A 42721-nucleotide genomic window follows, 5' to 3' on the forward strand; every position below is an offset into this window, starting at 1 on the left:
GCCGATCAGGTCGTAGCGGCCCGCGACGTCCTTGAGGGCGGGGCGCAGCGCGAGGGTGTACGCGAGTCCGGTGCCGCCGGGTCCGCCCGGGTTGGAGAGGAGGACGCCGCGGCGCTCGCTCTTGGGGGCCGTCGCCTCGATGCGGGACACGGCGACCTTGATGGTGCGGCCGTGCGGGTCGGCGTAGTCGAGGGGGACGGTGACGTGGGCGCATCGGGCGCCCGCCGCGTTCAGCTCTTTCTGGGAGGCGGGGCAGCGGCCCCACGTCAGGTGCTGGTCGCGGTACTTGGCGAGGGCGGCGGCTCCTGCGGGGATTGCCCCGGACGGACCGGAGAGGCCGGACGGACCGGAGAGCCCGGACGGTCCGGACGGTCCGGTCGACGCGGTGTGACCGGTGGGGGCCGGTGGCGAGGGCCGCTCCGCCAGGGCCTGCGCGGGCAGGACGCCCGTGAGGACGGCGGCCAGGCCGAGCCCGGCGGTGGTCGTGGTGGTGGCGCGCATCGTGCTCCTCGGGGCGGCGTTGCGGGCGGTGCTCGCGGTCCGACTCGCGGTCCGGCTCGCGGTCCGTCTCGCGGTCCGTCTCGCGGTCCGTCTCGCGGTCCGTTGAGGACGCTACGAATCCGCGCCCCGGGTGACCATCCGGCGAGCCGCAGCCCCGGACCTGGGGACAGCCCCCGTACGCCCACCGCCACCACCGAAATCCGTTTGCGGTCAAGCGCACTCCAACTCCTAGGGTCACGCCCCAAGAACACCGCTTCACCAGGAGGTACGACATGACCGGCATGCCCACCCGCAGGCTCGGCGCCCTCACGGTCTCCGCCCAGGGGCTCGGCTGCATGGGGATGAGCGACGCCTACGGCACCTCGGACGACGCCACGTCGATCGCCACCGTGCACCGCGCGCTCGACCTCGGCGTGACCCTGTTCGACACCTCCGACTACTACGGCAACGGGCACAACGAGGAACTGCTCGGCCGCGCCCTCGCGGGCCACCGGCGCGAACAGGCCGTCCTCGCCACGAAGTTCGGCTTCGCCAACCGCCTCGGCGAGCCCCTCCGGATCCGGGGCGACGCCGCGTACGTACGCGAGGCCTGTGACGCCTCGCTGCGCCGCCTCGGCGTCGACCACATCGACCTCTACTACGTGCACCGCGTCGACCCGGACGTGCCGATCGAGGAGACCGTCGGCGCGATGGCCGAGCTCGTCGCCGCCGGGAAGGTGCGCCACCTCGGCCTGTCGGAGGCGAGCGCGCGCACGATCCGGCGCGCCCACGCCGTGCACCCCGTCGCGGCGCTGCAGAGCGAGTGGTCGCTGTGGACACGGGACCTGCAGGACGAGATCGCGCCGGTCTGCCGGGAGCTCGGCATCGGCATCGTGCCGTTCTCGCCGCTCGGCCGGGGCTTTCTGACCGGCAAGTACACCTCGGTCGACAGCCTGGAGGAGGGCGACATCCGGCGCACCCAGCCGCGGTTCGCGGACGGCAACCTGGAGCACAACCTCGCCATCGTCGACGCCCTGAACGACCTCGCGGCCCGGCGCGGCGTCACGGCCGGGCAGCTCGCGCTCGCCTGGGTTCAGCACCGCGGCGACGACGTGGTGCCGATCCCGGGCACGCGCCGCCAGAAGTACCTGGAGGAGAACCTGGCCGCCGCCACCCTCGAACTCTCCCCCGACGAGCTGGCCGCGATCGAGGCGGCGGCCCCGGCGGACCGCGTCGCCGGGACCCGCTACGACGAGAACAGCCTGGCGGCCGTCGACAAGTAGGGCGGACAAGTCGACAAAGTCGGCGACGAGCCCCCGGGAGTAACCTGCGGGCATGCCCTACCCCGACGCAGGCCCCGACGAGCGCGCCGACACCGTGACGGCTCCGACGCACGCGGTGCCGGACGCGCTCGCGTATCTGGCCGGGGCCTGGCGGGTCGAGCGGACGGTGCGGGACTTCGCGGGGGCCGGGGCGGTGGAGTCGTCGGAGCCGGTGGAGGGCCGGTTCGAGGGGACCACCCTGTTCACACCGCTCACGGACGCGGGCCCCGAGGCCGAACCACCCGGCCCCGGACCGGCCGACCTCCCGGGCCTGCTCCACCACGAGTCCGGCACCTTCACCTGGCACGGCGTCGCCCGCCCCGCCGAGCGCACGCTCCGTTTCCTGCCGGGCACCCCCGCGGGCACCGCCGTCGCCCGCTTCGCCGACGGGCGCTTCTTCCACGACCTGGACCTGCGCTCCGGTCGGTACACCGCCGACCACCCGTGCGCGGCGGACCTGTACCGGGGCGAGTTCGAGGTGTACGACGCGTCGCGCTGGCGCACCCGGTGGCGGGTGGCGGGCCCCGCCAAGGACCTGCTCCTGACGACGGACTACACCCGGCTGCCCTGACCCCGCCTGCCTTGGCCTGGCCGCCCTGATCCCGGCAGCGAGGCAACGAACGCCTACCCACGAGGCGGCACCGGCGCGCGACGCGGCACCTACGCGGGCGCCCCGATCCGCAGGCTCCACCGGCGGCCGTCCCCGGCGAGACTGACCGTGGCCAGCGGGCCGATGTCGATGTTCCAGTACGTCGACGGGGGCGCCTTCAGCGCGTACACGAGCGCCGCCCGCACCACCGCGGGCTCGGCCACCGCGACGACGCGGACGCCGTCCCCGACCGGCCGCGTGTCGAGCCAGCCGCCGACCCGCGAGATGAACGCGAGCAGCGACTCGCCGCCGTGCGGCGCCGACCGCGGGTCGCGCAGCCAGGCGTCGACCCCGCCCGGCTCGGCCGCGGTCACCTCGGCGAGCGTGTACCCGCGCCAGCGCCCCATGTCGCAGTCGCTCAGGGCGGGTTGGGCGAGCGGCGCGAGTCCCAGGGCGTCGCCGGTGGCGCGGCTGCGCGGGGTCGGCGAGCAGTAGCGCAGCTCGGCCACGCCCAGGGTGAGCAGCGCGGGCGCGGCGCGCACCACCTCGTGCCAGCCCGCCTCGTCAAGGGGCCGGTCGTCGTCGAACCGCTCGGCGAGGAGTGCGGCGCCGCGCGCGGCCGCTATGAGCGTCACGCCAACGTGCATGCGGTGATCGTGGGGCGCGTGGTGCCCGCGGTCAAGAGGGGGTGGGCGGGACCACGCCAGGACTCCGTCAAGACACGCGGGGCACCGTCACGACACGCGGGGCGCCGTCACGACCCGGGGCTCGCCGTCACTGCTCGCCGAGCACCATCCACTGCCTCGGGTTGTCGATCGCCGTGAACCCCACCTTCTCGTACACGCCGTGCGCGTCCCCGGTCGCGAGCAGGATCCTGCGCATCCCGTACGGGGCGAGGTGGTCGCGGACCCCGGCGGCGAGCGCGACGCCGATGCCCTTGCCGCGCACGGAGCGGTCCACGTACACGTCGCAGAGGTAGGCGAACGTCGCGTGGTCCGTCACCACGCGGGCGTAGGCGACCTGTCTGCCCGAGGCCTCCTCGTACACACCGAAGTTGAGCGATCCGGCGATGGCGGCGTCCTGCTTGGCGCGGGGCCTGCCGAGGGACCAGTAGGCGTCCGTGGAGAGCCACTCGTGGATGCGGACGAGGTCGAGTCGGGCGGGGTCGGTGGACAGCCGGTACCCGTCGGGGAGGGCGTACCCACTGCCGTCAGGGGCAACGTACTCGTTGGTCATGACGTGAGACTCGCAGGGACGACGGTCGGCGTCGAGCGTCTTTCCCCGGTCGTTCGCCACTCCCCCACGTGCCGTCCCCCTCTCCTTCGCCGCTCACCCGTGACTCTCCGGGCGCGCGTCCCCTGTCACACCAGCACCTCGTCGCACGCCTGTCGCAGCCTGCGGACCCCCTCCGTGATCTCCCCCACCCCCGCGAGCGCCGCGAAGCTCAGCCTGATGTGGGCCGCGGGCGGCTCCGCCGCGAAGTAGGGGCGACCGGGCGCGACCGCGACCCCGGCGCGCAACCCCGCCGCCGCGAAGGCGAGTTCGTCGGTGCCGTCGGGCAGCCGCAGCCACAGGTGGTAGCCGCCGACCGGGATGTGCGGCAGCGCGAGTTCGGGCAGGCGAAGCCGGAGCGCCGCTGTCATGGCGTCCCTGCGGTGCTTCAACTCAACCGCCACGGTCCGCAGATGACGCGGCCAGGCCGGTGATCCGACGAGTTCGAGCGCGGCCTCCTGGAGGGGGCGCGGCACGAAGAAGTGGTCGACGACCTGGATGGCGCGCAGCCGCTCAAGGACGGGCCCGCGCGCGGCGAGCGCGCTCACCCGGAAGCTCGGCGACGTCGCTTTGGTGAGCGAGCAGACGTGCACGACCACGCCGTCCCGGTCGTCGGACGCGAGGGGCCTCGGCAGCGGTCCCGCGTCCTCGTGCACGAGACGGCGTACGAAGTCGTCCTCGACGACGAACGCGCCCGCCTCCCGGGCGATCCGCAGCACCTCCGGGCGACGTTCGGCGGACAGCACGGCGCCGGTGGGGTTCTGGAACAGCGGCTGGCAGACGAACACCCGCGCCCCGGTCGCCCGGAACGCGGCGGCGAGCAGCTCCGGGCGCACGCCGTCGGTGTCCACGGGCACCGGCACCGGGCGCAGTCCGGCGGCCCGTGCGATGGCCAACAGGCCCGGGTAGGTGGGTGATTCGAGCAGGACGGGTGCGCCGGGCGGGGCGAGCGCGCGCAGGGTCGTCGTCAGGGCGCTCTGCCCGCCCGAGGTGATCAGGACCTCCGCGGCCGTGATGGCGCCGCCGATGCCGCGCGCGAACCACTCGCGCAGCTCGGGCAGGCCCTCGACCGGGGGCCGGTCCCAGGCGCCGGGGCGGCGGCCCGCCCGGGCGAGCGCGGCGGCCATCGCCCGCTCCGGCTGGAGCGTCGGGTGCAGATAGCCGCTGTTGAACTCGACGACGCCGGGCGGCGGCGCGGCCAGCGTGGCGAGGACGCCGGAGGCGTCGACGGACCGCGGCACGACGTCCGTCATGGCGTCCGCGCTGAGCGTCACCTCCTGCCAGGAGGTGTCACCGACGACGGCCTCGGCCGCGCGCGACGGCTGCGCCCGGAACGCCCCGGCGCCGGGGCGGGTGACGACGAGCCCTTCCGCGGCGAGTTGCGCGAGGGCCCGCGAGACGGTCACCGGACTCACCCGGAACCGCTCGACCAGCGCCCGACTGGACGGCAGCTTCTCACTGGAAGAGTAGCGGTCCAGCTCTCCCCGCAGCTTCTGTGCCAACTCACCCACACTGCTACGCTCATGCATGAGAGCACAGGATAGCGCTACTGCCCCGGGACGGATAGCGGTCGAAGAGCGGGACACACCCGGCGACGGGCCCGACGGGTCGGTCGCACCCCGCACGCCCAGGGGCACCACGAAGACCCCCGACACCGCCGGACCCGCGGCAGCCCCCACCCCCGACCGCCGCCGCGCGGGCACACTCCAGGCCGCCCTCGGCGTCATCGCCTTCTCCCTCACGTTCCCCGCCACCGCCTGGGGGTTGGAGGGCATCGGGCCGTGGAGTCTGGTGGCGCTGCGCTGCGCCCTCAGCGCCGTCGTCGCGGGCGGCTGCCTCCTCGCGCTGCGGGTCCCGCTGCCGGCCCGAGCCCACTGGGCCGGACTCGCGGTCGTCGGTGGCGGCGTCGTGGTCGGCTTTCCCCTCCTGACGTCCCTGGCGCTGCAGACGTCGAGCACCGCGCACGCGGCGGTCGTCGTCGGACTGCTCCCGCTCACCACCGCCGCGCTGTCCGCGCTGCGCACCGGGACACGGCCGTCCCGCACGTTCTGGGCGGCGGCGATCGCCGGGGCCGCGGCGGTGGCCGCGTTCACGGTGCAGCAGAGCGGCGGCGCCCTGTCGACCGCGGACCTGTATCTGTTCGGCGCGCTCCTCGTCTGCGCCGCCGGGTACACCGAGGGCGGCCGCCTCGCCCGTCACATGCCGGGCTGGCAGGTCATCGGCTGGGCGCTCGTCCTGTGCCTGCCGCTGAACGTCGTGTGGGCGGTGATCGCGCTGCGCCACGAGCCGTTCCAGCTCACCTGGCACAGCACGGCGGGCCTGCTCTACCTCGCGATCGGCTCCCAGTTCCTCGGCCTGCTCGTCTGGTACCGGGGCATGGCCGCCATCGGCATCCCCAAGGCCAGCCAGCTCCAGCTGGCCCAGCCGCTGCTCACCCTCGTCTGGTCCCTGTTCCTGCTCGGCGAGGACCTGACACCCGCGGCGCCGCTGACCGCCGTGGCGGTCCTCGTCTGTATCGCCGTCACCCAACGGGCACGCGGGTAGGGCCAGGCGGCCACCACCGGTCGTACACTGACGGCCACGCACCGCCACCCCTGTGATCCGGACGAGGAGGGCACTCCCCATGCATGCATCCGTGGGCGACCGGCTGCTGATCCACGGCAGGATCGTCGGTCAGCACGACCGGACGGCGGAGGTCATCGAGATCCTCGGCGAGAACGGCGGCCCGCCCTACCGCGTACGTTTCGAGGACGGGCACGAGACCCTCATGTCACCCGGTCCCGACACCGTCGTGCGCCCCTTCGCCACAGACGAAGAGTGAGCCCCGGACCCGGGCCGACGAGGCCCGGGTCCATCACCGCGGCCCACGGGCCGGGGGCGGGACCGGCGTCGCTCAGCCGTCCGCGCGGTACGTGTAGTGGTCGTCGACGACGCGCTGCATCGCGCCGATCCGGTCGGCGACGACATGCTTCGCCGAGTAGAAGATGTGCCCGCGCACGCGCGGGAAGTCCTTCGCGTACGTGAGGTGCCGGGACAGCTCGGCCGGGTCCTGCCACGGGGCGGGCTGCGCCGGATCCCCCGCCTTGTACAGGGCCTCCCCCACGTAGAGCCGCACGCCGGTGCCGCGCGCCACCTCGTCCCACCAGGGGACCAGCTTGGCGTAGTCGGCGGCGGCCAGGCCGATGTGCCAGTACAGCTGCGGACAGATGTAGTCGATCCAGCCCTTCCGCACCCACCCGCGCGTGTCCGCGTACAGGTCGTCGTAGGTCTGCACGCCCGCGCGCGTGTCCGATCCGGTCGGGTCGGTCGCGGCGTTGCGCCACACCCCGAAGGGGCTGATGCCGAACCGGGTGCCGGGGCGGATCCGGTGGACCCGGCGGCCCATCTCCTCCACCAGGCGGTCGATGTTGTCGCGCCGCCACGAGGCCCGGTCGGGGAAGCCGCCGCCGTAGCGCGCGAACGCCTCGTCGTCGTCGAAGGCCTGGCCCGCGACGGGATAGGGGTAGAAGTAGTCGTCCCAGTGCACGGCGTCCAGGCGGTAGCGGCGGACGGCGTCGAGCATCGAGTCCTGCATGAACCGGCGCACCTCGGGCAGGCCCGGGTTGTAGTAGAGCTTCCCGCCGTAGGGCACGACCCACTCGGGGTGCAGGCGTGCCGGGTGGGTGGGGACCAGGCGGGTGGGGTCGGTGTGCATGGCGATCCGGAACGGGTTGAACCAGGCGTGCAGCTCCAGGCCCCTGCGGTGGGCCTCGCGCACGGCGGTGCCCAGCGGGTCCCAGCCCGGGTCCTTGCCCTGGGTGCCGGTGAGCCACTCCGACCACGGCTCGTACCGCGAGGGCCAGAACGCGTCGGCCGTCGGGCGCACCTGGAGGACCACCGCGTTCAGCCGTCTGCGCACCGCCTCGTCGAGGTAGGCGATCAGCTCGGCGCGCTGCTGCTTGGCGGACAGGCCCGGCTTGGAGGGCCAGTCGATGTTGACGACCGTCGCCACCCACATGCCCCGCATCTCACGCCCCCGGCGCCCGGCCGACGGCAGCGCCGCCGCGTCCCCCGCCATCGAGAGCCCCGCGGCCAGCGAGGCCGCCGCCATCGTGAACGCCCGCCGCGACACCCGACGTGACCCCTGACGTGACCCCTGACGTGACCCCTGACGTGACAAATGCCTCATGAAGTCGCCCCTCGAGTCCGGATTCCACCGACAACCGCTGGTCGTTCGGGGACAGCATGCCCGACCCGGCCCGTATCGCACCGCAGGTTGCGGAGTAACGTTCACCGGCGAGGCAGGCACCGGCTCGTACGGGGGACCCTGCCGGTCCGTTGATCAGCGAAAGGCACGAGGTGACCGACTCTATGGCCGACATTGCGCGCGTCGGAGTGGTGGGCTGTGGCCAGATGGGCGCGGGTATCGCGGAGGTCTGCGCCCGCTCCGGCCTGGACGTGAAGGTCGCGGAGACCACCGGCGAGGCCCTGGAGATCGGCCGTACCCGGCTGTACAACTCCCTGTCCAAGGCGGCCGAGCGCGGCAAGATCTCCGAGACGGAGCGGGACGATGCCATCGCCCGTCTGAGCTTCACCACCGACCTGGGCGAGTTCGCCGACCGTGATCTCGTCATCGAGGCGGTCGTGGAGAACGAGCAGGTCAAGACCGAGATCTTCCAGGTGCTCGACCAGGTGGTGACGCGTCAGGACGCGATCCTTGCCTCCAACACCTCCTCCATCCCGCTGGTGAAGCTGGCCGTGGCGACCTCCCGCCCGGACCAGGTCATCGGCATCCACTTCTTCAACCCGGCCCCCGTGCAGCAGCTCGTGGAGCTGATCCCGGCGCTGACCACGTCGGAGGGCACGATCAGCCGGGCGCAGACCCTGGTGGAGAAGGTGCTCGGCAAGCACGCGATCCGCGCCCAGGACCGCTCGGGCTTCGTGGTGAACGCGCTGCTCATTCCGTATCTGCTCTCCGCCATCCGGATGTTCGAGTCGGGCATCGCCTCGCGCGAGGACATCGACAACGGCATGGAGATGGGCTGCGCCCACCCGATGGGGCCGCTGAAGCTGTCCGACCTGATCGGCCTGGACACCGTGGCGTCGGTGGCGGACAGCATGTACGAGGAGTACAAGGAGCCGCTGTACGCCGCTCCCCCGCTGCTCCAGCGGATGGTCGACGCGGGCCGCCTCGGCCGCAAGACGGGCTCGGGCTTCTACACGTACGCCTGATTCACGCCACCTCCGCACGACCCGGCTCCAGGTACTCGTGATCGTCTTCCGCTTCACCGCTGGCAAACCGGGAGCGACTACTCTCCGTACCTGAACTCGAGTCAATTTTCGGCCAGTTCGCGAACCCGGCGCTCTTCGAGCGCCGGGTTCGCGCCGTTCACACGCCGTGTGCGCGGGGGGCTCGCATATGCCCTTCGCACACTCTCCCGCCCCGACCACCAGGCGAGTTGACTTTCCGTGCGCACAGGGGGGATGTGACGACTACCGAAAGGAGCGGACTCGTGACCACCGACCCCGAGCGTCCCGTGGTCCCGGAAGAACTCGCAGAGTTACGTCGCAGCCTGGACGTGGGCCTCGCCCGCGTCGACGGACGGCTCGCGTTACTCACCCAGAGCGACACACAGCACACCAAGGACCAGGACGACCTGTCCCTCCGGATCACGGCCCTCGAGCACAACCGGTGGCCACTGCCCGCCCTCGCCGCCCTCACCTCCATCGGGGCACTCGCGGTGGCGGCGTGGCAGGCCCTCGGGCGCTAGCCCGGGGGGCGGGACAGGCCGGGCAGCCGGACGGACCGGCTAGCGCGCGTCCTGGCCAAGACGCAGATGGTGCAGCATGAGGAGTGCCGCCGCCATGTTGGCGGCCGGGACCTCGCCCCGCGCCACCATGTCGGGGACGAGCTTCAGCGGGACCCACTCACGACGGTCCGACTCGAAGTCGTCCTCGGGGTGGCCGATGTAGGTTCCCTCGTCCGACCAGTAGATGTGGTGCCGGGCGTCGGTGAGACCGTTGGACGGCTCCACGCTCATCAGGTGCCGCAAGGGTCCCGGCCGCCAGCCGGTCTCCTCCTCCATCTCGCGGGCCGCCGCGTACGCGATCTCCTCGCCGTCCTCGACGACGCCGGCGGCCAGCTCCCAGCCCCAGCTGTCGGTGATGAAGCGGTGCCGCCACAGGAGCAGCACCTCGTTGGCCTCGTTCACGACCGTGGCGATCGCGACGGGCCGCAGGCGTATCAGGAAGTGATCGAGGTGCCGCCCGTCAGGTAGCTCGACATCTGCGAGATTGACGGTGAACCATCGATTTCCATACACAGTTTGTTCGCTCTGTTTCGTCCACTGCACGGTTCTGCCACCTTCCGCCGAATAGATGGCAATATCGCAGCAGGAGGGTGTTCAGAGCACTCCGCGCACGGCAGAGCGAAGTAGCACGTGTCAGGCGTGTCTTCGCCCCCGCTCCCGGCGGCGGCACAGAGGTCGCGCGTCGCCGCGCCGCACTCCTACAGCGGGACCCTCAGTGCGCCGTCGATGAGTTCGGCGGCCTCGGCCGTGCCCGCACAGTCGCTGCGCACCAGGTGCTCACGCACCGCCCGCAGCCGGTCACGCAGCCGCTGTGACTCCATCCCGCGCGCCTGTTCGGCCATTTCCACCGCCGTGGCCACCGCCTCGTCGGTGTTCCCCTGGCGCAGTTCGATCTGGCTCAGCATGGCGAGCCGGTGCACCCTGCCCCGGTCGTGCGCCGGGGTGTCCACCGCCGCCGCCGCGTGCTCGTGCGCTCCGGTGAGATCCCCGAGGCTGAGCAGCGCCTCCGCCACCTGTACGTTCACCAGGCCGGGTTGGACATAGCCCGTCTCGTCCGGCTCGCGCCCCCGCCGGATCCGGTCGGCCGCGACCTCCGCACGCCGGATGCACGACAGCGCGCTGCTGCCGTCGCCCAGGTGTGCGTACGCCTTGGCCTGCATCGCGTACAGGTCGGACGCGAGCGCCGGGGTGATGTCGCGGCCCGCGGCGCGCAGCGCGGCCTCGGCGAAGGCGACCGCCTGGCGGTACTCCCGCATGAACAGCGACTGGTTGACCAGGAGCGCGATGACGTAGGCGCCGAGTCCCCGGTCCCCGCTGGCCTTCGCCAGGCGCAGCGCCTGGTGGAAGTAGCGCTGGGCCAGGCCGTGCGCGTCCGAGTCGTACGCGCAGATGCCCGCGATGGCCACCAGACCGCCGGTCGCGCGGTGCAGCTGACGGCCCATCGCGTCGGTGTAGCTGCCCCGGAGCAGCGGCGCCGCCTCGGCGTTGAGGAATCCGACTATGCGGGTCCGCATCGCCACGCCGCCCGTCTTGCGGTACATCTGCTCGTAGTGCGTGCGGGCCGCGCGCATCATCTCCACCTCCGCCATGCTGACCGGGTGGCGTCCGCCTCGGGAGACGTCCACGTCCTCGGGCGGGTTCTCCCACTCCCAGACGGGCATCACGGCGGGCGTGCCGGTGACGGCGGGGGCGCCGAGCAGATGCGGGCGTTGCTGTTCGTCCGAGCGCCACAGCGCGGTGGCCCGCTCGACGAATCCGGAGAGCGTGGAGGCCATCGAGCCCTGCCGCGCGGCCGGGATGCCGGGCACGCCGAGGCCGATGTCGTCGAGCGCGACCGTGCGTTGCAGACGGGCCGCGAGGACTTCGCAGATCAGGTCCGGCACCTGGCCGCGGGGGCGCTGGCCCTTCAACCAGCGGGCCACGGCGGTGTGTTCGTATCTCAGCGAGAGACCTCTGGCCTTTCCCGCCTGATTCACATGGGCGGCGAGGCCCGCGTGGGAGATGCCCGCTTCGTCGAGGATCGCGTCGAGCAGGGTGTTGGGCTGCATGGATGCCCTCCGGTGGCTCGGTGCTGTCAAGACTAGTGGAGCCGTCTTCACACGGGGTGTGAACGGAGTGCCCGCATCCGGGGAGCGCGCGCTCTGCCGCGCCGGGCGCGCGGTCGGTTGACTGAGAGCCCTCACCAGGAGGCGGCCGGGCCGCCGGCTCCCCCTCATACAGTGCGGCGGCCCCTCTGTGGCGCCGTCCGATCGGCCGTCGTCTGCCCGGCAGTTCCGCGACGGCCCGGACGGCGCAGGCCGCATCGGGCCGGGCGGTGTTCAGCTCATGGTGCGGGCGCGCCGCCCGGTCTCGGTCGCCTGCGACGGCACGCGCGAGCGGTCGTTGCGCAGCACCAGGAGCGCGGCGTCGTCGGACGTCAGCCGGCCGATGTGGCGCAGGAGTTCGCCGTACACGGCGTGGATGACGCGCTGGGGTGAGACGGGCTGGGTCCTGGCGACCTCGGTGAGCACGGACTGCAGCGGGAAGAACCGGCCCGCGGTGTCACGGGCGTCCTCCATGCCGTCGGTGTACAGCACGAGGGCGTCGCCGGGCAGCAGCCGTCCGAGTCGCACGGGCGCCAGTTCGGCCGGGAGCGGGAAGGGGCCGAGCGGCGGCAGCGGGTCCCCGCCCGGCATCGGCTCGGCCCGGCCGCGCAGCCGATAGGGCCACGGGTGACCGCAGTTGAGCGTCGCTACGTCGCCGTCCGGGCCGATCTCCACGAGGAGCACGGTCACGAACTCCTCGGCGAGCGGGCTCTCCGGCGGGGCGGCGCCGCTCGCGGGGTGCTCGGCGCGGGAGCGCTCCCGCAGGTGCCGGGCGAGCGCGCGCTCCAGGCGCCGCAGGACGAGCGGCAGTTCGGGCTCCTCGTGGGCGGCTTCGCGGAAGCTGCCGAGGACCGCGGCGGCCGTGCCGATCGCGGCGAGGCCGTGGCCACGGACGTCCCCCATCACCAGGCGCACGCCGTGGTCGGTGGCCGCGACCTCGTACAGGTCCCCGCCGACGGACGCGCCGTGCGTGGCGGAGAGCCGTCCCGCGGCGAGCGCGAATCCGTCGACGCGCGGTGGCAGCGGCCGGAGCAGGACGTTCTGCGCGGCACCCGCGACTTCCCTGAGCTGACGCAGCTCGCGCAGCAACGCGCGGCGCACGTGCAGCACGAGGCCGGTGCCGACGGCAAAGAAGACGGCGCTGGTGACGATCCGCGCGCTCAGGCTGTCCTGTTGGGCGAGCGGACAGGTCAGTTTGTACGTGATGGCGGCGGCGCCCCAGACCGTGGGCAGGCCGAGCGCGAGTGCGCGGCGCAGCCGACGGGTGCGGGGTCGCTCGAACGACGTGGTGGCTCCGGGGCAGTCTCCCTGGGGAGTTCTCGCCCGAAACCCCGCCGTGCGGTGGGCCCCGGCGCTGCGACGGGGCGCGCGAGGCTTGATCCGGATCATGCCGACGGCCCCCTAAGGCCCAGTCCAGCGTGCGGGCCGTGTGCGGAACCGGCCCCCTACGGCCGAACTGATTCTGTCGACCGCATGGGCGGATCGGGTCAGATCACCGGAAGTTGTCACCCTAATGAGTGAGGGGCGTATCCGTGTCCACGGATACGCCCCTCAACTGCGCCTTCGCACACCGGTGACGCTTCAGCGCCACCGTTCGGCCCCGCCCGCCGAGGCGCCGGGGCCGGCGAATCCTCGGTACTACGCCCCGCGCAGCACCGCGCCGGTCACCTCGGCGGCACGCGCCACGGCCGCGTCGCGCGCGGCGGTGGCCTCGTCGACCGTCAGCGTCCGGTCGGCGGCACGGAAGCGCAGCGCGTACGCGAGCGACTTCTTGCCCGCGCCGATCTGCTCGCCGGTGAAGACGTCGAACAGGCGGATGTCCTCGAGGAGTTCACCGGCGCCGTCGCGCAGGAAGGCCTCGACGACGGCCGCGGGCACGTCGGTGTCCACGACGAGCGCAACGTCCTGCGTGGCCACCGGGAAGGACGAGATCCGCGGCGCCTGCAGGGTGCCCTCGCCCGCCTTGGCGAGCAGGTCCAGGTTCAGCTCCATCGCGCAGCTGCGGGCGGGCAGGCCGAGCGCCTTGATGACGCGCGGGTGCAGCTCACCGGCGTGGCCGACGCTGACGATCTCGCCCTCGGTGCCGTCCTCGGCGACGCCGTCGGCGTGCTCGACGAACACGTTCAGCTCGGCGCAGCGGCCCGGGTGCCACGGGCCGTACTGCCCCTGCTGGACGATGAGTTCGGCCCCGGCCGCGCGGGCCACGGAGCGCGCCGCCTCGACGGCGTCCGCCCAGTCGGCCGGTCGGCCCTTGCCCCACCAGCCGGCCTGCTCGCGGGCGCCCGCGAGGACGACCGCGACGTGCCGGGGCTGGTCGGGCAGCGCCTGGTTCTGCGCCGCGATCTCCTCGTCCGTGGGACGACGGTCGACGGGCAGCCGGGCCGGGAGCGCGACCTCGCCGTCGGCGGAGGCCTCGCGGGGGTGGAAGACCAGACCGGTCTCGAACAGCGCCAGGTCGTGGCTGCCGCGCCCGTCGTTGCGGCGCAGCGTGGCGAGCAGGCCCGGGAGCAGCGTCGTACGGAGCGCGGGCTCCTCGTCGGACAGCGGGTTGACGAGCTTGACGACGCGGCGGTTCGGGTCGTCCTTGTCGAGGCCGAGCTGGTCGAAGACCTGCTCGCCGACGAACGGGTAGTTCGGCGCCTCGACGAAGCCGTCCCCGGCGAGCGCGCGGCCCACCCGGCGGTGCAGCCGCTGCCGCTCGGTCAGACCGCGCCCGGCGGGCGGCCGGGGCAGCGTCGAGGGCAGGTTCTCGTACCCCTCGAGGCGGATGACCTCCTCGGCGAGGTCGTTGATCTCGGCGAGGTCGGGCCGCCAGGACGGCACGGTGACGGTCAGGGAGTCCTGTCCGTACACGTCGCAGCCGACCTCCTGGAGGCGGCGGACGACGGTCTCGCGGCCGTAGACCACACCGGCGACGCGGTCGGGGTGGTCGGCCCGCATGGTGATCGTGTGCGGCGCGGAGGGCGCGATGACCTCCGTGACGCCGGCCTCGGCGGTGCCGCCCGCGAGCAGCACGAGGAGGTCGACGGTGCGCTGCGCGGCGGCGGACGCGGCCTGCGGGTCGACGCCGCGCTCGAAGCGCTTGGCCGCCTCGGAGGACAGCTTGTGGCGGCGCGCGGTGCGGGCCACGGAGACCGCGTCGAAGTGCGCGGCCTCGATGACCACGTCGGTGGTGCCCTGCGCCTCGCCGGACTCCGCGTCCACCACGGTGTCGGCGATCTCGGTGTTGGCGCCGCCCATGACGCCCGCGAGGCCGATCGCGCCGCGGTCGTCGGTGATCACCAGGTCCTCGGCGTCGAGCACGCGCTTGGCGCCGTCGAGGGTGGTGAACTTCTCGCCCTGCTCGGCCCGGCGCACGCCGATGGTGCCCTGGACGCGGGAGCGGTCGTAGGCGTGCAGGGGCTGGCCGAGCTCCAGCATCACGTAGTTGGTGATGTCGACGGCCAGCGAGATCGGGCGCATGCCCGCCTTCTGCAGGCGGCGGCGCAGCCAGATCGGCGAGCGGGCGTCGGGGCGAAGGCCGGTGACGGTGCGCGCGGTGAAGCGGTCGCATCCGGCCGGGTCGCCGACGCGCACCGGGTAGCCGAAGGAGTTCGGCGCCGGGACGTCGAGCAGCGCCGGGTCGCGCAGCGGCAGGCCGTAGGCGGTGGCGGTCTCGCGGGCGACGCCGCGCATCGACAGGCAGTAGCCGCGGTCGGGCGTGACGGCGATGTCGAGGACCTCGTCGACGAGTTCGAGCAGCTCGATGGCGTCGGTGCCGACCTCGTGCTCGGGCGGGAGCACGATGATGCCCCCGGTGCCGTCGTCGCCCATGCCCAGCTCGTCGCCGGAGCAGATCATGCCGTGCGAGGTCTTGCCGTACGTCTTGCGCGCGGAGATCGCGAAGTCGCCGGGCAGGACGGCGCCGGGCAGGACCACGACGACCTTGTCGCCGACGGCGAAGTTCCGGGCGCCGCAGACGATCTCCTGCGGCTCACCGGTGCCGTTGGCCGTGCCGACGTCGACGGTGCAGAAGCGGATGGGCTTCTTGAAGCCCTCCAGCTCCTCGATGGTGAGGACCTTGCCGACGACGAGGGGGCCCTTGAGGCCCGCGCCGAGCTGTTCGACGGACTCGACCTCGAGGCCCGCCGCGATCAGCTTGGCCTGCACGTCGCGGCCGGTCTCGGTGGCGGGGAGATCGACATACTCCCGCAGCCAGGAAAGCGGGACCCGCATCAGATCTCCATCCCGAACGGCCGGGTGAAGCGCGCGTCACCCTCGACCATGTCTCGCATGTCTTCTACGTGGTGGCGGAACATCAGCATCCGCTCGATGCCGAACCCGAAGGCGAATCCGCTGTACTTATCGGGGTCCACGCCACAGGCGGCCAGCACCTTGGGGTTGACCATGCCGCAGCCGCCGAGCTCGATCCAGCCCTCGGAGGAGCAGGTGCGGCAGGCCAGGTCGGGGTTGCCCACGGACTCGCCCCGGCACACGTAGCAGACCATGTCCATCTCGGCGGACGGCTCGGTGAACGGGAAGAAGTTCGGCCTGAGCCGCGTCTTCATGCCCTCGCCGCCGAAGAGCGCCTGCACCATGTGGTCCAGGGTGCCCTTGAGGTCGGCCATGGTCAGGCCCTCGTCCACGGCGAGCAGCTCGACCTGGTGGAAGACGGGGGTGTGGGTGGCGTCCAGCTCGTCCGTGCGGTACACCCGGCCGGGGCAGATCACGTACACCGGGGGCTCGCGGTCGATGAGCGAGCGGATCTGCACGGGCGAGGTGTGGGTGCGAAGGACGACACCGGAAGCGTCGTCGCCGTCGGCCGCGGCCGCGCCGAGCGACCCCGGGTCGACGAAGAAGGTGTCCTGCTCACCGCGGGCCGGGTGGTCCGGGCCGATGTTCAGGGCGTCGAAGTTGAACCACTCGGACTCGACCTCGGGGCCCTCGGCGACCGCGTAGCCCATGGCCACGAAGATGTCCTCGATGCGCTCCGAGAGCGTGGTCAGCGGGTGCCTGGCACCGGCGGGTACGCGGTCGTGGGGCAGCGAGACGTCCACGGCCTCCTCGACCAGGACGCGTGCGTCGCGCTCGGCCTCGAGCTCGGCCTGGCGGGCGGCGAGCGCCTTGTTCACGGCGCCGCGTGCCATGCCCACGCGCTTTCCCGCGTCGGCCTTGGCCTGCGGGGGCAGCGCGCCGATCTCGCGGTTGGCGAGCGCCAGCGGCGAGGTGCCGCCGGTGTGGGCGGTCTTCGCCTCCTGCAGCTGGTCGAGGTCGGCGGCGGCCGCGAAGGCGGCGAGCGCCTCGTCCCGCATGCGCTCGATCTCTTCAGGTTTCAGTGCCTCGACCTCGACAGGGTCGTACGACTTGTTCGGTGCCGACATCTCTTCCCGTGCTTCCGGTTGACTGGCGGATGGTCCCCGTCGACTGGGTCGACTAGTCGGAGACGACTGGTCCTGAGATCGTCCCGAAAATGGGGACACAAAGGTGCCAACGTCCGAGTCTAACGGGGGTGCGGTGAACGCATGCGCCCGCGGGCGGCCGCGGCGGTGATCACTGGAGATACGCCGGGGCTCCCACGGGCAACGTAAATCGGAACTGGGCGCCGCCGCCGGCCGCGCGGCCCACGGTGATCGTGCCGCCGTGCGCTTCGACGATGCCCTTCACGATGTACAACCCCAGTCCCGTCCCGCCGCGTTTGCTGCCCCGCCAGAAGCGGGTGAAGACACGGCCCATCGACTCCTCCGGAATACCGGAACCCTCGTCGCTGACGGTGACCGCGGTGTCGGCCGCCCCCCGCACCCGCAGGGAGGGCGAGGGCGCCACGTCAATGGTGACCGTTCCCTCACCGTGGCGCACGGCGTTTTCCAGCAGATTGCTCAGCACCTGGTCGATCTTGTCCGGGTCGGCCCAGAGGTCGGGCAGCGGTTGCTGCACCCGCACCAGGAAGCGGTCGGCCTCCTGCCCGGCGGCGACGTGGGCCTGGATGTGCCGTCCGACGGCCGCGCCGATGTCGACGGGCTGGCGGCGCAGTTCGAGCCGCCCGGAGTCGATCCGGGAGATGTCGAGGAGTTCGGCGATGAGCCGCGTGACCCTGTTGGCGTCGGCGTCCACCGTCTCCAGCATCAGCTTCTTCTGGTCGTCGGTGAACCGCTCCCACTTGGCGAGCAGCGTCGCCGTGAAGCCCTTGACTGACGTCAGCGGCGAGCGCAGTTCATGGGCGACGGTGGCGATCAGCTCGGCGTGGCTGCGCTCGGTGCGGCGGCGGGCCTCGGTGTCGCGCAGGGAGACCACGAGGCGGCGCAACGGTCCGGTGGGCCGGGCGCGGACGTACCGGGCGGACACGAGCACTTCCCGGCCGCCGGGCAGCAGCAGGTTCCGCTCGGGCTGGGCGACCCTCGTGGCGAGGCCGCCGTAGGGGTCGGTGAGCTGCCACCAGCGGCGCCCCTCGAGGTCCTCCAGGGGCAGGGCCCGCTCGATGGAGGCGCCCATGGCGTCGCTGGCACGGACTGCGGTGATCTTGGCCGCGGCGGCGTTGAAGCAGATCACACGCCCCGTCTCGTCGGCGACGACGAGTCCGTCGGGCAGGTCGTCCGGGTCGATGCCGAGCTCGCCGGGGCCCGGGGTCGCCTGGCCCGGCTGGCCCGACTGGCCCGCGGGAGGGGACAGGATGTCCCGCACTCCCGGTGGTCTGCTCGTGCCGACAGTCATTCCCCGTATCCCCGCCTCTCGGAACCGGCGCAATGGGCCTGTGAGCCCGACACACTACTAGCCGGGGGTGACGGAGCGGCACCCTCCGGCGGCGCGCTGTGCACGGGCTGACGCATAGAGGCATACGGCTGCCGCGGTCGCGAGGTTCAAGCTCTCGGCGCTTCCGTGGATCGGAACGCGCACCACCGCGTCGGCGAGTGCGCGGGTCTCCTCCGGCAGGCCCCAGGCCTCGTTGCCGAAGATCCACGCGGTCTCGGTGCCCATGGTGCCCTGGTCCAGCTCGGCGTCCAGGTCGTCCGCCCCGGCCCCGTCGGCGGCGAGCACGCGTACGCCCGCGCCCTTCAGGCCGCGCACGGCCTCCTCGACGGGCACGCCCACGGCCACCGGCAGGTGGAAGTGCGAGCCGACCGAGGCGCGCACGGCCTTGGGGTTGTAGAGGTCGACGGAGGCGTCGGTGAGGATCACGGCCTCGGCGCCCGCGGCGTCGGCGCAGCGCAGCACGGTCCCGGCGTTGCCGGGGTCGCGGACGTGGGCGAGCACGGCGACGAGCTTGGGCCGCCCGGCGAGGATCTCCGCGAGGGGCACGTCGAGGAACCGGCACACCCCGACCAGGCCCTGCGGGGTGACGGTCGTCGAGATGTCGGCGATGACGCTCTCGTCGGCGAGGTGCAGGCTCGCCCCGGCGTCCCGCGCCGCGGCGACGATGTCCGCGTACCGCTCGGCGGCCTCGACGGTCGCGAACAGCTCCACGAGCGTGGCCCGCCCGTCCCCACGGTGCCCGGCGGCCTCCCGCACGGCCTGCGGCCCCTCGGCGAGGAACAGCCGTTCCTTGCCTCGGAAGTTCCGCTTGGCAAGCCGCCGCGCGGCGCTGACGCGCGGGGACCGCGGGGAGATCAGTTCGGGACCGTGTGCCATCGGGTCGCTTTCAGGTGGGCGTGCGGGGGTCCAGGGGTGCTGACGTTCCAGCCGAACACGACTGGACCCGCAGGCTCAGGGCCTGCGGGTCCAATCACGGCTCGAACTCAGTACAACGTCAGGCAGCCTTGGGGGCGTTGACGTCGGAAGGCAGGGCCTTCTGCGCGACCTCGACCAGCGCGGCGAACGCGTTGGCGTCGTTCACGGCCAGCTCGGCGAGGATCTTGCGGTCCACCTCGATGTTGGCGGCCTTCAGACCCTGGATGAAGCGGTTGTAGGTGATGCCGTTGGCGCGGGCAGCGGCGTTGATGCGCTGGATCCACAGCTGACGGAAGTCGCCCTTGCGCTTCTTGCGGTCGTTGTAGTTGTAGACGAGGGAGTGGGTGACCTGCTCCTTCGCCTTGCGGTACAGGCGCGACCGCTGGCCGCGGTAGCCGCTGGCCGCTTCGAGGATCGCCCGACGCTTCTTGTGGGCGTTGACTGCCCGCTTGACGCGTGCCACTTGTTAACTCCTTGTAGCGGGGCCGTGGTGGTCGTCACACGGCCCGGAAACGAATTGGTCCCGGTCCTTGCCGGAAGCCTCCGTCGCCGGAGGCGCGAGATCGAATCAGATGCCCAGCATCTTCTTGATCTTGGCGGTGTCACCCGGGGCCATCTCGGCGTTGCCGCTGAGGCGGCGCGTCAGGCGGGACGACTTGTGCTCGAGCAGGTGGCGCTTGCCAGCGCGCTCGCGGAGCACCTTGCCGGAGCCGGTGACCTTGAAGCGCTTCTTGGCACCGCTGTGCGTCTTGTTCTTCGGCATAGCGCCGTTCTCTCCTCGTCAGTGGCACTCCGATGCCCGGTCGTGAGACCGGGCATCCCGGAGCGTCATGTGTTCGATTGGCGATCCCTGGACTCGCGTCCGGGGATCAGGCCTCGGCGGGAGCCTCGGCCGGGGCCTCGACGGGGGCTTCGGAAAGCTCCTCCTCGGCGGCGTTCTGCGACTTGCCCGGGTTGGCCTTCGCTTCCGCCTTGCGAGCCGCCTGGGCCTCACGGGCCTCGGCCATCGCCTCGGTCTTCTTCTTGTGCGGACCGAGGACCATGATCATGTTTCGGCCGTCCTGCTTCGGGTTCGACTCGATGAACCCGAGCTCCTGGACGTCCTCCGCGAGTCGCTGCAGCAGCCGGAAGCCGAGCTCCGGACGGGACTGCTCGCGACCACGGAACATGATCGTGATCTTGACCTTGTCGCCCTGCTTGAGGAACCGGACGACGTGACCCTTCTTGGTGTCGTAGTCGTGCGGGTCGATCTTCGGCCGGAGCTTCATCTCCTTGATGACCGTGTGCGCCTGGTTCTTGCGCGCCTCACGGGCCTTCATGGCCGACTCGTACTTGAACTTCCCGTAGTCCATGAGCTTGCACACGGGCGGACGGGCGTTCGCCGCGACCTCGACCAGGTCCAGGTCGTACTCCTGCGCAAGCTCCAGGGCCTTGGCAAGCGGGACAATCCCGACCTGCTCGCCGCTGGGACCGACAAGTCGCACCTCGGGAACGCGAATCCGGTCGTTGATGCGGGGCTCGGCGCTGATGGATCCTCCTCGGTAGCACCACGCGACCGTCTGGCGGACAGCCGCGTTACGTCTGTTTTCTCGACCAACCGCGCCGGAACACAAAAAATGCCCCGGACTGATCACAGAAGGGGCTCCAAATGAATACCGGAGCACCTCCGTGATGATCACGGGGCGCATCGGGCGGTGCATCACGCGCTGCGCGGTGTCCGCCTGACCGGTGACCCGCCGCTCCGTGGAGCGGCCAGGTGGGAGATCGGAGCCTCCACTTGTGGGCCGGACGCTTGCGTTGGCACGCGGGTGTCCAGCCGGTCGTTACACAAGGTTAGCAGGTCCCGGGGGGTGGGGCTAACCGCCGGGACACGGCTCTAGGGTGAGGGGCATGAGTGACACGAGTCCCGCGGCGACCCCCGCATCCCACGACGCACCCCAGAGCCCCGGCTTCGACGCCATGACCCGCGACATCGCGGACGTTCCCGCGGTCGAGGTGATCACGACGGTCGCGGTGCACCTGATGAGCGCGGCGGCGGTGAACCTGGGCCTCGCCGAGGAGGGCGAGGCCCACAAGGACCTGGACGAGGCCCGCAAGCTGATCCAGGCGCTCGCCGGTCTGATGGACGCGAGCGCGACGGAGATCAGCTCCTTCCACGCGGCGCCGCTGCGGGACGGTCTGAAGTCGCTGCAGCTGGCGTTCCGCGAGGCGTCCCTGGTGCCGGACGAGCCCGGTCAGGGCCCCGGCGAGAAGTACACGGGCCCCGTCTTCGGCTGACGTCCCGCCGCACCGCACCCACGCGTCAGCGTACGTAGAGGGGCTCGCCCGGTGGCGTCGCCTCGGCCGGCAGCACTGCCAGGTCGAGGCCGCGCACCAGGCGGGCCCTCAGTGTTTCGTCGGCCGCGAGCGCCTCGGCGACGCGCTGGGCGGCGGCCTGCGTGGCGGCGGGGTCCAGGACGAGGGCGAGGGTGCCGTCGGCCGTGCCGGGGCCGAGGTGCGCGCGCAGCACAGCGGGCTCGGCGGCGACGACGGCGCGCACCGCGGCGACGACGGCCGGGTCCGTGAGCGGGTCGGCGCTGTGGCGGCCCTCGGCGAGGGCGATCAGGGCGGGCCGGTTCAGCTCGTACGGGACGGGGCCCGCGAGGTCGAGCACGATCGTGTCGGCCTTCTCGTGCGCGGCGGCCTGCAGCGCCTGGTGCATCGGTACGGCGACGGGGCGGGCCTCGGGGTCCCACAGGGCCAGCGCCTCGGTGGAGGTGAAGGCGGGCAGCGCGGTGCGGTGCCCCGCCTTGAGGGTGGGCACGGCCATGTCGCTGGTCTTCTCGCGCCGCAGCCCCTGCTCGTCCTCCTCGACCTCACCCAGCACGGCGACGACGGGCACGAGGAGCCGGGCCCCCGCCAGCGCCTCGAGCACCGGCCCGTGCGCGCTCCGGTCCTCGGCCCAGGCACCGAGCGCCGCCCGCAGCGCGGGGTCGGCCGACCCGTCGTCGTCGGAGAAGGGGGAGTCGGGAATGTTCTTGTTCACCACGGTCCGACCCTAGCCCGCCGTGGGACGGCGCTCGCGGGCCGCCCTCCCGCGCCGCCGGGCTCCCGCACCGGCACCCGAGGCCACCCGCGCCTGACAGCACCCGCCCTACCGGCGCGCCGACGCCGCCCGTCCCCGCCAGAGCCAGACCCCCGCCGCCAGCAGGGCCACTCCAAGACCTCCGGCCAAGGGACCGACCCAACCCGCGGGGCCGTCCTCCTCCGGGGCCTTGTCCGGGCCGGGGCCGAAGTACTTCTCGGTGCGAGCCGTCGTCCGTAGCGACTGGGGCTTGATCCTGTCGGCGCGGGCGAGTGCCGCGACCGGGTCGATGAGGCCGAAGCCGCGGGAGTCGTCACGGCCGCCGGCCGGGGTGTCGCGTGCGGTGTCCCGCAGGAGCTGTTTGATCTCGGCGGGGCCGAGGCCGGGGTGGGCGGCGCGGATGAGGGCGACGGCGCCGGAGACGAACGCGGCGGCCGCGCTCGTGCCCCAGCCCTCGTAGTACCTGCGGTTGGGGTCGGCGATCACGACGTCGTCGCCGGGCGCGGCGACGGTGGCGTACCAGCGGCGGGTGGAGAAGGGGGCGCGCACGCCGTTGCTGTCGACGGCGGTGGCGGCGATGACTCCGGGGTACGCGGCCGGGTACGAGATGTGGTCGCCGCGTTCGCCGCCGTTGCCCGCGGAGGCGACGACGACGGCGCCCTTGCGCAGCGCGTACTGGACGGCGGCGTCCTCCGTCGGCTCCGGGTGGGCGGACTTGGAGTCGTCGCCGAGGGAGAGGTTGATGACGTCGGCGCCGTGGTCGGCGGCCCAGCGGATGCCTTCGGCGAGGGCGTTGCCGCGGGTGGAGCGGGCCTTCTTGCGGGCGGGGTCGCCGTCTTCGAGGATCACCCGGACCGGCAGGATGCGGGCCTCGGGGGCGATACCGAGGACACCGTCGCGGCGGCCCGGGCCGTGCCCGTGACCGGCGACGATCCCGGCCATGGCGGTGCCGTGCCGAGCCCAGGACTTGTCGCCGCGGCGGGCCCCGAAGCCGACCATGTCCTTGCCCGTCCTGACGTTGCCGACGAGGTCGGGGTGGGAGGCGTCGACGCCGGTGTCGAGCACGGCGACGGTGATGCCCTCGCCCTTGGTGGTGCGCCAGGCCTGGTCGGTGCGCATCACGTCGAGGGCCCACTGCTGGGCGCGGATGCCGTCGTCGGCGTACGCGGTGGTGGTGGCGGGCAGCAGCACGCAGGTCGCGGCGAGGGCGGTGATTGCCGCTTTGCGCATTCCACGCGGGGTCATGAGGACTTCTCCGTGGCCGCGGTGACGGTTTTGCGCAGTCCGCGCTCGACGCGGTCGGCGATGCCCTTCGCGTCGTTGCCGAGGCCCGCCTGGGCGGGGGCGGAGGTGGCGCCCACCTTCATGGCCTCGGCGGCGGGCTCCGGGTCGGTGACGGCGCGGCCGTCGGCGAAGCCGGAGACGGCGTAGGCGACGACGGGGGCGTCGGGCAGCACGGACAGGGTCCAGGTGGCGCGCTGGAGGTCGCCGAAGTCGGCGGCGGGGGTGCCTTCTGCCGCGTACGGACGGGGCATCAGGTCCGGCCGGGAGTCGAGGCCTTCCTCGGTGAACCGGGTGCGCAGGGCCCGCATCGCCTCGGCGTCCGCCTTCGTGAACAGCAGGCCGACGGTGGTGACGTGGCTGCGGGTCGCGTCCGCGTAGGTGGCGCGCAGCAGGCGCAGGCAGCCCGCCGGGGCGAGGGCCTTGCGCAGCAGCGGGTCGAAGGCGTCCTTGCAGGTGCTGTCGGGGGCGACGGCGACGCGGTTCCAGGTGCGGTCGGCGCCGCCGGGGCCCGCGCCCTCGCCCTTGATCGAGGGCGGGAACAGTTCGTCGACGGGCACGCTGTGCCAGAGCTCGCCCGCCTCGACGTACGCGTTCCGCGAGCTGCCCGCCGCGTCCGACTCCCCCGTCAGCCAACTCCCCGTGGCCGCACCGCCGATGAGCCCGAGCCCCAGCACGACACAGGCCGCCGCGGCCGCCGCCCGGGGCCGTACCCAGGCGCCGACGGGGCGCAGCCGGGTGGTGGTGTCGTCGTACAGCGCGGGCCGCGCCAGAAATACGAAGGGGCGCCCCGTGTCGGGCCCCGGCGTCAGGTCCACGGCCCCGACGGCCCGCCGCGCGGCGAAGCCACGCCCGACCCCCGTCCCGGCGCCCGTGACACCACTCGCACCACTCCGGCCTCCCGGCTCGACACCGGGCCGGGTCGGCGGCGCGGTGAGGCCGGTCTCCGCGCCGACGCTGCCCGTGCGCGCGAAGGGAACGGAGCCGCCCGGCTTGGGCTGCGCACGGCCTGCCGGGGCGGTTGGGGGGGTGGCGGCGCGGGGGTCTCCGGCCGGAATGGTGGTCTCGGTACGTCGACGCTGCGCGCCAGGCGCGGGGGCGGTGGCTTCGGCACGCGGGGCGGTCGTGTCCGGGGCGGGGGTGGTGCGGGGGCTCGGGGTCTTCGCGACCGGGGCGGGGGTGGTGGTACGCGGGGCCTTCGCGTCCGGGGTGGGGGCGGTGGTGGTACGCGGATACCTGGCGCCCTGGGCCGGGGGGGTGCCGGTACGCGGGTCCCGGACGTCCGGAGTCGGGGTGGCGGCGGTGCGGCGGTACTGCGCGCCCGGCGTGGTACCGGCGGCGGCTTCGACGCTCGCGTCCCTCGCCCCCGAAGCAGGGGCGGTGGAGGGACGAGGGTCCCGGGCACCTGGGACCGAAGTAGCGGCGGCAAGCCGGTCCTGCACACCCGGAGCAGTACCGGCAGCGGCCTCGGCACGCGCATCTCCCGCGCCCTGAGCCGAAGCAGTGGAGGTACGCACATCCCGCGCACCCGGGGCCGGGGCAGCGGCGTTACGGCGATCCTCCACACCCGGCGTAGCACCGGCCGCGCCTTCGGCAGGCACATCCCCCGCACCCTGAGCGGGAGCGATGGAAGTACGCAAGTCCCGCGCACCCGGGGCCGCAGCGACGCCAGTACGTCGGTCCTGTGCCCCCGGTGACGAGGCGGCATGCCGGTCATGGGCGTCCGGCACGGACGCGGTGGCGGGAGGGCTCGTCGGGCGTGCGGGCATCCCCGGGGCAATGGTCGGCATGGCGGGGATGGCGGCGGCCCGGGCCTCCGTCGGGCGCGGACGCGAAGTCGGCACAGCGGGGAGCGGGTTGGGGATGCTCGACGGCGGCGGTACGGGCGCGGTGCCGCTCGTTTCCGCGGTAGTCGAGGCCGGGCTCGCGGCGGGCGGCGACACCGACGGCGGCGCGTCCGGCAGGCGTGCCGAGGCGGGCGGAGGCGGCGGTGTGTCCGGCGCCCGCTCGGCGACGGCGTCCTCCCGCGCGGGCCTCGGCAACCGCACCCGGTCGAACGGCGCCAACAGGTCCGCGACCAGCGCGTCCTGGTCGTCCACCGACGGCTCCTCGTCGAGGTCGGCACCGCCGCCCGGCCCGGCCGCACCACCGGCGCCGACCGTGCCCGCGGCGCCGGACGCGCCGGAGCCGTCCTCCATACCCCGCAGAGACGTATCGCCATGGGACGGACCACGGGACGAACCACCGGCCGGGGTCTCGCCCGACCCGCGCGTCACGTCCCCACGCGCCCTCGGCGGACGAACGTCGGGAAAACGCGCGGTCGCGGCCGGAGGCGGCGGCTCCGTCGGGACGGGCGGAGCGGACGGCACAGGAGGAATATTCGAGGCGGGACCGCTGCCGAACTGGCCTGCGCCAGAGCCGGAGGCAGTGGCGGTGGGCCCGAAGGGCGCCGCATCAGGGCCGGAGGCCGAGCTGCCCGAACCAGAGGCCGCCCTGCCCGGGCCGGACGTGGCCGCAGCGGAACCAGCAGAGGCCGCCCCGGGCCCGGAGGCTGTGGTCACAGGGCCGGAAGCCACGCCGTCCGACCCCAAGGCCGCCCTGTTCGGGCGGGAACTGGCGGCAGCGGAGCCGATGGATGCCACCCCGGAACCCGTGGCCGTCGCCGCGGAGCCGGAGCCGGATCCAGAGGACAAGCCGTCGTCAAGGCAAGCGGTCGTCCCCTCCGAAGCCGGATGCGTCCCCGTTGGGCCGGATGGAGCAGCGGGTGAAGGCGGCGTGGTGGGTTCGGGTGAGGGGGTGGTCGCGGGGCGTGCGGGTGGTGGCACCCGTGGTGGGGTGCCGGGACGTGGGGGGACGGGGGGCCGTCGCGCCTCCGTGCTCATGCACCCCCCGTTCCGTCGCGTCGCGCGCTCCCTGCGTGCGCGTCACTCTACGGGCTGACCCGACACCCACGGGCATCAGTCCGTGGCCCCGGGGGATCTGCCCGGATCATCCCCTACCCTGCGGTAGCCACGTCTGGCAGGCTGCGTTCATGAGAGGCCGAGCCGCAGACCGGGCCCGTTACGACCGGGCCACCGCGCACCTCGACGCGCCGCTCGCCGTCGTCGACCTGGAGGCGTTCGACGCGAACGCCGACGACTTGGTGCGGCGGGCCGGGGGCAAGCCGATCCGGGTGGCGAGCAAGTCCGTGCGGTGCCGGGCGCTCCTTGAGCGGGTGCTCGCCAGGGACGGCTTCGCGGGCATCATGTCGTACACCCTGGCGGAGTCCCTGTGGCTCGCCCGTTCCGGCTTCGGCGACGTCCTGCTCGCCTACCCCTCCGCCGACCGTGCCGCCTTCGCGGAGCTGGCCGGGGATCCCAAGCTCGCCGCCGCCGTCACCGTCATGGTCGACGACCCGGCGCAGCTGCGGCTCATCGACGACGCCCGCGACGGCGGCCGTGAAGAGGTCCGGGTCTGCCTGGAGTTGGACACGTCCCTGCAACTGCTGGGCGGCCGGGTGCGGATCGGGGCGCGGCGCTCACCGCTGCACGAGCCCGCGCAGGTCGCCGCCCTGGCCCGGGCGATCAGCAGGCGGCCCGGGTTCCGGCTGGTGGGCGTGATGGCGTACGAGGGCCATGTGGCCGGGGTCGGGGACGCCGTCGAGGGGCATCCGGCCAAGTCGCGGGTCGTGCGGATGATGCAGGCCACCGCCCGCAAGGAGTTGGCGGACCGCCGTGCGGCGGCAGTGCGCGCGGTCCGGGCCGCCGCCCCCGGCCTCGAGTTCGTGAACGGCGGTGGCACGGGCAGCGTCCAGCACACCGCCGCAGAGGCCGCGGTGACCGAGATCGCCGCGGGTTCGGGGCTCTACGTGCCGCGGCTCTTCGACAACTACACGTCGTTCAGCGGGCGTCCGGCCGCCCTGTTCGCCCAGCCGGTCGTGCGCAGGCCGGGACCCGGTGTGGTCACGGTGCTCGGCGGCGGCTATCCGGCGTCGGGCGTCGCGGGGGCCGACCGCTCCCCGGTGCCGTATCTGCCGGACGGGCTGCGGTACGACCCGCAGGAGGGCGCGGGCGAGGTGCAGACCCCGCTGCTCGGTCCGCCCGCGGACGATCTGCGCATCGGGGACAAGGTGTGGTTCCGGCACGCCAAGGCCGGTGAGCTGTGCGAGCGGTTCGAGAAGCTGTATCTGGTGGAGGGTGACCGGGTGACGGGGACCGTGCCGACGTACCGCGGTGAGGGCCACACCTTCCTATAGCCCTTCGGACTCCTCCAATAGCCCTTCGGACTCCTCCAGCCCTTCGGGCCGCCTCGAAGGCGGCCCTTCCGCGGCTCCGCCTCACGGCGTCGGCTCGACGCTGTTCCCCACTCCCCCGCCCGTCTCGCTGTCCCCCACCGGCCTGATGCCCTTGATGACCTCGTCGATGTCGGACAGCGGCGGCGCGCCCTTCGCCGCGTCGATGGTGAAGCGGACGACGACCATCGCCTCGGACCCGGTGCTCGACGGGAACGCGAGGGACTGGACGTACCCGCCGGGGCCCTTCTCGGTGTGGACGCGCCAGCGCACGAAGTAGCCGCTGCGGCCGCCGACCGCGACTGTGCCCGCCTTGACCTGCTGGTGCCGGGTCATGCCGCCGAACGGTTCGCGGCCGATGGAGTCCTCGTCGTACGCGGCGTCGACCGCGTCCTTGATGTCCTTCTTGGCGAGCTTCTCCGGTGAGCGCTCGTCGGTGCCCGTGGCCGTGCTCGACGTGATCTTTCCCTGGCGGCAGAGGCCGGGGTCGCCGGGGCAGTCGTAGGTGTCGGGGGTCTGCAGGGTGAGTTCGTCGCCGACGGTGTTCTCGGCCTTCTCCCAGCCGTTCGGCACCGGCAGTGTGATGCCGTTGAGCTGGTCGACGAGGGTGTCGGGGTCCTCGTCGGGCGTGGAGGTCTCCGGCGCGGGGGTGGACCGCGTCGGGCTCGGGGTGTCCACCGCCGAGGTCGTGGGGGCGGTGCTGCCCTGCGGGTCGCCGTCGTCGCCCTGGAGCACGACGACGCCGGTGACGATGGAGGCGACGAGGACGGCACCGGCGGCGCAGATGGCGACGGTCTTGGCACGGTTGCCGCCGTTCCCGCCGCCCGCGGGCACCGGCTGGATCACGGTGGTGGCGAAGCCCGGCTGCGGCTGCGGCGGTTGGTACGCGGCGGGGGCGGCGGGCGCGCGCCGGTGCTCGGTCCACGCGGCCCCGTCCCACCAGCGCTCGGTGCCGGGCGTCGACGGGTCCGGGTACCAGCCGGGAGGAGGCGACATGCTCATCCCGGCACTCTAGGACGTGGCCGGAAGCCACGACCAACCCGATCGGGCCGGGCTCCGTGCGGAACCCGGCCCGTCACCGGCAGTCCGGTCTCAGTACACCGAACGGTCCTGGTACACCGAACGGTCTCGGTACACCGAACGGTCCTGGTACACCGAACGGTCTCGGTACACCGAACGGTCTCGGTACACCGAACGGTCCTGGTACACCGACCGGCCTCAGTACACCGAGTCCACCTGGTCGGGCACCACGGAGCCGTCACCGCGCAGCACGGGCGTCTTGCTGCCGTCCGGCGCGTTGTAGCCCGCCGTGGCGCACGGGTACGTGCCGCTCTTCTGCGGCAGCGGCTCGATGAACATCGGGTTCACGACCCAGCGCCCGTCGGCGTTGTCGTACGCCCGGCACATGAACTCGCTCTTGTTGCGGTTGAGCACGAGGTGCGCGCCGGTGGCGTCGCCGACGAACGTCACGTCGGTGTCGGCGTCGCCGCCGCCGATCGCGATGCGCTTGCTCCAGCGCTGCTTGTCCCAGGCCTTCTTGCCCTTGACCTTGTAGATCTCCTGGTTGACGAAGCAGCGCTTGCCGTCGATGTACGGGATGACCTCGCCCTTGTTGACGCCGACGCCACCGCAGCCCTGGTTCCAGGTGGTGATGCGGCCCTTGCCGTCGAGGACGGAGCGGATGGCGACGGTGTGCTTGCGGTCGATGCCGACGCCGCCCGCCCACACCTCGGCGACGGGCTCGGAGCCCGCGGAGACGATGTAGACGTCGAATCCGGCCTTCTTCAGGGTGCGGATCAGGTCGCGCTGCTGGTCGTAGTAGCGCACGTACCCCGGCACGGTGTGGCTGCCGATGGTGCGGGTGGTGCCGATCGGCGCGGCGAGGGCCTCCTTGCGGGCCTTCTTCGCGTACGACTCCACCTCCTTGACGGTGTGTCCGGCGAACAGCTGGGGCACCCAGGCGTACTGCGGGACCGTGCGGCGGTGGTTCCAGGTGCCCTCGAAGGCGGCGGCGCCGCTCATCGTGGTGCCGTCCTCGCGGATCTGGAGGATCTCGTCGGCGCACGCGCCGTTGGTGGAGGTGGGCAGCGGCTTGCCGACGGGCACCTTGGTGCCGCAGGCCTTGGTGAGGGCGCGGTGGCCCGCGGCCGTCATCCACTTGCTGGAGGACTTCCAGCTCTTGGGGCGCAGGATCTTGTCGTGGCGCAGCGCCCAGCTGATGGTGGCGTCGGTGACGTCGTTCTTGGTGATGGTGTTGTCCCAGTCGAAGGCGGCGACCGGGCGCTTGGTGCCGTGACCGAGGTGCGGGTTGGAGCAGGTGCCCCGCTCGTCGATGACCCGCTGGAGACGGGCGCGGTTGTCGCCGTACCAGGGGAGCTTCTTCGACAGCTGGGGACAGTGGGCGCCGGGGTGCGACGCGGGCGCGGCCGTGGCGGCGGCAGCGGGAAGCGTGACGGGCCCGGCCACCAGGGCGGCGGCCGAGGCCAGCGTCAACGCCAGAACGTTTCTGTTACGCATGTGCGTGGACGGTACAGCAGTCCTACGGGGCTGTTGAACCCCCGTACACCGTGTCCTGTTGGTCCTTGATGACCGATCCGTTCGCGCGGCGCACGGGGGCCTTGGCGCCGTCCCGCTCGGTGTAGCCGGTGGTGGCGCACGGATAGGGCGCGGACTGCTTGCCCTTGGGCTCGATGAACATGGGGTTGATCAGCCAGCGGCGGTCGCCGTTGTCGTAGGCGCGGCACATCAGCTCGGCCTTGTTGCGGTTCAGGACGAGCCTGAGGCCGGTGGCGTCGCGCAGGAAGGACACGTCGGTGTCGGAGTCGCCCGCGGCGAACACCTGGCGCTCCGCGGCCGGCTGGACCTTCTCGGCGGCCTTGCCGCGCACGCCGAGGATCCGCTCGTTGATGGCGCAGCGCTTGCCGTCGATGTACGTGATCATCGAGTCGGCGCCGTCCTCGACGGAGCCGCAGCCCTTGAGGCGGGCGGTGAGGCGTCCGTCGCGGGTGACGTTGCGGATGCCGATGGTGTGCCGGGCGTCGAGGCCCACGCCCTTCGCCCAGACCTCGGCGACCGGCTCGGGCGACGCGGAGACGACGTACACGTCGAACCCGGCCTTCTTCAGCGTGCGGATGAGGTCGCGCTGCTGGTCGTAGTAGCGGGCCCAGCCGGTGACCTTGCCGGTGCCGACGCGCTGTTCGGCGCCGATGGGCGCGGCGAGGTTCTCGGCACGGGCGGCGGCCGCGAAGCCCTTGACGCGGTCGGTGCTCCAGCCGCGCAGGAGCTGGGCGAGCCAGGCGTACTGCGGCTCCATGCGGCGGTGGTCGAACCCGGCGAAGGCCTCCTTGCCGGTGGTCGTGGCGCCCTCGCCGTACACGGCGGCGATCTCGTCGGCGCAGGCCGCGTTCGTGCGGGTGGGCAGGGTGCGGCCGGTGGCCGGGCAGGCCTTCGCGAGGGCCTTGGCGGCGGGCGCGGTGAGGTAACGGCTCGTGGTGCGCCAGTCGCCGCGCTCGGGGGTGCGTATCTTGCCGTGGCGCAGCATCCAGAACATGGTGGCGTCACCCACGTCGTTCCTGATGACGGTGTTGTCCCAGTCGAACACGGCGAGGGGCTTGTGGCGCTTGTCGTAGGTGTCGCCGCAGCGGCCGTAGGTGTCGAGGAGGTCCTGGAGGCGGTCCTTGTTGTCCCCGTACCAGCCCTTGGAGACGGTGAGGGCGGGGCACTTCGCGGGGGTCCGGTGCGGGGCCGGGGCGGCCTGGGCGGTGGTGGCGAGGCCGGTCCCGGCGACGGCGAGGGCGGCCGCCGCGGCGACAGCGGCAGCCAAGGGGTGCTTGATCTTCATGAACACGGTGCCTGTCTACGCAGGTCAGCCGGGCGCCTCGCGACGCCCGGCTGACGGGACGGTGGCCTCTGGGTGAACTGCCGGCCCAACCGATGGACTACAGGGGCGTGACGTACGCCCCGGAGATGCCGCCGTCGACCAGGAAGTCCGTGGCGTTGACGAACGACGAGTCGTCGCTGGCGAGGAACGCGACCGCCGCGGCCAGCTCCTCGGCCTCGGCGAAGCGGCCCACGGGGATGTGCACGAGGCGGCGGGCGGCGCGCTCGGGGTCCTTGGCGAACAGCTCCTGCAGGAGCGGGGTGTTGACCGGCCCCGGGCACAGCGCGTTCACGCGGATGCCCTCGCGGGCGAACTGCACGCCCAGCTCGCGGGACATGGCGAGGACGCCGCCCTTGGACGCGGTGTACGAGATCTGCGAGGTGGCCGCGCCCATCCGGGCCACGAACGAGGCCGTGTTGATGATGGAGCCCTTGCCCTGGCGCCGCATGTAGGGGATGGCGGCCTTGCAGCACAGGTACACGGAGGTGAGGTTGACCTCCTGGACGCGCTTCCAGGCCTCCAGGCCGGTGTCGAGGATGGAGTCGTCGTCGGGCGGCGAGATGCCCGCGTTGTTGAAGGCGACGTCGACGGAGCCATAGGTGTCGTACGCCGTCTTGAACAGCGCCTCGACCTGCTCGGCGTCGGTCACGTCGACCTTCACGAAGGTGCCGCCGACCTCCTCGGCGGCCTTCTTGCCCGCGGTCTCGTCGATGTCGCCGCACACCACGTTCGCGCCCTCGGCGGCGAGGCGGCGGGCGGTGGCGAGGCCGATGCCGCTGCCGGCGCCGGTGATGACGGCGGTGCGGCCGACGAGGCGACGGCAGATGTTTTCCTGAGCCTGGGTCACTGAGCGGGCCCTTCCGTGCTGATGAAGACGTTCTTGGTTTCGGTGAACGCGGCGAGGGCGTCCGGGCCGAGCTCTCGCCCGAGGCCGGACTGTCCGTAGCCGCCGAAGGGGGTCCAATAGCGCACGCTGGAGTGCGAGTTGACGGACAGGTTCCCGGCCCGTACCGCCTGCGAGACGCGCAGCGCCCGGCCCACGTCCCGCGTCCAGACCGAGCCGGACAGGCCGTACTCGGTGGCGTTGGCGAGGCGGACCGCGTCGGCCTCGTCGTCGAAGGGCAGCACGACCGCGACCGGCCCGAAGACCTCCTCGACGGCGACCGGGGAGGTCGGCCCTGCGTCGGTGAGGACGGTCGGCGGGAACCAGAAGCCCGGGCCCTCGGGGGCGCTGCCGCGGATCCCGGCGCCGGCGGGCACGTAGGACCGCACCCGCTCCAGCTGGGCCCGGGAGATCAGCGGCCCCATCTGCGTCTTCTCGTCGGCCGGGTCCCCGACGACGTACGACTCGACCGCGGGCGCGAGGACCTCGATGAAGCGGTCGTAGACGGAGCGCTCGACGAGGATGCGGGTGCGGGCGCAGCAGTCCTGGCCGGAGTTGTCGAGGAAGGAGCCGGGCGCGGCGAGCGCGGCGGCCTCCACGTCGGCGTCGGCGAAGACGATGTTGGGGCTCTTGCCGCCGAGTTCGAGCGTCAGGCGCTTCACGCGGTCGGCGCACTTGGCCATGATCTGCTTGCCGACGCGCGTGGAGCCGGTGAACACGATCTTGGCGACGCCCGGGTGCTCGACGAGCGCGTTCCCGGCGACGGCGCCCTCCCCGGGCAGGACCTGGAACAGGCCCTCGGGCAGGCCCGCCGCCAGGGCCAGCTCGGCCAGGCGCAGGGCGGTCAGGGGCGTCGTCTCGGCGGGCTTGAGGACGACCGCGTTGCCCGCCGCGAGGGCCGGGGCGGTGCCCCAGGCGGCGATGGGCATCGGGAAGTTCCAGGGCGCGATGACGCCGACGACGCCGAGGGGTTCGAGGATCGTGACGTTCAGGCCGCCGGGAACCGGGATCTGGCGGCCGTTCAGCCGTTCCGCGCCACCGGCCGCGTAGTCGAACAGGTCGCGGGCGTTGCCCGCCTCCCAGCGCGCGTTGCCGATGACGTGACCAGCCTCGCGCACCTCCAACTGGGCCAGTTCCTCGATGTGTTCGTCGATGACGGCGGCGAAGCGGCGCAGGATCCTGGCGCGGTCGGCGGGGGCCGCGGCGGCCCACTTCACCTGGGCCGCGGCGGCGCGTGCCACGGCCGCGTCGACGTCCTGGGCGGTGGCGGCGGGGACGGTCGCGACGACGTCCTCCGTCGCCGGGTTCAGTACCTGAAGGGACTCAAGCAAGGAAGTGCCTCACATGCGTTCGAAGGAGCGGCGGAGCTCCCAGTCGGTCACCGCGGCGTCGAAGGCGTCCAGCTCGACCCGGGCCATGTTGCGGTAGTGCGCGACGACCTCGTCGCCGAAGGCGGCCTTGGCGATGGGGCTGTTCTCCCAGAGCTCGGCGGCCTCGCGCAGCGTCGTCGGGACGTGTTCGTAGTCGGCGGTGTAGGCGTTGCCGGTGCAGGCCTCGGGCAGTTCCAGCTTCTGCTCGATGCCGTACAGGCCCGCGGCGACCAGGCCCGCGACGGCCAGGTAGGGGTTGACGTCGCCGCCGGGGAGCCGGTTCTCGAAGCGCAGGGAGCGGCCGTGGCCGACGACGCGCAGCGCGCAGGTGCGGTTGTCGTAGCCCCAGGCGGCGGCCGTCGGCGCGAAGGATCCCGGCTGGAAGCGCTTGAAGGAGTTGATGTTGGGCGCGTAGAGGAGCGAGAAGTCGCGCAGTGCCGTGAGCTGCCCGGCGAGAAAGTGCCGCATCACGTCGGACATCCCACCGGGCCCGTCGCCGGCCATGGCGTTGTTGCCGTCGGCGTCCTGGAGCGAGAGGTGGATGTGACAGGAGTTGCCCTCGCGCTCGTTGTACTTCGCCATGAAGGTGAGCGAGACGCCCTCCTGCGCGGCGATCTCCTTGGCGCCCGTCTTGTAGATGGAGTGCTGGTCGCAGGTGACGAGGGCCTCGTCGTAGCGGAACACGATCTCGTGCTGGCCGGGGTTGCACTCGCCCTTGGCGGACTCCACGGTCAGTCCCGCGGCGGCCATGTCGTTGCGGATGCGGCGCAGGAGCGGCTCGATGCGTCCGGTGCCGAGGACGGAGTAGTCGATGTTGTACTGGTTGGCGGGCGTCAGGCCCTTGTAGCCCGCGTCCCAGGCCTGTTCGTAGGTGTCCTTGAAGACGATGAACTCCAGCTCCGTGCCGACGTGGGCGCTGTAGCCGAGCTCGGCGAGACGGTCCAGCTGGCGGCGCAGTATCTGGCGCGGGGCGGCCACGACGGGCTCGCCGTCGTTCCAGGCGAGGTCGGCCATCAGCAGGGCCGTGCCCTCGTTCCAGGGGACGCGGCGCAGGGTGGAGAGGTCGGCGTGCATGGCGAAGTCGCCGTAGCCGCGGTCCCAGGAGGACATCGCGTATCCGTCGACCGTGTTCATCTCCGTGTCGACGGCGAGAAGGTAGTTGCAGCCTTCCGTGCCGTGCTCGAGGACCTCGTCGAGGAAGAACCGGGCGGCGAACCGCTTGCCCTGGAGCCGCCCTTGCATATCGGGGAAGGCCAGGACGACAGTGTCGATCTCGCCGCTCGCCACGAGAGCACGCAGCTCCTCGATGCCGAGCGGGGGTGTGCGGTCTGCCACGGGAAAAGCCTCCTTGGGTCAGCCGAGTGGCCATAAGGTATTGCCGAGAACCATTGCTTGGGAAGGGGGTACGGGCAGATGTCGCACCCAGAGACGGACGACTCGCACCTGCGGGGTGACGACCGGCTGACGCAGGTCCTGCGTCCGGTCCGGGCGGGCAACGGCTTCGAGGAGGCCCTGGAGCAGATCCTCCAGGTGGTCCGCCTCGGCCTGGTGCCGGGCGGCGAGCGCCTTCCGGCCGAGCGGGAGCTGGCCGAGCGGCTCGGGATCAGCCGGGTCACGCTGCGCGAGGTCCTGAAGGTGCTCCAGGATCAGGGGCTCGTGGAGTCGCGCCGGGGGCGCTACGGCGGCACGTTCGTGCGCCCGCGCCCGGAGGCGGCGGGCGAGGACGAGCTGCGCCGGCGCATCGCGGACGTGGACGTGGAGGACGCGCTGCGCTTCCGTGAGGTCCTGGAGGTGGGCGCGGCCGGCCTGTGCGCCGCGCACGGGCTCGACGACGGCCAGGCGGGGCGGCTGCGCGATGCGCTCGCCCGCACCCATGACGCGCCGCTCGCCGAATACCGCCGCCAGGACACGCTGCTGCACCTCACCCTGGCCGAGCTGTCCGGCTCCCCGTCGCTCACCGCGCAGTACGCCGCGGTCCGCGCCACGGTCAACGACCTCCTGGACTGCATCCCCCTTTTGGTACGGAACCTGGAGCACTCCCAGCGCCAGCACAGCGCGCTCGTGGAGGCGGTGCTCGACGGCGACGCGGACGGCGCGCGGGAGATGATGCGCGAGCACTGCGCGGGCACGGCGGCGCTGCTGCGGGGGTTCCTGACCTGAGGCGGAGACGCGGCCCTAGCGGGGGCGCGGCGGCGCGGGAGACCCGGGCCGAGCCGTGCGGGCACGCGCGCCCCGACTCCCCCACCGCCCGCGTGCTTAACCACGGCGTAACCGCAAGGGTCTTGCTTTCTCACCCCCACCACCGCAAAGGTATGGCTCCATTCCATTGAATGCCGCCGCAGGGAGCCGTGCCATGAGCCTGGAGTCCACCGAGCCATCGAAGGGCCGCGCCGCCAAAGAGGCCGGGAAAGCCGGGGAAGGCGACGACTATCTGGAACGGCGGGCCCTGCGCCGCGGCAACGCGGGCTGGGTCCTCCTCACCGGCCTCGGCGTCGCCTACGTCGTCTCCGGCGATTTCTCCGGCTGGAACTCCGGCCTCAAGGAGGGCGGCTTCGGCGGCCTCGGCATCGCCATGGCGCTCATGGGCGTCATGTACGCGTGCATGGTCTTCTCGCTCGCCGAGCTGTCGTCCGTGCTCCCCACGGCCGGCGGCGGCTACGGCTTCGCCCGCAGGGCGCTCGGCCCCTGGGGCGGCTTCCTCACCGGCACGGCGATCCTGATCGAGTACATCCTCGCGCCCGCCGCCATCTCCATCTTCATCGGCGACTACGTCGAGTCCCTGAACCTCTTCGGCCTGGAGTCCGGCTGGCCCGTCTACCTGGCCTGCTTCGTCATCTTCATCGGCATCCACCTGTGGGGCGTGGGCGAGGCGCTGCGGTTCAGCTTCGTCGTCACCGGCATCGCCGTGGCCGCGCTGCTCGTCTTCGCCGTCGGCGCGTTCATGGACTTCGACTCCTCCCACCTGAACGACATCGCCGTCGACCACGACGCCTTCGGCTCCAACTCGTGGCTGCCGCTCGGGCTCCTCGGCATCTGGGCGGCCTTCCCGTTCGGCATGTGGTTCTTCCTGGGCGTGGAGGGCGTGCCGCTGGCCGCCGAGGAGACCAAGGACCCCGCGCGCACCCTGCCGCGCGCCATCCGGTGGTCCCTGTGCATCCTGGTCGTCCTCGCCCTGCTCACCTTCTTCGCCTCCGCCGGGGCGCGCGGCTCGGCGGCGATCCAGGACACCGGCAACCCGCTCGTGGACGCGCTCCAGCCGGACGGCGAGGCGACGGCCCTCAGCCGCGTCATCAACTACGCGGGCCTCGCGGGCCTGGTCGCGTCGTTCTTCTCCCTGATCTACGCGGGCTCGCGCCAGCTGTTCGCCCTGTCCCGCGCGGGCTACCTGCCCCGCTTCCTGTCCCTGACCAGCAGCCGCAAGGCGCCCTACCTGGGCCTCGTCGTCCCCGGCGCGATCGGCTTCGGCCTGGCGGCGGCCACCGGCGACGGCGCCCGCATGCTGAACGTGGCGGTGTTCGGCGCCACGATCTCGTACGCCCTGATGTCCCTCTCCCACATCGTCCTGCGCCGCCGCGAACCGAACCTCCCCCGCCCCTACCGCACCCCCGGCGGCGTCCTCACCTCCTCCGTCGCCCTCGCCCTCGCCTGCGCGGCCCTGGTCGCCACGTTCCTCGTGGACGTCACGGCGGCGTTCATCGCCCTCGGCGTGTACGTCGTGGCGATCGCGTACTTCGGCCTCTACAGCCGCAAGCATCTGGTGGCACGGGCCCCGGAGGAGGAGTTCGCGGCCCTCGCGGAGGCGGAGGCGGAGCTGGAACGGAAGTGAGTGGGGCGGCGCCCGCTCCCAGGACGACGGCATGACTGCACGACGGCACGACGGCACCCAGTACGGCGACACGGAGACCCTGTTGAGTACGTTGCACACCACGGAGGCGGCAGCCCGCAGGCCGCTGATCGGCATCAGCACCTACCTGGAGACGAAGGCGAGTTGGGGCGTCTGGGAACTCCCGGCCGCCCTCCTGCCGGCCGGATACCCACGCCTGGTCCAGGCCGCGGGCGGCCTCGCGTCGATGGTGCCGCCCGACGAGCCGCGGTACGCCGCCGACGTCGTCGCCCGCCTCGACGGCGTCGTCATCGCGGGCGGCCCCGACGTGGACCCGTCCCACTACGGCGCGGCCCGCGAGGACCGCACCGGACCGCCCGCGCGCGAACGGGACGCCTGGGAACTCGCCCTGATCCGGGCGGCCCTGGACTCCGGCACACCCCTGCTCGGCATCTGCCGGGGCATGCAGCTCCTCAACGTCGCCCTCGGCGGCACCCTCGTCCAGCACCTGGACGGCCACGCGGCGGCACCCGGCGTCTTCAGCGCCCACACGGTGAAGCACGTCCCCGGCACCCGGTACGCCGAGATCGTCCCCGACCCCGCGACCGACGTCCCCACCTACCACCACCAGGCCGTGGACCACCTGGGCGACGGCCTCATCCCCTCCGCCCACGCGGCCGACGGCACCGTCGAGGCCATCGAACTGCCCCCTCCGGGGTGGGTGCTCGGGGTGCAGTGGCATCCGGAGGCAGGGGTGGACGTGCGGGTGATGAGGGGGTTGGTGGAGGCGGCGACGTCCGGCCCCTGACCCGGGCCCCCCGAAGTCCGCCCCCGCTCCCGCCCTCACACTCACCACGCCCGAACCCGGTCTGCTTCCCGCCCTTCCCGGGGCGCGGGCCGGGGGTGCGACGCCGTCGGCAGGGGCCGCAGGTCGCGCAGGGCGAGACGCCCACCCCGCGTCCAAGGGAAAACGGGTGGGCGGGTGGGAGAAAACCCGGGCGCAGGCCGAGGGGAGGACGCGGGCGGCCGGGGGCGCAGGGCCGCGTAAGGCGGGGAGGGCGCCCCACGACAAGGGCTAGCCGACCCCCCGGGTCAAGCTCAAGAGCTCCCGCACCGGCCCGGCCGGAACGTGCCCCACCGGCCAGACGGCCCGAAGCTCCCTCCGCAGCCGCACCCCGTCCACGGGAATCCCGACGAGCCGCCGAGCCGCCAGCTCCTCCCCCACGGCCAGCTCACTGAGCACGGCGGGCCCGGCCCCGCTGACGGCGGCGGACTTCACGGCGGTGGTCGAGGACAGTTCGAGCAGGGGCCGGGCGAGCCCGCCGAGGGCGGCCTCCAGGACGGCCCGCGTACCGGACCCCTCCTCCCGCAGGATCAACGGCGAAGCCGCGAGCTCCGCCGCCCCGAGCGGCGCCCGCCGCCGCGCCCACGCGTGCCCCGGCGCGACGACCACGACGAGCCGGTCCTGCGCGACGACGACCCCGTCGAGCCCGGCCGGTACCCCGATCCCCTCGACGAACCCGACGTCGGCCTCCCCGGCGAGCAGCCGCCCGGCCACCACCGCGGAGTTCCCGGCGAGCAGGGACACCGCCGTGTCCGGCCGCCGCGCGCGCAGCGCGATGAGCCAGCCGGGCAGCAGATACTCGGCGATGGTCATGCTCGCGGCGACCCGGAGCCGCGAGTCCCGCCGGTCCCGCAGCGCCTGCGCCCCCACGTCGAAGGCCTCGGCCGCCTCGACGATCCGCCGCGCCCAGTCCGTGACGAGCGCACCCGCCTCGGTGAGCCGTGACCCGCGGGGCGAGCGGTCCACGAGGGCGACGCCGAGCAGCCGTTCCATGGACCGGATCCGGCCGCTGGCCGCGGGCTGGGTGATGCCGAGTTCCCGCGCGGCCCTGCCGAGACTGCCGAGGCGCGCCACCGCCAGGAGCAGTTCAAGGGCGGCCAGGTCGGGCACTCGGTGGGCCAGCGGCGCCGCACCCGTCGTACAAGAAACGCCGTCCGACGCGCTCGCGGCACCCGGCACGCCACCGGCACCGGACCCCGCCGACTCCCCCGCACCCGAACCAGTCATAAGTCCAGGTTATGCCCTCATAGCGAAGACGTCTCTGGTGGGCCCGGCCGGACGGGCGCACCGTGGAGGCATGGTCACCGTCGCACCCCTTCCCTCGTCGGCCTCGCCCTCCTCGGCCCATCCGGCCGGCGGGCCCCGTTCCGGCAGCGTCCGCCACCTCGGACCGAACTGGTACGCCTCCGTGATGGGCACCGCCATCATCGCCAACGCGGGCGCCGCCCTGCCCGTGGACGTCCCGGGCCTGCGCTCGGCCGTGACCGGGGTGTGGGCCCTGTCCCTGGTGATGCTGGTGACGCTGCTCGGCGCGCGCGCCGTCCACCACGTGCGCCACCGCGACCAGGCCCGCGCCCACCTCGCCGACCCGGGCATGGCCCCGTTCTACGGCTGCCTGGCCATGGCGCTGCTCGCCGTGGGCGCGGGCGCGATGCTCGTCGGCTCGGACTGGATCGGCACCACGGCGGCGGTCGCCCTCGACACCGTCCTGTTCACCGCCGGTACGGCCATCGGCCTCGCCGCGGCCGTCGCCATCCCGTACCTGATGGTGGTCCGCCACCGCGTGCGGCCCGGCAGCGCCTCGCCCGTGTGGCTGCTGCCCGTCGTGGCGCCCATGGTGTCGGCGGCCGTCGGCCCCCTGCTCGTCCCGCACCTGCCCGCGGGGCAGGCACAGCAGACCCTGCTGTACGGCTGTTTCGCGATGTTCGGCCTGAGCCTGCTCGCCACCCTGGTGATGCTGCCCCTGATCTTCGGGCGCCTGGTCCACGACGGCCCGCTGCCGCTGGCGCTCACCCCCACCCTGTTCCTGGTCCTCGGCCCGCTCGGCCAGTCGACCACCGCCGCCAACAAGTTCGCCGACGTCGCCCCCGGCGTCCTGCCCGCCCCCTACGACCAGGGCTTCGCCGTCTTCGCCGTGCTCTTCGGGGTGCCCGTGATGGGCTTCGCCCTGATGTGGCTCGCGCTCGCGGCCGCGCTGGTGCTGCGGGCCCGGCGGCGCGGCATGGGCTTCGCGATGACCTGGTGGGCCTTCACCTTCCCCGTCGGTACGTGCGTGACGGGCGCCGAGGGCCTGGGCAGGCACACCGGCCTCGCGGCGTACGACTGGCTCGCCGTGGCGCTGTTCGTCGTGCTCGTGTCGGCGTGGCTGGTGGCGCTCGTCCAGACCCTGCGCGGTGTGGCCGGCGGGAAGCTCCTCGCGGCTCCGCGCTGAGACGGCCTGTCAGGACGTCAGCGGTACACGGCCCGCAGCGCCGCGCCCAGCACCTCGGGTGCCTCGGCCAACGACGGTCCGTACCACGTGAGATGGCGACCGCTGACGAGCGCGGCGGGCAGTGTCTCCGGGAACGCCTCGGGCCCGTCGTCCCGCGTGAACCGGTACGGCTCGTCCGGCAGGACCACCAGGTCGAGCCCGGCGGCCCGCAGTTCCTCGACGGGCACCCGGGGGTAGCGCTCGGCGTGCCCCGCGTACGCGTTGTCGACCCCTAGCCGGGCCAGCAGGTCCCCCGCGAACGTGTCCCGCCCGAGGACCATCCAGGGCCTGCGCCAGATCGGCACCGCGGCTCGGAGGCGTCCGGCGTGACGGGTGGCTCCGGCCGACGGGGCCCCGAGATTCCGCCACGCGGCCTCCGCGGCCACCAGCCACCCCGGCCGCCGCTCGGCCCCGCACGCGTCAAGGACCCGCTCCAGCTCACGGAACGCCTGGTCGAGCCCCCGCACCTCGGTGACCAGGACGTCGACGCCCGCCGCCCGCAGCGCCGCGATGTCCGGCGCGCGGTTCTCCTCCTCGTTGGCGATCACGAGGTCGGGCGCGAGCGCCACGATCGCCGGGACGTCGGGGTTCTTGGTGCCGCCTACGCGGACGGCGTCGAGGTCCGCCGGGTGCGTGCACCAGTCGGTCGCGCCGACCAGCGTGCCGGGCGCGGTCACGGCGACCGCCTCGGTCAGCGACGGCACCAGGGACACCACCCGCACGGAGGGCATCGGTCAGCGCCGCTCGCCGTCCACGGCCTCGATGTGGTCGCCGACCGCGACGACCAGGACGCGCGCGTCGGCGGCCGTGGCCCGCCAGCGGTGCCGCACCCCACCCGTCAGGTACAGGCTGTCGCCGGGTCCGAGGCGGTAGGCCCGCCCCTCGGCCTCGACCTCGACGGCGCCACCGATGACGTACATCAGCTCGTCGTTGCGGTGCTGGAACTCGCGGCCCTCGTCGTGGTCGCCGACGTACTCGAAGGCGTGCAGCTGGTGGTGGCCGCGCACCAGGTCCCGCACGTGCGTCTCCGGGGTGCCGCCCGCGAGGCTCACGTCGTCGTCGGCGCGCACCACGTCGACCGTGCAGGCCGGGTCGGCGGCGGCGAGCAGTTCCACGGCGGTCGTGCCGAGGGCGTCGGCGACCCGCTCCAGGGAACGCATGCTGGGCCGGGCCCGCTCGTTCTCGACCTGGCTGAGGAAGGGCACCGAAAGGCCGCTGCGTCCGGCGACGACGGCGAGAGTCAGCTCGAGGCGGCGCCGCCGACGCCGCACGGCCGCGCCCACCCGGAGGGTCTCCTTGTGCTCGTCCATGGCCCCGGCTCCCTTCTTCCGCTCCCGGCCCCGCTGCCGCGCGCACCGGCCGTCCTGCCCTCGTCGTCACCCCTGCGGGCCGACGCTGTCACCCTGAAGGGTTTTCTGCACCCTACGCATGTTCGCCAAACGGTTTTACCCAGTTGGGCGCTTCGGGCGCCGGTTACGGCCGCCGCGGGCCCCCGCGCGCCCCGTACGGACCGTGCGCGACCGGTGACAGCTCACGCCAGTAGATCACCTGTCCGGATTCCCCGAGAACAGGACACCCGCCCGGCGCGCGACCGCGGCCGTGCGCCGGGCAGGCCCCCGGAACGCCCCGAGGGGTGGGCCCCGCCGTGTGGCGGGACCC

General features: G+C 73.0%; 39 protein-coding genes (1 of these 39 running past the window's edge). 12 read left to right on the top strand and 27 right to left on the bottom strand.

Going from position 1 to position 42721, the window contains the following annotated elements:
* Positions 1-501, bottom strand: partial view of an alpha/beta fold hydrolase gene (locus tag ACFVHO_RS21025; protein ID WP_385716546.1) — the 5' end (the start) only. 1161 nt of this gene lie to the left of the window's left edge; the window shows 501 of its 1662 coding nt (coding positions 1-501); it begins with the start codon at positions 499-501; its stop codon lies beyond the left edge, outside the window.
* A gap of 272 nt (positions 502-773) precedes the next feature.
* Here ACFVHO_RS21025 and ACFVHO_RS21030 point away from each other — a divergent pair, with 272 nt between their 5' ends.
* Together ACFVHO_RS21030 and ACFVHO_RS21035 are read left to right on the top strand one after the other, a co-directional pair.
* The gene (locus ACFVHO_RS21030) at positions 774-1763 is read left to right on the top strand and encodes an aldo/keto reductase (RefSeq protein ID WP_385716548.1); all 990 of its coding nucleotides are present in this window, start codon (positions 774-776) and stop codon (positions 1761-1763) included.
* 115 nt (positions 1764-1878) lie between these two features.
* Positions 1879-2373 (top strand): DUF6314 family protein, encoded by a 495-nt coding sequence (locus tag ACFVHO_RS21035; protein ID WP_385716644.1) that lies wholly within the window; start codon positions 1879-1881, stop codon positions 2371-2373.
* Between the two features lie 89 nt (positions 2374-2462).
* Here the strand turns inward: ACFVHO_RS21035 and ACFVHO_RS21040 are convergent, their stop codons facing one another.
* The 3 genes from ACFVHO_RS21040 to ACFVHO_RS21050 form a co-directional block, all read right to left on the bottom strand.
* Positions 2463-3038: a histidine phosphatase family protein gene (locus ACFVHO_RS21040; RefSeq protein WP_385716550.1), complete on the bottom strand. Its 576-nt coding sequence runs from the start codon at positions 3036-3038 to the stop codon at positions 2463-2465.
* 127 nt (positions 3039-3165) lie between these two features.
* Positions 3166-3627: a GNAT family N-acetyltransferase gene (locus ACFVHO_RS21045; RefSeq protein WP_385716552.1), complete on the bottom strand. Its 462-nt coding sequence runs from the start codon at positions 3625-3627 to the stop codon at positions 3166-3168.
* 125 nt (positions 3628-3752) lie between these two features.
* Positions 3753-5192 carry a PLP-dependent aminotransferase family protein gene (locus tag ACFVHO_RS21050; protein ID WP_385716554.1) on the bottom strand — a complete coding sequence of 480 codons (1440 nt, stop codon included), beginning with the start codon at positions 5190-5192 and terminating at the stop codon, positions 3753-3755.
* On the opposite strand from ACFVHO_RS21050, the gene ACFVHO_RS21055 reads away from it, so the two are divergent.
* Together ACFVHO_RS21055 and ACFVHO_RS21060 are read left to right on the top strand one after the other, a co-directional pair.
* Positions 5191-6207: a DMT family transporter gene (locus ACFVHO_RS21055; protein WP_385716557.1), complete on the top strand. Its 1017-nt coding sequence runs from the start codon at positions 5191-5193 to the stop codon at positions 6205-6207. The genes ACFVHO_RS21050 and ACFVHO_RS21055 overlap by 2 nt on opposite strands.
* A 79-nt stretch (positions 6208-6286) precedes the next feature.
* Positions 6287-6484: a DUF1918 domain-containing protein gene (locus ACFVHO_RS21060; RefSeq protein WP_385716560.1), complete on the top strand. Its 198-nt coding sequence runs from the start codon at positions 6287-6289 to the stop codon at positions 6482-6484.
* A 72-nt stretch (positions 6485-6556) separates the two neighbouring features.
* Here ACFVHO_RS21060 and ACFVHO_RS21065 read toward each other — a convergent pair whose 3' ends face one another.
* Positions 6557-7753 (bottom strand): glycoside hydrolase family 10 protein, encoded by a 1197-nt coding sequence (locus ACFVHO_RS21065; protein ID WP_385716646.1) that lies wholly within the window; start codon positions 7751-7753, stop codon positions 6557-6559.
* A gap of 260 nt (positions 7754-8013) precedes the next feature.
* Between ACFVHO_RS21065 and ACFVHO_RS21070 the strand changes: the two genes are divergently transcribed.
* Both ACFVHO_RS21070 and ACFVHO_RS21075 read left to right on the top strand, forming a co-directional pair.
* Complete coding sequence (locus tag ACFVHO_RS21070) at positions 8014-8874, top strand: 3-hydroxybutyryl-CoA dehydrogenase (protein ID WP_385716563.1); 861 nt, start codon at positions 8014-8016, stop codon at positions 8872-8874.
* Between the two features lie 281 nt (positions 8875-9155).
* Positions 9156-9413 carry a hypothetical protein gene (locus tag ACFVHO_RS21075; protein WP_385716566.1) on the top strand — a complete coding sequence of 86 codons (258 nt, stop codon included), beginning with the start codon at positions 9156-9158 and terminating at the stop codon, positions 9411-9413.
* Positions 9414-9452: 39 nt separating this feature from the next.
* Here ACFVHO_RS21075 and ACFVHO_RS21080 read toward each other — a convergent pair whose 3' ends face one another.
* From ACFVHO_RS21080 to infC, 10 genes are all read right to left on the bottom strand, one after another.
* The gene (locus tag ACFVHO_RS21080) at positions 9453-9995 is read right to left on the bottom strand and encodes an NUDIX hydrolase (protein ID WP_385716568.1); all 543 of its coding nucleotides are present in this window, start codon (positions 9993-9995) and stop codon (positions 9453-9455) included.
* Between the two features lie 155 nt (positions 9996-10150).
* Positions 10151-11500, bottom strand: a complete 1350-nt coding sequence (locus tag ACFVHO_RS21085) for a transcriptional regulator (RefSeq protein ID WP_385716571.1) — start codon at positions 11498-11500, stop codon at positions 10151-10153.
* A gap of 270 nt (positions 11501-11770) precedes the next feature.
* On the bottom strand, positions 11771-12925 hold the full coding sequence (locus ACFVHO_RS21090; RefSeq protein WP_385716574.1) for a PP2C family protein-serine/threonine phosphatase: 1155 nt from the start codon (positions 12923-12925) through the stop codon (positions 11771-11773).
* Between the two features lie 249 nt (positions 12926-13174).
* A complete protein-coding gene (gene pheT / locus ACFVHO_RS21095; protein WP_385716576.1) occupies positions 13175-15751 on the bottom strand; it encodes a phenylalanine--tRNA ligase subunit beta in 2577 nt (858 codons plus the stop codon).
* Entirely contained in the window at positions 15751-16896 is a 1146-nt protein-coding gene (pheS, locus tag ACFVHO_RS21100) for a phenylalanine--tRNA ligase subunit alpha (protein ID WP_385716579.1), read from the bottom strand. The genes pheT and pheS overlap by 1 nt, the downstream gene beginning before the upstream one ends.
* 169 nt (positions 16897-17065) lie before the next feature.
* Positions 17066-18223, bottom strand: a complete 1158-nt coding sequence (locus ACFVHO_RS21105) for an ATP-binding protein (protein ID WP_385716582.1) — start codon at positions 18221-18223, stop codon at positions 17066-17068.
* Positions 18224-18280: 57 nt separating this feature from the next.
* Positions 18281-19138 (bottom strand): TrmH family RNA methyltransferase, encoded by an 858-nt coding sequence (locus ACFVHO_RS21110; RefSeq protein ID WP_385716585.1) that lies wholly within the window; start codon positions 19136-19138, stop codon positions 18281-18283.
* Positions 19139-19256: 118 nt separating this feature from the next.
* Positions 19257-19640 carry a 50S ribosomal protein L20 gene (rplT, locus tag ACFVHO_RS21115; protein WP_030356289.1) on the bottom strand — a complete coding sequence of 128 codons (384 nt, stop codon included), beginning with the start codon at positions 19638-19640 and terminating at the stop codon, positions 19257-19259.
* A 105-nt stretch (positions 19641-19745) separates the two neighbouring features.
* Positions 19746-19940, bottom strand: a complete 195-nt coding sequence (gene rpmI / locus ACFVHO_RS21120) for a 50S ribosomal protein L35 (RefSeq protein WP_030356288.1) — start codon at positions 19938-19940, stop codon at positions 19746-19748.
* A gap of 106 nt (positions 19941-20046) precedes the next feature.
* A complete protein-coding gene (infC, locus tag ACFVHO_RS21125) occupies positions 20047-20706 on the bottom strand; it encodes a translation initiation factor IF-3 (RefSeq protein ID WP_380853125.1) in 660 nt (219 codons plus the stop codon).
* 361 nt (positions 20707-21067) lie between these two features.
* Between infC and ACFVHO_RS21130 the strand changes: the two genes are divergently transcribed.
* Positions 21068-21454 carry a DUF1844 domain-containing protein gene (locus tag ACFVHO_RS21130; protein ID WP_385716589.1) on the top strand — a complete coding sequence of 129 codons (387 nt, stop codon included), beginning with the start codon at positions 21068-21070 and terminating at the stop codon, positions 21452-21454.
* 25 nt (positions 21455-21479) lie between these two features.
* On the opposite strand, the gene ACFVHO_RS21135 is transcribed toward ACFVHO_RS21130, so the two are convergent.
* The 3 genes from ACFVHO_RS21135 to ACFVHO_RS21145 form a co-directional block, all read right to left on the bottom strand.
* Positions 21480-22205, bottom strand: coding sequence for an SseB family protein (locus ACFVHO_RS21135; RefSeq protein WP_385716592.1), 726 nt, complete (start codon positions 22203-22205; stop codon positions 21480-21482).
* Between the two features lie 105 nt (positions 22206-22310).
* Positions 22311-23486 (bottom strand): type VII secretion-associated serine protease mycosin, encoded by a 1176-nt coding sequence (gene mycP / locus ACFVHO_RS21140; RefSeq protein ID WP_385716595.1) that lies wholly within the window; start codon positions 23484-23486, stop codon positions 22311-22313.
* Positions 23483-24964 carry a hypothetical protein gene (locus ACFVHO_RS21145; RefSeq protein ID WP_385716598.1) on the bottom strand — a complete coding sequence of 494 codons (1482 nt, stop codon included), beginning with the start codon at positions 24962-24964 and terminating at the stop codon, positions 23483-23485. The genes mycP and ACFVHO_RS21145 overlap by 4 nt, the downstream gene beginning before the upstream one ends.
* A gap of 1589 nt (positions 24965-26553) precedes the next feature.
* Between ACFVHO_RS21145 and ACFVHO_RS21150 the strand changes: the two genes are divergently transcribed.
* Positions 26554-27756 carry an amino acid deaminase/aldolase gene (locus tag ACFVHO_RS21150; protein WP_385716601.1) on the top strand — a complete coding sequence of 401 codons (1203 nt, stop codon included), beginning with the start codon at positions 26554-26556 and terminating at the stop codon, positions 27754-27756.
* An 81-nt stretch (positions 27757-27837) separates the two neighbouring features.
* Here the strand turns inward: ACFVHO_RS21150 and ACFVHO_RS21155 are convergent, their stop codons facing one another.
* The 6 genes from ACFVHO_RS21155 to ACFVHO_RS21180 all read right to left on the bottom strand — a co-directional run bounded on the left by ACFVHO_RS21155 (position 27838) and on the right by ACFVHO_RS21180 (position 35260).
* Entirely contained in the window at positions 27838-28794 is a 957-nt protein-coding gene (locus tag ACFVHO_RS21155) for a DUF2510 domain-containing protein (RefSeq protein WP_385716604.1), read from the bottom strand.
* 216 nt (positions 28795-29010) lie between these two features.
* On the bottom strand, positions 29011-30309 hold the full coding sequence (locus tag ACFVHO_RS21160) for a haloacid dehalogenase-like hydrolase (protein WP_385716607.1): 1299 nt from the start codon (positions 30307-30309) through the stop codon (positions 29011-29013).
* Between the two features lie 22 nt (positions 30310-30331).
* A complete protein-coding gene (locus ACFVHO_RS21165) occupies positions 30332-31633 on the bottom strand; it encodes an HAD family hydrolase (protein WP_385716649.1) in 1302 nt (433 codons plus the stop codon).
* Between the two features lie 97 nt (positions 31634-31730).
* Positions 31731-32519: a 3-oxoacyl-ACP reductase gene (locus ACFVHO_RS21170; RefSeq protein WP_289953074.1), complete on the bottom strand. Its 789-nt coding sequence runs from the start codon at positions 32517-32519 to the stop codon at positions 31731-31733.
* Positions 32516-33886 carry an aldehyde dehydrogenase family protein gene (locus tag ACFVHO_RS21175; RefSeq protein WP_385716611.1) on the bottom strand — a complete coding sequence of 457 codons (1371 nt, stop codon included), beginning with the start codon at positions 33884-33886 and terminating at the stop codon, positions 32516-32518. Before ACFVHO_RS21175 ends, ACFVHO_RS21170 begins: the two co-directional genes overlap by 4 nt.
* A 9-nt stretch (positions 33887-33895) precedes the next feature.
* Complete coding sequence (locus ACFVHO_RS21180) at positions 33896-35260, bottom strand: glutamine synthetase family protein (RefSeq protein ID WP_385716614.1); 1365 nt, start codon at positions 35258-35260, stop codon at positions 33896-33898.
* A gap of 78 nt (positions 35261-35338) precedes the next feature.
* Between ACFVHO_RS21180 and ACFVHO_RS21185 the strand changes: the two genes are divergently transcribed.
* The 3 genes from ACFVHO_RS21185 to ACFVHO_RS21195 all read left to right on the top strand — a co-directional run bounded on the left by ACFVHO_RS21185 (position 35339) and on the right by ACFVHO_RS21195 (position 38556).
* Positions 35339-36085, top strand: a complete 747-nt coding sequence (locus ACFVHO_RS21185; RefSeq protein WP_385716617.1) for a FadR/GntR family transcriptional regulator — start codon at positions 35339-35341, stop codon at positions 36083-36085.
* Positions 36086-36278: 193 nt separating this feature from the next.
* Positions 36279-37751 (top strand): ethanolamine permease, encoded by a 1473-nt coding sequence (eat, locus tag ACFVHO_RS21190; protein ID WP_385716619.1) that lies wholly within the window; start codon positions 36279-36281, stop codon positions 37749-37751.
* Between the two features lie 31 nt (positions 37752-37782).
* Positions 37783-38556, top strand: coding sequence for a gamma-glutamyl-gamma-aminobutyrate hydrolase family protein (locus tag ACFVHO_RS21195; protein ID WP_385716621.1), 774 nt, complete (start codon positions 37783-37785; stop codon positions 38554-38556).
* A gap of 267 nt (positions 38557-38823) precedes the next feature.
* On the opposite strand, the gene ACFVHO_RS21200 is transcribed toward ACFVHO_RS21195, so the two are convergent.
* Complete coding sequence (locus ACFVHO_RS21200) at positions 38824-39819, bottom strand: LysR family transcriptional regulator (RefSeq protein WP_385716624.1); 996 nt, start codon at positions 39817-39819, stop codon at positions 38824-38826.
* Between the two features lie 70 nt (positions 39820-39889).
* On the opposite strand from ACFVHO_RS21200, the gene ACFVHO_RS21205 reads away from it, so the two are divergent.
* Positions 39890-41023 (top strand): TDT family transporter, encoded by a 1134-nt coding sequence (locus ACFVHO_RS21205; protein WP_385716627.1) that lies wholly within the window; start codon positions 39890-39892, stop codon positions 41021-41023.
* A gap of 17 nt (positions 41024-41040) precedes the next feature.
* Here ACFVHO_RS21205 and ACFVHO_RS21210 read toward each other — a convergent pair whose 3' ends face one another.
* Together ACFVHO_RS21210 and ACFVHO_RS21215 are read right to left on the bottom strand one after the other, a co-directional pair.
* A complete protein-coding gene (locus ACFVHO_RS21210) occupies positions 41041-41793 on the bottom strand; it encodes a helical backbone metal receptor (RefSeq protein ID WP_385716630.1) in 753 nt (250 codons plus the stop codon).
* Between the two features lie 3 nt (positions 41794-41796).
* On the bottom strand, positions 41797-42372 hold the full coding sequence (locus ACFVHO_RS21215) for a helix-turn-helix domain-containing protein (protein WP_030356269.1): 576 nt from the start codon (positions 42370-42372) through the stop codon (positions 41797-41799).
* Positions 42373-42721 lie beyond the last annotated feature (349 nt).

Origin of the sequence: Streptomyces sp. NPDC127108, from assembly GCF_042677545.1 — a bacterium.
In the GTDB taxonomy this organism is placed as follows: domain Bacteria; phylum Actinomycetota; class Actinomycetes; order Streptomycetales; family Streptomycetaceae; genus Streptomyces.

Coding starts and splice junctions, on each gene's coding strand:
- ACFVHO_RS21210 (WP_385716630.1), bottom strand. CDS start 41,793: ATGCCCTCCGTGCGGGTGGTGTCCCTGGTGCCGTCGCTGACCGAGGCG.
- ACFVHO_RS21070 (WP_385716563.1), top strand. CDS start 8,014: ATGGCCGACATTGCGCGCGTCGGAGTGGTGGGCTGTGGCCAGATGGGC.
- ACFVHO_RS21060 (WP_385716560.1), top strand. CDS start 6,287: ATGCATGCATCCGTGGGCGACCGGCTGCTGATCCACGGCAGGATCGTC.
- ACFVHO_RS21205 (WP_385716627.1), top strand. CDS start 39,890: ATGGTCACCGTCGCACCCCTTCCCTCGTCGGCCTCGCCCTCCTCGGCC.
- ACFVHO_RS21215 (WP_030356269.1), bottom strand. CDS start 42,372: ATGGACGAGCACAAGGAGACCCTCCGGGTGGGCGCGGCCGTGCGGCGT.
- ACFVHO_RS21185 (WP_385716617.1), top strand. CDS start 35,339: ATGTCGCACCCAGAGACGGACGACTCGCACCTGCGGGGTGACGACCGG.
- ACFVHO_RS21155 (WP_385716604.1), bottom strand. CDS start 28,794: ATGAGCATGTCGCCTCCTCCCGGCTGGTACCCGGACCCGTCGACGCCC.
- ACFVHO_RS21040 (WP_385716550.1), bottom strand. CDS start 3,038: ATGCACGTTGGCGTGACGCTCATAGCGGCCGCGCGCGGCGCCGCACTC.
- ACFVHO_RS21085 (WP_385716571.1), bottom strand. CDS start 11,500: ATGCAGCCCAACACCCTGCTCGACGCGATCCTCGACGAAGCGGGCATC.
- ACFVHO_RS21045 (WP_385716552.1), bottom strand. CDS start 3,627: ATGACCAACGAGTACGTTGCCCCTGACGGCAGTGGGTACGCCCTCCCC.
- ACFVHO_RS21150 (WP_385716601.1), top strand. CDS start 26,554: ATGAGAGGCCGAGCCGCAGACCGGGCCCGTTACGACCGGGCCACCGCG.
- eat (WP_385716619.1), top strand. CDS start 36,279: ATGAGCCTGGAGTCCACCGAGCCATCGAAGGGCCGCGCCGCCAAAGAG.
- ACFVHO_RS21165 (WP_385716649.1), bottom strand. CDS start 31,633: ATGAAGATCAAGCACCCCTTGGCTGCCGCTGTCGCCGCGGCGGCCGCC.
- ACFVHO_RS21160 (WP_385716607.1), bottom strand. CDS start 30,309: ATGCGTAACAGAAACGTTCTGGCGTTGACGCTGGCCTCGGCCGCCGCC.
- ACFVHO_RS21105 (WP_385716582.1), bottom strand. CDS start 18,223: ATGACTGTCGGCACGAGCAGACCACCGGGAGTGCGGGACATCCTGTCC.
- ACFVHO_RS21090 (WP_385716574.1), bottom strand. CDS start 12,925: ATGATCCGGATCAAGCCTCGCGCGCCCCGTCGCAGCGCCGGGGCCCAC.
- ACFVHO_RS21055 (WP_385716557.1), top strand. CDS start 5,191: ATGAGAGCACAGGATAGCGCTACTGCCCCGGGACGGATAGCGGTCGAA.
- ACFVHO_RS21065 (WP_385716646.1), bottom strand. CDS start 7,753: ATGGCGGCGGCCTCGCTGGCCGCGGGGCTCTCGATGGCGGGGGACGCG.
- mycP (WP_385716595.1), bottom strand. CDS start 23,486: ATGACCCCGCGTGGAATGCGCAAAGCGGCAATCACCGCCCTCGCCGCG.
- ACFVHO_RS21130 (WP_385716589.1), top strand. CDS start 21,068: ATGAGTGACACGAGTCCCGCGGCGACCCCCGCATCCCACGACGCACCC.
- pheT (WP_385716576.1), bottom strand. CDS start 15,751: ATGCGGGTCCCGCTTTCCTGGCTGCGGGAGTATGTCGATCTCCCCGCC.
- ACFVHO_RS21110 (WP_385716585.1), bottom strand. CDS start 19,138: ATGGCACACGGTCCCGAACTGATCTCCCCGCGGTCCCCGCGCGTCAGC.
- ACFVHO_RS21050 (WP_385716554.1), bottom strand. CDS start 5,192: ATGCATGAGCGTAGCAGTGTGGGTGAGTTGGCACAGAAGCTGCGGGGA.
- ACFVHO_RS21195 (WP_385716621.1), top strand. CDS start 37,783: ATGACTGCACGACGGCACGACGGCACCCAGTACGGCGACACGGAGACC.
- ACFVHO_RS21200 (WP_385716624.1), bottom strand. CDS start 39,819: ATGACTGGTTCGGGTGCGGGGGAGTCGGCGGGGTCCGGTGCCGGTGGC.
- ACFVHO_RS21030 (WP_385716548.1), top strand. CDS start 774: ATGACCGGCATGCCCACCCGCAGGCTCGGCGCCCTCACGGTCTCCGCC.
- pheS (WP_385716579.1), bottom strand. CDS start 16,896: ATGTCGGCACCGAACAAGTCGTACGACCCTGTCGAGGTCGAGGCACTG.
- rpmI (WP_030356288.1), bottom strand. CDS start 19,940: ATGCCGAAGAACAAGACGCACAGCGGTGCCAAGAAGCGCTTCAAGGTC.